Raw genomic sequence first — 56,414 nt, forward strand, 5'->3', positions numbered from 1 at the left:
GAGCAGCAGGCCGCCGGCGTCTCCCCCGGCTACGTCCGCCTCGCCGTCGGCCTGGAGCACATCGACGACATCCTCGCCGACGTCGAACGCGGCCTCGCCGCCGCGACGGGACAGGCGATGGCGGCTTGACGGGTGCAGCCCCCTGGTCCGTGGCGGCCGCCGGTGCAGGGCCGCCAGGGGACGGGCGCAGGGGGCGGTCGGGGCGCGACAATCAATCGGCAACATGACCAGGGACAAAAGAACCATGGCGATCATCCTGCCCGCCGATCTGCCCGCCGCGCTCCATCTCGGCGCCGAAGGGCTCAACGTGCTCTCTCCGGCCCACGCCTGGGGCCGGCCACGGCTGCGGATCGGCCTGATCAACCTGATGCCCGACAAACCGACGACGGAGTTGCAGTTCGCGCGCCTGTTGGCGAACGGCCACACGACGGTGGAACTGACGCTGCTGCGCGTCGCCTCTCACACGGCGCGAAACACGCGGCAAGAGCATCTGGCGCGCTTCTACCGGCGATGGGATCGCCTGCGCGCCAACCGGCTCGACGGCGTGGTCGTCACCGGCGCGCCGCTGGAGCACCTACCCTTCGAGGCGGTCGATTTCTGGGACGAGTTCAAGGACATCCTTTCCTGGGCCGAGAGCGAGGTGGGCCGGACGCTCTTGATCTGCTGGGCCGCGCAGGCCGCCCTATATCACCGTCACGGCGTGGCCAAGCGCCTGCGGCGCCAAAAGGCTTTCGGCGTCTTCGAACAACAGGTCCACGAGAGCGAGCTGCCGGTCCTGCAGGGACTTCATCCCAGCTTCCCGACACCGGTCTCCCGCCACAGCGAGCTGCGCGCGGACGACCTGCCGAAGGGCCCTGGCCTGCGCCTCGGCGCGAGCAACTCCGAAACCGGCGTTTCACTGGTCGCGGAGACGGCGCGGCGCAGCCTCTACATGCTCGACCATTTGGAATACGGGCCGCGCACGCTGCGCCGGGAGTACCTGCGCGACCGCCTGGCCGGCCGGCCCATCGCGCCGCCGGTCAACGACCTCGCCGACCCGCTGGCGCGGCGCGCGCCGACGCACCCCTGGCGGGCGCACGCCGAGCTGTTCTTCCGCAACTGGCTGGCGGAGATCGACGAGGACCGCTGTGTGACGCCATGCTGGCCCACTCTCACCGCTCGTCGCGCAGCGGCAGGGTAGCACGCACGCTGAGACCGCCCTCGGCGCGGTTGGACAGCACGATGTCCCCGCCATGGCCGCGAACGATGGTGCGGGCAATGGCCAGCCCCAGGCCGGTGCCGCCGGTTTCCCGGCTGCGCGATTCCTCCAGCCGAACGAAGGGCTCGAAGACGCGTTCCAGCGCATCATCGGGAATGCCGGGGCCGTCGTCTTCTATCGTGAGGACGACGGCCCCGCCTTCGGCGTCCAGCCGCACCCGCGCCCTCTGGCCATAGGCGACGGCGTTGTCGACCAGGTTCCGGACGGCCCGCTTCATCGCTGTCGGACGGCACGCATAGGCCAGCCGCGCCGGCCCGTCGAACGCCGCCTCGCAGCCGTGATCCTGGATGTCGCAGACGACGGTCTCCACCAGCGCCGCCAGATCGACGGTCCGCGTTTCCTCCCGCATGGCGTCCTCGCGCGAGAACGCCAGCGTCGCCTCGGTCATCCGTTCCAACTCTTCCAGGGAGGCCCTCATGCGTTCGCGCAGCTCGGCATCCTCGACGAGCTCGGCGCGCAGACGCAGGGAGGTGATCGGCGTGCGCAGGTCGTGGCTGATCGCCGCCAGCATCCGCATGCGGTCGTCGACGAACCGCCGGATGCGCCCCAGCATGTCGTTGAAGGCACGCGTCGTGCGCTGGACCTCGATCGGGCCGTCCTCCAGCAGCCGGGCGACATGCTCGCCGCGCCCGAAGGCCTCCGCGGCATCGGCGAGCCGGCGCATCGGCCGCGTGCTGCGCCGGACCATCAGGATCACCACGGTGCAGGTCGCCGTCGCCGCGATGATAAGCCCGGCAAAGGTCGGCAGACCCCAGCTTGGCGGCGGCGGCGCCACCAAAGTTTGCGCGTTCAGCCACGCACCGTTGTGCAAGGGCACGGCCATGACCAGGCTGAGGACGCTGCCGTAATGGTGGCCTGGTCCGACCGCGCGGCGCTGCCCGTCCTCGTCCACGTAAATCTCGTATGAGAACCCGCCGCCCGCGCTCTCGTCCGCCCCGTTGCCGTGGCGCCACAGGAAGAACCCGCTCTCCCGCCGCACGTCGACCAGCGAACGGCCGACGGCCATCCCGCCCAGGTACCAGTCCAGCCGGTGGCCCAGCGCCACGTCGATCTCGCTCAGGCTCTCCCGGTCGACGGCGGCGTTTCCGGCCAGCCAGAAGCGCAGGCGCGGCGTGCTGGACATCTCCACGACGCGGCCGTGCATCGTTCCCGGCATCGCCTGCAACAGCCGCGCGATGTTCCCCGTACGGGCCAGCACCTGTTCCCGGTTGGCGGACAGAAGGGCGTGCCGGCGCTCGTCCGCGAAGACCAGCAGGGCCACCCCCTGCGCCAGCACCACCGCGATCAGCAGCAGCGTGATAAGCTGCCAGGCCAGCGAGCGGGGCCAGGGCCGGATCATTCCGGCCTGACCTCGGCCGTCAGGCTGTAACCTCCGCCCCAGTGTGTCTTGATCAAGCGCGGCTGGCGCGGGTCTTCCTCCACCTTCTTGCGCAGGCGGCTGACCTGGTTGTCGATGGAGCGGTCGAAGGCTGCCGCCTCCCGTCCGCGCGTCAGGTCCAGCAGTTGGTCGCGGGTGAGGACGCGGCCGGGATGATTGACGAATGCGCTGAGCAGCATGAACTCCCCGGTGCTCAGCGGCACGCCCACGCCGTCCGCGTCCACCAGCTCGCGCCGCGACAGGTCAAGCGTCCAGCGGTCGAAGCAAAGGCGGGACTCGCCGCCCTCCGTAGCCGACGAGCCGTTGCGCGGCGGCAGGCTGTGCGTCCGGCGGAGCACGGCCTTGATCCGCGCCAGCAATTCGCGCGGGTTGAAAGGCTTGGTGACGTAGTCGTCGGCCCCGACCTCCAGGCCCACGACCCGATCCGTGTCCTCGGCCATCGCGGTGAGAATGATCACCGGAACCTCGCCCGCCCCGCGCAGCCAGCGGCAGAGCGACAGCCCGTCCTCCCCCGGCATCATGATGTCGAGGACGACGAGGTCCACCGCCGCGCTGTCCAGCAGACGCCGCGCGTCGGCGGCGTTCCCGGCCAGGCTGACGCGGAGGTCGTGCTTGGCCAGGTATTGTTTCAGCGCGTCGCGGATGTCGCGGTTGTCGTCGACGACGAGGATGTGCGGCGTCTTCGTCATGGTCCCCTGAAAACCCCCGATACGCCCTAACCTAGAAAAGCATGCGGCGCCGTGCGCGCGTAAATTTGTATCAGATTATGCCAGAACCCGCCGAGCGAGACAGCTTGCGACAAATTCGCGCCTTGCCGGGCACAGTTCTGCGACAGTGGCGGCCTATTTTCCGGCTTCAGGACAACGACACCGCCGGGAATCAGCCGAGCCATGAGACTTCGCACGCTTCAGGTCACGGTGTCCGGCACGACGAAGGATACGCGAACCGACTCCTCCTGATTTTCGGCCACGGCCAACCAGCCGTTAGGCCCCGCTTCTTCCCAGACGCTTCTCCCAAATTGCGGGCCTGACCGCGGCGACGCTTCCCCGAGCGTCGCCGCATTTTTTGCTGCAAAAAAATGGGGGCACCTGCCGGCACCCCCACCGATCAATTTCAGGGACTTCGTCGTCGGTCAGCCGGAAGTCTGAATCACGCCCTCCTCGCGAGCCCGGTCGAGGTAATAGCGGATCAGCTTCTTCACAGGCTCGCCGTTCCAGTCCGCCGGCCCCTCCATGCCGCCGACCACGTTGCCGCGCGCGTCGATCAGGAAGGTGGTGGGCATGCCGCGCAGGCCCATCGCCCCGCCAAGCCGGCCCTTCGGATCCAGAAAGACCTCCAGGTTATCCAGATTGAGCTTCTCGCGCAGGAACGGCTCGACCTGATCGAGGCCGCCCGCATCCTCCGAAACGGCAAGCACCTTCAGGCCCTCGTCGCGCAAGTCCGCTTCCAGCGCGTCCAGGGTCGGCATCTCCTCCACGCAGGGCGCGCACCAGGTGGCCCAGAAATTCAGCAGCACGACCTTGCCCTTGAAGTCCTGCAGCGTCACGCTGCCCCCGTCGCGGTCGCTGAAGGCGACGTCCGGCGCGGGCTTCGGCTCGTCCTTGATGACGAAGCGCTTGCCGAAACTTCCCTCCAGCGGCGGCCCGCCGGCCAGCGCCGCGGCCGGCAAGGCCAGCAGCGCCACCACCGCCAGCGCGGCCAGAGGCGTGCACCAACTCTTTCCTTGAAGCATCGCTTTCGCTATCCCTTCGACTGCAACGCACAACGAGATCGAGCGGACCATGGCCAGCACCTCCAGCACGAAAGCTCCCGCCGACGCCGGCCCCCAGGCCAACACCATGTGGGGCGGGCGTTTCACCGCCGGCCCGGCAGAGGCGATGGACGCCATCAATCCCTCGATCGGCTTCGACCGTCGGTTGTACGCCCATGACATAATTGCGAGCAAGGCGCATTGCGAGATGCTGGTTCGCCAGGGCATCGTCGCGCCACAGGATGGCGAGGCCATCCGCGACGGTCTAGACACGATCCTGCGAGAAATCGAGGCCGGCTCGTTCGAATTCAAGACCGCGCTGGAAGACATCCACATGAACGTCGAGGCGCGGCTGAAGGAACTGATCGGCGAGCCCGCCGGGCGGCTGCACACGGCGCGCTCGCGGAACGATCAGGTCGCCACCGACTTCCGGCTGTGGGTCCGCGACGCCATCGACCGCCTGGACACCCAGGCACGCGCCCTGCAGGAGGCGTTGATCGACCAGGCCGAGGCGGCGGCGGATCTGGTAATGCCCGGCTATACCCATCTACAGCCGGCGCAGCCGGTGACGCTGGGCCACCACCTGATGGCCTACACCGAGATGTTCGGCCGCGACCGGGGCCGATTGGCGGACGCCCGGCGGCGGATGAACGAGTGCCCCCTGGGCGCGGCGGCGCTGGCCGGCACGTCGTTCCCCATCGACCGCGACCTCACCGCGCGCACGCTTGGCTTCGACCGGCCGACCGCGAACTCGATGGACAGCGTCGCCGACCGCGACTTCGCGCTGGAGGTGCTTTCCGCCGGCTCGATCCTGGCGATGCACATGTCGCGGCTGGCCGAGGAACTGGTGATGTGGTGCAATGACGGCTTCGCCTTCGTCGAGCTGTCGGACGCCTTCACCACCGGCAGTTCGATCATGCCGCAAAAGAAAAACCCGGACGGCGCGGAGCTGGTGCGCGGCAAGGCCGGCCGGGTGATCGGGGCGCTGGTCACGCTGCTGACCGTGATGAAGGGCCTGCCGATGACCTACGGCAAGGACATGCAGGAAGACAAGGAGCCGGTGTTCGACGCCTGCGACACGCTGGAATTGTCGCTGGCCTGCCTCAGGGGCATGGTGGCCGATATGAAGCCGAATGCCGGAAACCTGCGGGCGGCGACGCAGAAAGGCTTCCTGACCGCGACCGATCTGGCCGACTGGCTGGTGCGCGTCCTTGGCATGCCCTTCCGCGAGGCGCACCATGTCACCGGCCGGCTGGTCCGCGCGGCGGAAGAGGCCGGCTGCGACCTGGCCGACCTGCCGCTCGCCAGCATGCAGGCCGCCGACGCCCGCATCGACGAGCGGATCTACGACGTGCTGACGGTGGACCGCGCGGCGGCGAGCCGGACGTCCTATGGCGGAACCGCGCCGGACAACGTTCGTGCCGCCGCGCGCGCGGCGCGGGAGCGCTTCCTGTGAGGCGGCGGCAGCGCATCGCCTGTGCCGTGCTGCTGGCGGCCGCGGCGGCGGCCAGCGTCTCCGCCTGCGGTAAGCGCGGGAAGCTGGAGGCGCCCGAGGGCTCGACCTACCCGCAGAGTTACCCGGCGCCGGAGACGATGATCCCGCCTTACGAGGACGAGACGGAGAACGCGGAGTGAGCTTCTTCCCCTATCGCGACGGGCGCATGTACGTCGAGGACATGGCGCTGGACGACCTCGCCGAGGCGGTGGGAACGCCCTTCTACGTCTATTCCAGCGCCGCCATGATCGCGGCCTACGACCGCTTCGCCGGGGCGCTGGCCGACGCGCTCGCCGGGCGCGCGAAGCCGTTGGTGTGCTATGCGCTGAAGGCCAACCCGAATTTGGCCGTGGTGCGGACGCTGGCCGCGCGCGGCGCCGGCGCCGACGTGGTCAGCGAGGGCGAACTGCGGCGTGCCCTCGCCGCCGGCATCCCGCCGGAGAAGATCGTCTTCGCCGGCGTGGGCAAGACCCGCTCGGAGATCGCCTTCGCCATCGAACAGGGCATCCACCAGTTTAACGCCGAGGGGCTGCCGGAACTGGATACCATCGATGCCGTGGCGCGCGAGCAGGGTGTGGTGGCACCCATTGCACTTCGCATCAACCCGGACGTGGACGCGCGCACGCACCACAAGATCACCACCGGCCGCGCCGAGAACAAGTTCGGTATTGCCGTCGATCAGGTGCCACGGGCGCTGGAGCGGCTGCGCGGTCTGCCCAACGTCACCCTCAAGGGGCTTGCGGTGCACATCGGCTCCCAGGTGTTCGAGCTGTCGCCGTTCCGCGACGCCTTCACGCGTCTGGCCGAGCTTTACCGCGAGCTGCAAGCGCAGGGCTGGCCGCTTGAGCGACTGGACCTGGGCGGCGGCCTGGGCATCGCCTACCACGACGAGCCGCCGCCGGACGTCGAGGCCTATGCCCGCGTCGTGGCGAAGACCGTCGGCGACCTGGGCGCCGAACTGGCGTTCGAGCCGGGCCGTCATATCGTCGGCAATGCCGGGCTGCTTGTGGCACGGACGCTCTATGTGAAGCACGGCGAGAGCCGCTCCTTCCTGGTGGTGGATGCGGCCATGAACGACCTGATCCGGCCGACGCTCTATGACGCTTGGCACGACATCGCCCCCGTCCGTGCCCCCGCGCCCGACGCGCCGACGCGCCGGTTCGACGTGGTCGGGCCCGTGTGCGAGACCGGCGACACCTTCGCCAGCGACCGCGCCCTGCCGGAGGTCCAGGCCGGCGACCTGCTGGCATTTTTTTCCGCCGGAGCCTATGGCGCGACGATGTCATCGACCTATAATTCCAGACGACCGGCACCCGAGGTGCTGGTCAGCGGTGCCAACCATGCCGTGGTGCGCGTGCGTCCCAGCCATGAGGAGCTGATGGCGCAGGAGCGCGTGCCCGACTGGCTGCAGGCGCCCTCACCAACGGCGGCGGGCGGCGCCGGCTGAGAGCCGGCCGCGGCCGTCGGGTGCAACAGGCCCCGGGAGGGCTGTGCGCGATGGCTGGAACCACCCCGAACGGCGGAGATCGCCAGGACACCGTGAACGACGGCGCGATGCCGCGCGGCCTGACGTGGCGGCTGCGTCTCGCCTGGGCCGCCGTGGCCTGGGAGCGCGTGTGGCCGCGCCTGTGGCCCGCCGCCGCCGTGCTGGCCCTGTTCCTGGCGGCCGCGCTTCTCGGCATCCTGCCGTGGCTGGGCGCCTGGATGCATCTGTTCCTGCTGGTCGCATTCGCCGCGGCATTCGCCAGCACGCTGGTGCACGGGATGAGGGGCCTGCGCTGGCCGCGCGCGGAGGATGCCCGCCGCCGGCTGGAGCGGGACAGCGGCCTGCGACACCGCCCGTTGAGCGGCCTGGACGACGTACTGGCCGCCGGCAAGTCGGATCCCGAGGCGGCGGCCTTGTGGCAGGCGCACCAGGCGCGGCTGCGGCGCCTGCTGGGCCGGCTTCGCGTGGCGCTGCCCAGGGGATCGCTGGCGGCGCTCGACCCACGCGCGCTGCGCGCGGTTCCGGTGCTACTGCTGGCGGCCGGGCTGATCGCCGCCGGCACGGACGCGCCAAATCGGCTGGTTCAGGCGGCGACGCCGCAACTCGCCGGACCGCCCGCACCGCGGCCGCAGCTTGATGTCTGGGTCGATCCGCCCGCCTACACGGGGCAGGCGCCGAGGTTCATCGCAACCGGGACGGATGCCGAGCCGGTGCTGCGCACGCCGACAGGCAGCCGTCTTCTGGCGCAGCTCCAGGGAGGCGAAGGCGCGCCCCATCTGCTGATCGGCAAGCAGGAAACAGGGTTCCAGCGTGTGGCGGATCAGGCCTGGAAGGCCGAGACGAAGCTGGACGTGAACGCCGGACTTGATCTGGCCGTGCGGCAGGATGGTGGAACGCTCGCCGCCTGGGACTTGCAGGTCGTACCCGACGCCGCGCCCGAGATCGCCTTCCGCATGCCCCCGCAGCAGGGCCGGCGCAACGCCCTGCGCATCGACTATACGGCCGAGGACGACTACGGCGTCCAGACCGTGCGCCTGCGCGTCGAGCGGCCGGGCGACGACCGCGTCGAGCCGATCGTCCGCGAGTTGCCGCTTCCCGCCGGCGATGCGAAGGCGGAGAATGCCAGTTACCACGACTTCACCGCGCACGTCTGGGCCGGCGTGGAAGTCCGGATCACGCTGGAGGCCGAGGATGCACTTGGCCAGACCGGCCATAGCGACACCGTCACGACGGTGCTGCCCCAGCGCACGTTCCAGCATCCCGTGGCCCGCAAGCTTGTGGAATTGCGCCGGCAACTGACGCTGGAGCCCGGCAACCGCTATCCCGTGGTGCAGGGCCTCTCGCGCCTGCAGGACCACCCGGCGCATTTCTTCGGGGACTTCGTGGTGGCGCTCGCCATGCGCTCGGCCGAGCGACGGCTGGTCTACGACAAGACCGACACGGCCGTTACCCAGGCGCAGGAACTGATGTGGCGTACCGCGCTGCGCATCGAGGAGGGCGAGATCGCCGTTGCGGAGCGTGACCTGCGCCGTGCTGAGCAGGCGCTAATGGAGGCGCTCTCCCGCGACAACGCTTCCGATGCCGAGTTGCAGCACCTGATGGACGAATTGGAATCGGCGATGAACCGCTTCCTGGAAGCCCTGGCCGAGCGCATGCGCCAGCAGCTTGCCGAGGGCCAGCAGCCGCAGCCGGTGCCGCCCGACGCCCAGGTTCTGGAGACGCGCGACCTGCGCGAGATGATGCAGCAGATGCGCGATATGGCGCAGTCGGGCGCCCGCGACGCCGCGCGGGACATGCTCGCGCGCATGCAGGAGATGATGGAGAACCTCAGTCGCCAGCCGATGATGAGCCAGATGAGCGAGCAGAACCGGCGGGCGATGGAGATGATGCGGCAAATGCGCTCCCTGTCGGAGCAGCAGCAGGAACTGCTCGACAACTCCTTCCAGCGTCAGCAGCAAATGCGCCGGGAGGGTATGCGCCAGGGCGAAGGCCAGCGTCAGGGGCAGATGCAGCAAGGTCAGCAGCAGGCCCAGCCGGGCGAACGCTCGGGCCAGCCGCAAGGGATGCGCGGCATGCAATCGGATGCGGAGCAGCAGGAGGCGCTGCGCCGCCGCCTGGGCCAGATGATGCGGGAACTGGGCGACATGCTGGGCCAGATACCGCAGCCGATGGGTCAGGCAGAGCAGGACATGCGCGACGCCACGGGCGCGCTGCGCGGCGGCCAGCCCGATTCGGCCATTCAGCCGCAGACCGACGCGCTCGACAATCTTCAGCAGGGCATGCAGGCGATGCGCGAGGCAATCCAGCAGCAGATGCAAGCGGAGCAGCCCGGCCGGGGCGAGGGCCAGGGCGAGTTCGGCTGGTCACCCGGCCAGCGCCGAGACCCGCTGGGCCGGTCGCGCGACAACGATGGCCAGGGGCAGGTGGACACCGGCGACGTCAAGGTGCCCGACCAGATGGACTTGCAGCGCGCCCGCGAGATCCTGGACGAACTGCGGCGCCGCTCCGGCGACCGGGCACGCCCGGAACTGGAACTGGATTACATAGAGCGGCTGTTGCAGCGGTTCTGAGTGGGAGGCCGCGCCCTCCGGCCGCCTGACGGCCACCGGTCTCCCCCGCCGGGGGGAGAACTGGCTCTCGTTTTTCATCAACCCCAAAGTCGCTCCCCGGAGGGGGAATTGTCCGCGAAGCGGACTGAGGGCGCTACATGCCCGCGCGAGCCAGCTTCTGCGCACGGTGACGCACGAACCACCATGCCCCGCGCGCGGCCAGTTTGGCGACTCGGCTCTGCGGATCGAAACCGCTGGCCTTCCACGTCATCGAGACCGCCCGCTCGATCTGTTTCGGGTGGTAGAACTGGAAGGCGCGGCGCATGTACGCCTTGTTGTACCTGTCCCGGTCGTAAGGAGCATCTTCCGGCGCGTTCGCCGCATAGTAGGCGTAGGACAGCTCGTCGTCCTCGGTCTCCAGCACACGCCCCATGGCCACGCGGAAGCGTTGCAGCTTGCTGGGGTGCTCAACCTCCAGATAGCGCTTCATGTTCGCATAGAACAGCTTGTAGTGGCGCAACTCATCCGCGGCGATGCGCTTGCAGATTTCCTTCAGCACCGGCTCGTCCGTCGCCGCGCCGAGAGAGCCGTAGTAGGAGGACGTCCCGACTTCGACCATGCAGCGCGCGACCAGTTCGCCCGCGCGGCTGCCCCGAATCGATTTGCTGGCGTCTACGTCCGGGCGGAAGCCGGCGACGAAACGCTCGAAATGCTTGTCGTGATTCCAGTCAGGGTCGGCGTACTCGCACCAGCGGCCGAGCGAGGCGCCATGCTGCACCTCTTCGTGTGCCCAGGCCTTCGCGTCTTCCTGGAACTTGGGATCGTCGTGAAAGACGTTGCAGAGATACTGCGCGTAGTCCCGCGCGTTGAACTCCACCATGCTGGCGGCTTTGATGATCTTTAGCAGCTCGGGATCGACCTTGCTGGGGTCGAAGCGGTCCCACGGAATGTCTGTGTCCATGTCCCAGAGCCGCTGGCCGCCCGGCTTCGCGCGCTTGGCCCCGTTCGCGGACACGCCCGGCCGGGTGTTTGGGTCGTCCTCTGCCTCGCCGCGTTGGTCGGTGGTTGCGGTGGTCTGCGTATCAGCCATTGCTCAACGCCTCGCTCGCTCGCACACACCCGTGAATTCACGCATCCTTATGCGGCGTATTTTGCCACGACACCCGCGCGGTTCAAGAACGCGCCGTACCACAAAGCGACGTGCCATGCGCTCAGGCGCGTTCCATGATCCGGGGTATTGGGCTGGACTGGTGCGTCCCAAATCAGGCCGCAAGCGCCCGCAGCTTGGCTTCGGACACTGCGATGCGCCGCTCCGCCGCGCCGCGCTCCTTGTCGTCCTTGGCGTCGGCAAGGTCCTCGCGGGCGTTCTTCAATTCCTGCTCGACCTCGCCGCGATCCATCGTGGACACTTCGATCGGGTACTCGGCCAGCACGGTACAGCGTTCACCGGTCACCTCCGCAAATCCGCCCGCGACGAAATAGCGTTCCTCCGGCTGCCGTCCCTTGCGGCAAATACCGACGACGCCAGGCCGCAGCGACGAGATCAGCGGCGCATGACGGGCCAGCACGCCGAAATCGCCCTCCACGCCGGGGACGAGGACCATCTCCACGTCCTCCGACATGAGGAGCTGCTCCGGCGAGACCAGCTCGAACCCGATCTTCCCTTCCTCGGCCATCGGCGAACCGTCCCCCGTTCGGTGTTAGGCCGCTTCCTGGGCCAGTTGCTCGGCCTTCTCGATCGCTTCGTCGATCGTGCCGACCATGTAGAACGCCCCCTCGGGCAGGTGATCGTAGTCGCCCTGGCAGATTCCCTTGAAGCCCTTGATGGTGTCCTCGGTCGAGACGAGCTTGCCCGGCACGCCCGTGAACACCTCGGCCACGTGGAACGGCTGCGACAGGAAGCGCTGGATTTTCCGGGCACGCGCCACGGTCAGCTTGTCCTCCTCGGACAGCTCTTCCATGCCGAGAATGGCAATGATGTCCTGCAGCGACTTGTACTGCTGCAGGATCCGCTGCACCTCGCGAGCCGTGTTGTAATGCTCCTCGCCCAGAATTCGGGTGTCGAGGATGCGGCTGGTGGAGTCCAGCGGGTCAACGGCCGGATAGATGCCCAGCTCGGCGATCGAGCGCGACAGCACCGTGGTGGCGTCCAAGTGGGAGAACGCCGTCGCCGGCGCCGGGTCGGTCAGGTCGTCGGCCGGCACGTAAATCGCCTGCACCGAGGTGATCGAGCCCTTCTTGGTCGTCGTGATCCGCTCCTGCAGGCCACCCATGTCGGTACCCAGCGTCGGCTGGTAGCCCACGGCGGAGGGAATGCGGCCCAGCAGCGCCGAGACTTCCTGACCCGCCTGGGTGAAACGGAAGATGTTGTCGATGAACAGCAGGACGTCCTGGCCTTCCTCATCGCGGAAGTATTCCGCCACCGTCAGGCCGGTCAGGCCGACACGGGCACGCGCCCCCGGCGGCTCGTTCATCTGGCCGTAGATCAGCGCCGCCTTGGACTCGCCGTCCGGCTGGATAACGCCCGACTCCATCATCTCGTGATAAAGGTCATTACCCTCACGCGTCCGCTCGCCCACGCCGGCGAACACGGAGTAACCGCCGTGCGCCTTCGCGACGTTGTTGATCAGCTCCATGATCAGCACGGTCTTGCCGACGCCGGCGCCGCCGAACAGGCCGATCTTACCGCCACGCGGATACGGCTCCAGGAGGTCGATGACCTTGATGCCGGTCTCCAGCATCTCGGTCTCCGTGGACTGGTCCACGTACTCCGGCGCGCTGCGGTGGATCGGCGAGGAGCTCTTGGCGTTGATCGGGCCGCGCTCGTCGATCGGCTCGCCGATGACGTTCATGATACGGCCCAGCGTCTCCGGACCCACCGGCACGGAGATCGGCGAGCCGGTGTCGGTGACGTCCTGGCCGCGCACGAGGCCCTCCGTCGCGTCCATCGCGATGGCCCGCACCGAGGACTCGCCCAGGTGCTGCGCCACTTCGAGCACCAGGCGGTTACCGTGGTTGTCGGTCTCCATCGCGTTCAGGATCGGTGGCAGATCGCCTTCGAAGTGCACATCGACCACCGGGCCCATGACCTGCGTGATCTTGCCGACCAGGTTCTTGCCCTTCGCCATTTCCCACTCGCTCCTTAAGTGCCTCAGCGTCCCGTGCCCAAGCCGGCTGCCCGGCGGCAACCTACCGCATGGATTCAGCGGCCGAGACGATCTCGTTCAGTTCCCTGGTGATGACGGCCTGACGGGTCCGGTTGTAGGTCAGCGTCAGGTCGTCGATCATCTCGTCGGCGTTGCGCGTGGCGCCGTCCATCGCGGACATCCGCGCCCCCTGCTCGCCCGCGTTGTTCTCAAGCAGCGCGCGGAAGACCTGCACGGCCATGTTGCGCGGCAGCAGGTCGGCCAGGATCTGCTCTTCCGCCGGCTCGAACTCGTAGCTGCCCCCGGTGGAAGGCTTCACGCCGCCAGCAGCCTCGCCTTCCTCCTCGGGCGCCTCCTCGCCGGGCGCATGCTCCTCCGCGGAGGAGAACGGCACAAGCTGCATCGTCGTGACGATTTGCTTGATAGCCGAGCGGAAGCGCGCGTAGACAAGCTGGCAGACGTCGAACTCGCCGTCGTCGAACATCTCGGTGATGATGTCGGCGACCTTGCGCGCCGTGTCGTAATCGAAGTCGCGGCCGATCTCGAGCGAAGCGTCGAGGATCAGGTGCGCGTGCGTGCGCTTCAACTGATCCCGCCCCTTGCGGCCGACGCACAGCACCTTGACCGTCTTGCCCTCGGCGATCAGCGCGTCGATGCGCCGCTTCGCCTCGCGCGCGAGGTTGGAGTTGAAGGCGCCACACAGGCCACGGTCGGCGGTGCACAGGACGACGAGATACGTCTCGTCCTTGCCGGTGCCGGCCAGCAGCTTGGGCACACCCGGACGCCCGGCGACGCTCTCCGACAACGCCCCCAGCATGCGCTGCATGCGCTGCGCATAGGGGCGCGCCGCCTCGGCCTTTTCCTGGGCGCGGCGCAACTTCGCGGCCGCGACCATCTTCATGGCCGAGGTGATCTTGCGCGTCGACCGGACGCTGTTGATGCGGTTGCGAAGATCCTTAAGGCTGGCCACGACCTACTCCGGCTTGCGCTTCGCTCGGGCTTGCATGGGCTTTACGCGAACTTCTTCGCGAAATCGCCCACGAACTTCTTCAGCTGCTCTTCCAGGTCGTCCGAAAGCTGCTTCTTCTCACGGATTTCCTTGAGGATGTCCGCGCCCTTGTCACGGACCTCGTCCAGAAGCTGCAGCTCGAAGCGGCGCACATCCTCGACATCGACACTGTCCAGGAACCCGCGGACGCCGGCGAAAATCACCACGACCTGCTCCTCGACCGTTAACGGCGAGTACTGGTCCTGCTTTAACAGTTCGACCAGGCGCGAGCCGCGCCGCAGCAGACGCTGCGTGGAAGCGTCGAGGTCCGAGGCGAACTGCGCGAAGGCCTCCATCTCGCGGTACTGCGCCAGCTCCAGCTTGATGCGACCGGCGACCTGCTTCATCGCCTTGATCTGCGCGCTGGAGCCGACACGGCTGACCGAGATGCCGACGTTCACCGCCGGGCGCACGCCCTTGTTGAACAGATCGGTCTCAAGGAAGATCTGTCCGTCGGTGATCGAGATGACGTTCGTCGGAATGTAGGCGGATACGTCGCCGGCCTGCGTTTCGACGATCGGCAGCGCGGTCAGCGAGCCCGCGCCCTTCTCGTCGCTCATCTTCGCCGCGCGCTCCAGCAGACGGGAGTGCAGGTAGAACACGTCGCCCGGAAACGCCTCGCGACCCGGCGGACGGCGCAGCAGCAGGGACATCTGGCGATAGGCGACGGCCTGCTTCGAGAGGTCGTCGTAGACCAGCAGCGCGTGCATGCCGCTGTCGCGGAAGTACTCGCCCATCGCGCAGCCGGTGTACGGCGCCAGGAACTGCAACGGCGCGGCCTCGGACGCGGTGGCGGCGACGACGATGGAATATTCCATCGCGCCGTTCTCCTCCAGCGTCTTCACGAGCTGGGCGACGGTCGAGCGCTTCTGGCCGATGGCGACGTAGATGCAATAGAGCTTCTTCGACTCGTCGTCGGTGTCGTTGACGCTCTTCTGGTTCAGCACGGTGTCCACCGCGATCGCCGACTTACCGGTCTGACGGTCGCCGATGATCAGCTCGCGCTGGCCACGGCCGATCGGGATCAGGCTGTCGATCGACTTCAGACCCGTCTGCATCGGCTCGTGCACCGACTTGCGCGGGATAATGCCCGGCGCCTTGACGTCGACCTGGCGATTCTCGGAGGTCTTGATCGGCCCCTTGCCGTCGATCGGGTTGCCCAGCGCGTCCACGACGCGGCCCAGCAGCTCCTTGCCGACCGGCACGCTGACGATCTGCCCCGTCCGCTTGACGGTGTCGCCCTCGCGAATGTTCCGGTCCTCGCCGAACAGCACGACGCCGACATTGTCGACCTCGAGGTTGAGCGCCATGCCGGTCACGCCGCCGGGGAACTCCACCAGCTCGCCGGCCTGGACGTTGTCGAGGCCATAGACGCGGGCGACGCCGTCGCCCACCGAGAGCACCTGACCGACCTCGGCGACATCGGCCTCGGCGCCGAAGTTCTCGATCTGGTCCTTGAGGATCGCGGAGATTTCCGCAGCGCGGATGTCCATCACCCAGCCCCTTTCATCGCGTGCTGCAGTCGGTTGAGCTTACTGCGCAGGGAATTGTCGATCATACGGCTGCCGACCCGCACGACCATGCCGCCGATGATGGCGGGGTCGACGCGGGACTCGATATTAACCTTGCCGCCAACGCTTGTCTTGAGCGCCTTTTCAAGTTGCAGGCGCTGTTGATCGGAGAGCTCGCCCGCGCTGGTGACGACGGCCGTCACCTCGCCCCGGCGGCGCGCCAGTTCCTGCAGGTAGCCCTCGATCATTTCCGGCAGGGCGAACAGCCTGCCGTTCCTCGTCACCACCAGGCAGAAATTGCGGGTGACGTCGTCCACGCCGGCCTTGTCGAGGATCGCGCTAACCGCTTTCGCCTGCCGACCGCGCCCGAATAGCGGGTTGCGCAGCAGGCGGCGCAGTTCTTCGCTGTCGTCGATCAGCGCCTTGAGGCCGCGCAGATCCTCGGCGACCGTGTCCAGTTTCTTCTTGTCGTCGGCCAATTCCAGCAGCGCCAGCGCATAGCGCCCGGCCAAACCACTAACAGGCCTTGTGTCGGCAGCCACCTGATGCCCCCAAAACCGTGCGAGATATCGCGGTTGCGTCCGGATCGAACCGCGCGGATCAGTCGCGCGTCAATACACTCACAGGCCACCCGGCCCGAAAGCGCGCCGTTGGTATCACAGCGCCTCGGGGCTTGCAAGGCGGTGTAGGCCGCGATTTTGCGGTGCAAGAGAAACCCGAGGCAAATCCCCTGGACACGCCGTGCCCCGACCCCCGGACCTTCCGTCGGATTTTCAGGCTCGACGCGCCCGTTTCGGGGCCCCACGCCGCCGGCAAGTGCTTACAGGAAATGATAGGGATCCACGTCCACGGACAGGCGCACCTTGCCGGGAACCTCGACTTGGCGCAGCCAGTCGCGCAGCAGCGGCTGCGGGGCGATGTCGCGCCGGGTGCGCAGAAGCATGCGCCGCCGATGGCGGCCGCGCAGGATGGCCAGCGGCGCGGGCGCCGGGCCCATTACCTCGATTCCCTCGCCCTGCGGCGCGGCGCGTGCAAGCGCCCGGGCAACGGCGTCCACCGCCGCCTCGTCCGGCGACGACAGGATCAGGGCAGCCAGCCGCGCGAAGGGCGGCATACCGGCCTTCCTGCGATTCTCCGCCTCCACGGCCAGGAAACGGTCGCGATCGCCGGAAACAAGCGCCTGGATCACCTCGTGTACCGGCTCGTAGGTCTGCAGCATGACGCGGCCCGGCCGTTCCGCCCGTCCCGCGCGCCCGGCCACCTGATGGAGAAGCTGATAGGTACGCTCGCCCGCCCGCAGGTCGCCGCCGGCAAGCCCAAGATCCGCGTCCACCACGCCGACCAGCGTCAGGTAGGGGAAGTGGTTGCCCTTGGCGACGATTTGCGTGCCGATCAGCAGGTCGATCTCGCGGTTCTGCACCGATTCGATGAAGCGCGCGGCCGCCGCCGGGCCGGTCACCGTGTCGCTGGCCATCAGCGCCACGCGCGCCTCGGGGAACAGCGCCTTCACCTCCTCGTGCAGCCGCTCCACGCCGGGGCCGCAGGCAGCGAAGCTGTGCTCGGCGCCGCACTCCGGGCAGGATTGCGGCACGCGCGCCATGTAGCCGCAGTGATGGCACTGCAGCGAATCGACCAGCCGATGCTCCACCAGCCACGCCGTGCAGTTCGGGCACTGCAATCGGTGGCCGCACGCCCGGCACAGGGTCAGCGGCGCGTAACCCCGGCGGTTGAGGAACAGCAATGCCTGCTCCCCCGCCGCCAGGGTTTCGCCGACCGCGTCGCGCAGGCTGGGCGCGATGAACGACTGGCCATGGCCCTGTATGGGCGGCGGCCGGTCGGCGCGCATGTCGATGGCCTCGATATCGGGCAATTGCGCGCCGGCGTGCCGTTCGGGCAGGTGGACGCTGTCATAGCGCCCGGCACGCACGTTCTCCAGCGATTCCAGCGACGGCGTGGCCGAGACCAGGACGGCGGGAAAGCCGCCCAGCCGGGCGCGGACCACCGCCATGTCGCGCGCGTGATAGGGCACGCCGTCCTCCTGCTTGAAGGCCTGGTCGTGCTCCTCGTCCACGACAACGAGGCCAAGGTCCGGGTACGGCAGGAACAGCGCCGAGCGCGCGCCCACCACCACCGGCGCCTCGCCGCGCGCCACCGCGCGCCAGGTGGCGCGGCGCTGGGCCTGCGTGCACTCGGAATGCCAGACGGCCGGCGCGACGCCGAAGCGCGCCGCGAAGCGCTCCAGCCACTGGGCCGACAGCGCAATCTCCGGCAGCAGGACCAGCACCTGCCGCCCCTGCCGCAGCGCCGCCTTCACCGCTTCGAAGTACACCTCGGTCTTGCCGGAGCCGGTGACGCCATCGATCAGCGTGACGGAGAAGCCGTCGCGCACCTTGGCGCTCAGGCTTCGCGCCGCCGCCGCCTGCGACTCCGACAGCGCCGGCCCTTCCGGCGCGTCCGCCGGCACCTCGAAGCCCGGCGCGTCGTACATGGCGACGCGTTCCAGCACGCCGGCGTCGGCAAGGCCCTTGATGACGCCCGCGCTCACCCCCGCCTCGCGCGCCAGTTCGGCCGCCGGGCGCGGCGGGCCGTCCGCCAGCACCGAGAGCACGCGCCGCCGCGCCGGCGTCAGCCGCAGGCCCAGGGCCTCCGGATCCCCCTCCCCGCGCAGGTAGCCGACGGTGGGCACCGGCGGTTCCAGCGCGGCGGGCGCCGACAGGCTCATCTTCAGGACGGTGCCGGGCTCGGCCAGGTAGTAGGCGGCGACCCAGTCCACGAAGCGCCGCCCGACCTCGGGCAGCGGTGGCACGTCGAAGACGCGGATGACCGGCTTCAGCTTCTCCGCCGCGACCTTGCCGCCGGCGGGCGTGGCGTCCCAGACGACTCCGGTCACCCGCCGCTGGCCCAGCGGCACCTCGACGATGGAACCCGCCTCCACCGTCATGCCGGGCGGCAGGGCGTAGTCGTAGGCCTCCCCCAGCGGCAACGGCAGCAACACGCGCACGCGCTCGTCCGCGAAAAGTTGCGCGTTCTCCGTCACTTCGGTGAAGGGCTCAGGGTTGGCGCGCCGGTTAGCCATCGGATACACTCGGGCCAGGAACCAGACTCATCGTCGCGCGAGCGCGCGGATTCGACCGCGCCGACCGGATGTGACGCGGCGACATGTGACAAGGAAGGCCCCGAACCGCCATGAAATTCTTCATCGATACCGCGGATATCGCCGAGATCCGCGACCTGGCCGCCACGGGCCTGGTCGACGGCGTCACCACCAACCCCTCCCTGGTGTCGAAGACCGGCCGCGACTTCTTCGAGGTTCTGGCCGAGATCTGCGACATTGTCCCCGGGCCGGTCAGCGCCGAGGTCACGGCCACCGACCACGAGACCATCGTGCAGGAGGGCCGCGTGCTTTCCAAGGTGGCCGACAACATCGTCGTGAAGACGCCGCTCACCCCGGACGGGCTGAAGGCGTGCAAGGCGCTCAGCGACGAGGGCATTCCGATCAACGTCACCCTCTGCTTCTCGGCCGCGCAGGCGATCCTCGCCGCCAAGGCCGGGGCCACCTACATCTCGCCGTTCGTCGGCCGACTCGACGATATTGGCAACGACGGCATGGCGTTGATCGCCGAGATCGCCGAGATTTACAACGCCCAGCCGCATATCGAGACCGAGATTCTTGTAGCCTCGGTGCGCCATTCCGTGCATGTGGTGGAAGCGGCCAAGATGGGCGCGCACGTCGCCACGCTGCCGCCCAAGGTGCTGCGGCAGATGTTCAAACACCCATTGACCGACAAGGGCCTGGCGGATTTCCTTGCCGATTGGGAGAAGACGGGTCAGACGATCCTCAACCGTAAACAGCCAGGACAGGCAGCGGAATGACGCGTAACCGGCACGATGCCGCACCCGACGATCCGGGCAAGCGGGGCGACAACGCCGCGACGGGCGCTTTGAGCGACGCCGCCGTCGCCGACTATTTGCGCCGTCACCCCGATTTCCTCGCCCGGCACTCGGACCTGCTGGACGTGCTGGAAGCACCGGCCCGCGACCGGGGCGAGGGCGTCGTCGATCTGCAGCAGTTCATGCTCGACCGCCTGCGCGGCGAGCTGGCGAAGCTGCGGGAAAGCCGCGACGACCTGATCTACACCGGCCGCGCCAACATGGCTTCGCAGGCCCGCGTGCACGAGGCCACGCTGGCAATCCTGGCGGCGCGCAGCTTCGAACACCTGATCGAGACGGTCACCACCGACCTTTCCATCATCCTGGACCTCGACGCCGTCACTATCTGCGTGGAACAGGGCGACGAAGGGCCCACCCCGACCCGTATCCGCGGCGTTCACCAGCTTGAATCCGGTGCCGTCCATGCGGTCCTGGGACCGGGCCGCACTCACGCGTTCCTGGCCGACATCCACGGCGAGCCGACGCTGTTCGGGGCCGCCGCCGGCCTCATCCGCTCGGCCGCGCTGCTGCGCCTGGACATCTCCAGCGCGACGCCGCCGGCGCTGCTGACGCTGGGCTCGCGGCAGCCGGACCACTTCGACCCCAGCCAGGGCAGCGAGTTGCTGCAATTCCTGGCGCGCGCCCTCGAACTCACCATCCGGCAATGGCTGGAGCTTCCGGACTAGCGCTCACCGCCCCGGCGCGGGACGACCTGCAACAGGCCTATGCCGACTGGCAGGCGTGGCTGGCGAACGAGAAGCAGGCCTCGGCGCACACCCGCAATGCCTATGCCCGCGACCTGAACGCTTTCCTCGCCTTCGTCTCGGACCACCTGGGCGACGCACCGGGCCTGCGCGACCTGGAGACTTTGAGCGTGGCGGACATCCGGGCGTGGCTGGCCGCGCGCGCGGCGCAGGGCTTGCAGCGCAGTTCCACGGCGCGGGCCATGTCGACGGTGCGGAACTTCTTCACTTGGCTGGCGCGTCAGGGGCGGGCGGAGAACCCGGCGGTCAAAGCGGTGAAGATGCCGCGCCTGCCCCGCCACGTTCCCAAGGCGCTTTCCGAATCGGAGACCCGCAAGGTGCTGGACGCCGTCGAGGAACTGGCCAGCGCGCCGTGGGTGGCCAAGCGCGACGTGGCGGTGATGCTGCTGCTCTACGGGTGCGGCCTACGCGTCGGCGAGGCGCTGAGCCTGACGCGGCGCGAGGCGCCGAAGCCGGAAGACGAGATCCTGGTGGTCACCGGCAAGGGCAACAAGCAGCGCCGCGTCCCGCTGCTGCCGATCGTCGGGCAGGCGGCGCAGGCCTATATCGCCGACTGCCCGCACATACTGCCGGCCGAGGAGCCCCTGTTCCGAGGCACGCGCGGCGGCCCCCTCTCCGCCCGCCGGATGCAGGAGCGCCTGCAGCAGATCCGCGGCTTGCTGGGCCTATCCGATTCGGCGACGCCGCACGCCCTGCGCCATTCCTTCGCCACGCACCTGCTGTCCGCCGGCGGCGATCTGCGCGCCATACAGGAACTTCTCGGCCACGCCTCCCTCGCCACCACGCAGCGCTATACGGCAGTGGACACGAGCGGGCTGAGCCGGGTGTACGAAAAGGCCCACCCAAGGGCGAAGAGCTAACGCCCCACCCGCGCCAGGACGACCGGCCCCAGGAACGCGACAATACCCATCGAGGCAAAGCACAGGCCCCAGGCCAGCAGGCTGCTCTCCCCGCCCGAGAAGTCGAGCACCGCGCCCGCCGTCAGCGGACCCAGCGTGCCGGCTGCGAAGCCCAGAAGGGTGTGGAGCGCCATCGTCGCCCCGCGCCGCTCCGGATCGGAAGCGGCGACCGCGCCGGCGGTCAGCGCGCCCGAATCGGCCATGACGGTGACGCCGTAGATCGCGAAGGCCGCCAGCATCCAGCCGACCGGCCAGGCGGCGGTGAAGCCCAGTCCAAGCGCCATCGCGGCGGAAACCGCCATGACGATGGCGACCGCGCGCCGCCGGCCGAAGGCGACGGCCGCCTCGTTGCCCAGGATGCTGGCGGGCGTGCCGAGCAGCAGGATGACGGTTGCGACCCGTGTCGGGTTCAACCCGTTGCCCGCGCCTTGCGTCACCAGCGCGAAGGTCAGGAACGCCACCAGCCAGGTGCGAAAGGCGAAGAGCTCCCAGACGTGCGCGGAATACGCCAGGACATAGGCCATGGCCGGGCGGTTCTTCAGCACCGGGCGCAGGTCGAGGACTGCACCTTCCGGCCGCTCCTCCGGTCGGCCCATCGGGCGTAGGCCGAAGGCGACGAGCGCGACCGCCGCGAGGTGCCCCGCGGCCGAGACACCATAGGCCCATTGCCAGTCCAGCATCCCGGCCACCTCCCCCGCGACCAGGACGGACAGGCTGGTGCCGATGCCGAAATGCGCGGTGTACCACGCAATTGCGCGGCTCTGCCGGGTGCCCTCGACCCGGTCGGACAGGATGCGCGCGCCCACCATGTAGGTCCCGGCCAGACCGACACCGCCGAGGACACGGAACACCACCGCCGTCCAGAAGCCGGTGGCGAACAGCGCGAAACCCAGTGCCGCCAAGCCACCCAGGCATTGGGAGCCCAGGTAGATCAGGCGCGCGTCCTCGCGGTCGGTCAGGCTGACCAGAACCGGCACGGCGGCGATGTAGCCGGCGAAATAGGCGCCGGAAACGAACCCCGCGGCGCTGTTCGACAAACCCCAGGCGTCGACGAACTCGGGAATGAGGGCCGGGAACGTGGCGGTGGAGAGCATGCCCAGAACCTGGGCGGCGCAGAGAAGGGCAGTCAGTGCGATCATGGCACGGATGTTATGGCAGGTCCGGCTCAGCGCCGTCGCCCGCCGCCTCCCTCCTCGGGGTCGCGACCGGTGACGCGGCGGTAGAGATCCCGCGCCTTCGATTCGCCCTGGTTCAGCTTCTCCGCGGCCTTCGGGAAGCGCCGCTCCATCTCCGCCCGCTGGCGGCGCACCCAGGGCTGCTCGAAGGACAGCAGATAGAGGCCCACCGCCAGGAACAAAATGCCCTGCAGCAGGGGCAGCGCCAGCCCCAACACGCCCAGCACCACGAACACCCAGCCGAGGATCAGCAGGATCGTGTGACGCATGCCCTCCTCCGCCGGTTAGCCTCGAATATCGCTTCTCCGCTGGGGGAAGTTGCTGCGAAGCGGCTGAAAGGGGTCACGAATGAATCGGCTTCCCGGTCACCGCCATCGCCGCTTCCTTGACCGCCTCGTTCAGCGTCGGATGGCCGTGGAAGGCACGGGCGACATCCTCGGAGGTGGCCTGGAACTCCATAGCCATGACGAGTTCGTGAATGGTGTTACCTGCCTCTGCGGCCATGATGTGGGCGCCGAGCACGCGATCCGTGGTCTTTTCGGCCAGGATCTTGACGAAGCCTTCGGTGAAGCCGTTGGCCCGCGCGCGGGAGTTCGCGGCCATGTAGAACTTGCCGACGTTGTACTCGACACCGGCCTCCTTCAGCTCGTCCTCGGACTTGCCGACATAGGCGATTTCCGGCCACGTGTAGACGATGCCCGGGCAGGTCGCGTAGTTCACCCGCGCCGCGTGCCCGGCCAGCAGATCGGCCAGGGCGTGGCCCTCTTCCTCCGCCTTGTGCGCCAGCATCGGACCCGGAATGACGTCGCCGATGGCATAGATGCCGTCAACGCTGGTCCTGAACGTGTCGTCGACCTTGATAAAGCCGCGCTTGTCCATCTCGACGCCAAGCTCCTTGGCACCCAGGCCGTCGGTGTAGGGGCGACGGCCGATGGCGACGAGGACGTTGTCCGCCTTGATCTCCTCGCTGTCGCCGCCCTGCGCCGGCTCCACGGTCAGGGTAACGTTGGACTTGGTCGTCTTGGCGCCAGTGACCTTCGTACCCAGGCGGAATTCGAAGCCCTGCTTCTTCAGGAAGCGCTGGAAGTTCTTGCCGAACTCGCTGTCCATGCCGGGCAGCAGGCGGTCGAGGAACTCCACCACGGTGACCTTGGCGCCCAGGCGGTGCCAGACCGCGCCCATCTCCAGGCCGATATAGCCGCCGCCGACGACCACCAGGTGCTTCGGCACCTTGTCCAGCGACAGCGCGCCAGTGGAGGAGACGATTCGCTGCTCGTCGATCTCCACGCCCGGCACCTCGGCATGGGTAGAGCCGGTGGCGATGACGATATGCTTGGCGGAGAGCTTGGTCTTGCCGTCGACCGTCACCTCGCCCTTGGCGGTGATCCTGCCCTCGCCCTTGATGTACTCGACCTTGTTCTTTTTGAAGAGGCCTTCGATCCCCTTGGTCAGGCTTTCCACCACCTGATCCTTGCGGGCAAGCATCTGCTTCAGATCGAGGCTGTACTTGTCGATCTTGACGCCGTGCTCGGCCAGCTCGTGCGCCGCTTCGGCATACTTCTCGCTGGACTGCAGCAGCGCCTTCGAGGGGATGCAGCCGACGTTCAGGCAGGTGCCGCCCAGCGCGCCGCGCTTCTCCACGCACGCGGTCTTCAGGCCAAGCTGTCCGGCGCGGATGGCGCAGACATAGCCGCCCGGCCCGCCGCCCACCACAACGACGTCGTACTGATTCTCGCTCATGAAGATTTCCCCTCGTTCGGCAGGTCCCGACCATGCCCGCGCGCCACGATTTTAGGGCACGCAACGGCGGAAGCGACCTTGCCGCAAAGCGAACGGCGGAACAAGGCCGGGCGCCACGTTAGGTTCGCTTACAGGCGCGCGAGCTGTTCCTCCGTCGGCTCGGCGCAGCAGTACCAGGGCTCGCTCATCGCCGGAACCGGGCGGGAGTCGGCCCGCGCGGGCGGTAGCGGTGGCGCGATCCGGCCGCAAGCCTCGTGCGCGATCTCCCAAACTTGCTGGAAGATGGCGCGGCGACCGGCGTTCTCGCGTTCGCCCGCCTGCACCGCGTCGCGCACGCGGACCTGCAGCGCGTCGGCGGAGGGGTCACCCGGCGCCCAAGCGTAGCTCAGCTTCTCCGAGTCGAAGTCGCCCAGATAGTCCGCCATCTCGTCCAGTTCCAGGATTCGGCTGCCCTGCGGGATCAGCAGGCGGATCGAGAGCTGCACCGGCGCCACGTTCTCGATCAGGTCGAGCTCCGCCAGCAGCGCCAGCAGGTCGCGAAAGCCCTCCGGCGTCGTCCAGGGGTGGAAGGGGATGAAGGTGGGCGAGAGGTTGAGGCCCGCATCGCGCGCAGCGGCCACGACCTCGACGAAATCCGCCCGCGTATGCCCCTTGTCCAGCTTCGCCAGAACGTCATCATCCACGGACTCCACCGCCGTGGTGACGAAAAGACAGCCGGTTTCGCCAAGCCGCCGCAGCTTATCGCGGTGGTTGAGTAAATGCTCCACCTTGATGGTGGCGTCATAAGTGATTTCCGGGAACTCGGTGTGGAAATCCTCGACGACGCGCATGGCATGACCGGGGCCGTTCAGGAAGTCCGGGTCGCCGAACGTAATGTGCTGCGCCCCGGCCGCGACCTGCCGGCGGACGTCCTCCATCACGACATCGCGTCCGACAGCGAAGAAGCGGCCCTGATAGACTGGTACGACCGGGCAATGACGGCACAGGTGCTTGCAGCCGCGCGTCGCCTCGGTATAGCCGACGGTGCGGGTGGTACCGTCGCCCACGTGAAGCACGGCATAGCGGGAGAGATCCGGTAACCCTTGCCGTTGAGGCACCCGAAAGCGCTGCTTGTCGAGCCGCACGGCCGTTTCGTCACTGTAATCTCCTTCGCCCGTCAGACGGTCGTACAGCCGGACAAGCGCGGTCTCCACCTCGCCTGCCAGGATGGTGCCCGCGCCGAGGCCGCGCAGGTAGTCCGCGTTGACAGAGGCATAAAGGCCGTAGAAAGCGAGATGCGCATCCGGGTTCAGCGCCCGGACCTTCGGCAGCGCCGCCGCGGCCAGCCGCGTCGCCGTATGCATCGGCAGGTAGATCGCGATCAGCCCGGCCTCGCGCACCGCCTGCTCGTCCAGGCAGTCCACGGAAAGGTCGATGCAACGGACGTCCGCACCCGCATCCGCCAGCCAGCGCGCCGGACTGGCGACACCGAACGGCTGATGGCCCAACTCATAGGTAGAAATCAGGCAGACCTTCATATCGCCTCGTCCTTCGATCGCTCCATATCGGCGCCAGGATACGCGCCGTAAAGCAGCGGAGGAAGAGCGACGCGAAATTTGGCTGCTCCCTTAGATCGAAGAGCCCTCGTCGCCCTTCGCCCACCAGGCCTTGTGGATGCCGCACTCGGTCTTGCTGGTGCCGGCCCAGCGCCCGCTGCGCTCGCCTCCGCCCTCGACGGGACGGCGGGTGCAGGGCAGGCAGCCGATGGAGGGATAACCCTCGGCCACCAGGGGATGCTGTGGCAGGCCGCTCTCCGCCATGGCATGCTCAACGTCCTTGCGCGTCCAGGTGGCCAGCGGGTTCACCTTGATGTGCTCTCCCTCCAGCTCCAGCGACGGCAGGCCGCGCCGGCTGCCGGCCTGGTAGCGCTTGCGGCCCGTCACCCAGGCGTCGAAGCCTCCGAGCGCGCGCTTGAGCGGCAGCACCTTGCGCAGGTGACAGCAGTGGTCCGGCTTGCGCGCCCAAAGCCTTCCGTCCCGGTCCGCCTGCTCCAGATCGGCCGGCTCGGGCCGCACGGAGCGAACGTCACGCAGCCCCAATCGACCGCACAGGCGGTCCCGGTACATCAGCGTCTCGGGAAAGTGCTTGCCCGTTTCCAGGAAGATCACTGGAATTTCCGGGTCGACTTGGGAAACCAGATACAGCAGGACCGCGCTCTCAGCCCCGAATGACGAGACGACGGCGAGGCCGTTTCCCAGTTCCCGCCGGGCAACGGAAAGCAACTCGGCGCCCGTCAGACCTTCGGCACGCTCGCGCAGCAGATTCAGCCGCTGTGACGGATCAAGCCGGTGTCCCCCATCCATCGCAAACGGCCCCTTACTCCGCCGCCAGCCTGTGATGGCGCAGCGAGGTCACTGGCGCGCGGGCATCGCTGGCGGGCTGATAGGCGACACTGATCCGGTTGAGCGCGTCGCCCCAGGCGTTTGCCGTCGCCTCGTCCACCTCGAAGGCGTCGAAGCCACAGCGGACCATGAACAGCGCCTGGTCCCGCTTCACCTGCCCGACAGCCCGCAACTCGCCCTTGAAATGGTAGCGCTGCCGCAACAACCGGGCCGAGGTGAAGGGCCGGCCGTCCGAGAACTTCGGAAATTCCAATGCCACCAGATCAAAGCGGTCCAGGTCGTCCGCGATCTCGGTCGGGAACTGGTCGCTCTTCAGGCGGATGCCGAGCGGCGCGTTGCGCCCGCGCAGGCTCTCGCCGTGTTCCCGCCACAGCTCCAACGGCACGATGGCGGGCGCCTCGGCCGGCAGATCGTCAAGCGTATCGGCCGCGATCCAGGGATCGTCCACAACGGCTTCGTGCTTAAGCAGCGGCATAGATCTTCTCCCTGAACGGCTCGACGCCGACGCGCCGATAGGTCTGCAAGAACGTCTCGCCGTCGCGGCGCAGGCCGACATAGGTCTCGACGATCTGCTCCACGGCATCGACGACCTGGTCGTAGCCGAAGCCACGCCCGACGATCTCGCCCAAAGCCGCGTTCTCGTCGCCGCTGCCGCCGACGGTGATCTGATAAAACTCCTGGCCCTTCTTATCGACGCCCAGGATACCGATGTGGCCGACGTGATGATGGCCGCAGGCGTTGATACAGCCGGACATCTTGATCTTCAGCTCGCCCAGGTCGTGCTGGCGATCCAGGTCGGCGAAGCGCTCCTGGATCCGCTGGGCGACGGGGATCGAGCGGGCGTTGGCCAGATTGCAGTAGTCCAGGCCGGGACAGCAGATGATATCGCTGATCAGACCCAGGTTGGCGGTCGCGAGGCCGGCGGCCCGCAATTCCTTCCACAGCGCGTAGAGGTCTTCCTGCCGCACGTCGGGCAGCAGGATGTTCTGCTCGTGCGTCACCCGGATCTCGCCGAAACCGAAGCGCTCCGAAAGGTCGGCGACGGCGTCCATTTGGTCGGCCGAGATGTCGCCCGGCGTGCCCAGGTGCGGCTTCAGGGAGATATTGGCGATGGCGTAGCCGGGCTGCTTGTGCCGGTCGACATTGGTCTTCGCCCATTCCGCGAAAGCCGGGTCGCTCAGCTTGTACGCAACGTAGGCGGGCGGGTCGTCCGGCAGATCCGCATAGGGCGGCGGCGCGAAGTAGGCGCGGATACGCTCCACCTCCTCGTCCGGCACCTCATAGGCGCCGTCCTGACGCATCAGCGCCCATTCCTCCTCGACCATGCGGGCGAATTCGCCGGCGCCAAGCTGGTTGACGATGATCTTGATGCGCGCCTTCCAGATGTTGTCGCGCCGGCCGTGCAGGTTATAGACGCGCAGGATCGCCTCAAGGTAGCTCAGCAGGTGGCGCTTGGGCAGGAAGTCGCGGATCACCGAAGCCAGGATCGGCGTCCGGCCCAGACCGCCGCCGACCAGTACCTGGAAGCCGACCTCGCCCGCCTCGTTGCGCACGATGCGCAGGCCGATGTCGTGGATCGCCACCGCCGCGCGGTCATGCGGCGCGGCGGTCACGGCGATCTTGAACTTGCGCGGCAGGAACGAGAATTCAGGGTGCAGGGTGGACCACTGCCGGATGATCTCGCAGTAGACGCGCGGGTCCTCGATCTCGTCGGCCGCCACCCCGGCGTACTGGTCGGCGGTGGTATTGCGCACGTCGTTGCCCGAGGTCTGGATCGAGTGCATCTCCACATCGGCCAGCTCGTCCAGGATATCGGGAATATCCTTCAGGGCCGGCCAGTGGAACTGCATATTCGTCCGCGTGGTGAAGTGGCCATAGCCGCGGTCATAGGTGCGCGCCACGTGCGCCAGCTTGCGCAACTGCGCGGCCGAGAGCGTGCCGTAGGGAATGGCGATGCGCAGCATATAGGCGTGAAGCTGAAGATAGACGCCGTTGCGCAGGCGGATCGCCTTGAACTCCTCCTCGCTCAATTCGCCCGACAGGCGGCGCTGCACCTGCTCGCGGAACTGCTCCACGCGCTCGCGTACAAGCGTGGCGTCGAATTCGTCGTAGCGGTACATCGATTCCCTATCCTTCCAGTTCGGCCTGTTTGCCCAGGTCGAGGCGGGTGGTGGGGCCGAGGCTGCGGATCACTTCGCGGTTCCGCGTCGGCCAGGGGGTGCCGTCCTCGCCGATAGCGACGTCGATGAGGTAGGCGTCCAGCACGATGCTACGCGCGACATCGGCCTCCCCGCGTTCCAGCAGGGCCTGCTGTTCTTCCTTGTCCTCGCGCCAGTCGGCCTCGCGGACGTATTCGGACCAGCCGCCTCCGGGCGTCAGGTAGACGACGGTGCCGTCGCTCAACCGGTTGGCGGTCACGGATTTCGCGGGCATGTCCAGGTTCCTCCGGTTTCGCTCGCTCAGATCGCCAGGGCGCGCGCGGGCTCGGCGGCGGTCGCCGTGCCGGTGCCGGCGTAGGCAGCCACCTGCCCTACCACCAGAAGGGCCGGCGCGGAGATGCCGTGCGCGCGGATATCGGCTTCCAGTCGCTCCAGGCTCGTCGCCACGACCCGCTGCGTCGCCATGGTGCCGTTCTCGATCACGCTGGCCGGGGTGGACCCGGCAAGCCCGTGGTCGATCAAACGGCTGGCGATCCGCCCCGCCGTACGCACGCCCATATAGATCACCAGCGTCTGCCCGGGCGTCGCCAGCGCCGGCCAGTCCGGCTCGTCCGCGCCGTCGTGCGCGTGGCCCGTGGCGAAGGTGACCGCCTTGGCGTGATCGCGGTGCGTCAGGGGAATACCCGCCGCCGCCGCGCAGCCGGTCGCCGCCGTGATGCCCGGCACGATCTCGGTATGAACGCCGCGGGCGTGGAGGTACTCCATCTCCTCCCCACCCCGGCCAAAAATGAACGGATCGCCGCCCTTCAACCGCACAACGCGCTTCCCGGCCAGCGCGTGCTCGGCCAGGAGGGCGTTGATCTCCGCCTGCGTCGCGGCCTTCGCGCCGGGTGTCTTGCCGACATAGATACGCTCGGCGTCACGGCGGGCGTAATCCAGGATGCCGTCACCGATCAGGCGGTCGTGGACGATGACGTCGGCGCGCTGTAGGAACCGCATCGCCTTGAACGTCAGGAGGTCGGGATCTCCGGGTCCGGCCCCGACGATCGCAACCTCGCCACCCTCGTCGTCCTCCGCGTCATCGTCGTCGCGATTGACCAGCGAGAGCATGCGCTCGCGTGCCCGTGCCTCACGCCCGGCCAGAACGTCCTCGGCCACCGGGCTGTCGAAGAACCATTCCCAGAACCGCAAGCGCCGCCGCCCCGACGGCCGGCGCGCGGCGACCGCTCCCCGGAAACTCTCGGCGAAGCCGGCGAGACGGCCCAGGTTCGGGGGCAGCATCGCCTCCAGCCGCGCGCGGATGCGCCGGGCCAGCACCGGCGACGCCCCGGCGGAGGATATGCCGATGACGATGGGGTCCCGATCGACGATGGCCGGGGTGATGAAGGTGGAGGCCCAGGGCCGGTCGACGGCGTTGACGGGGATATTGGCGACCCGCGCCGTCTCCGCCACCGCCTCGTCGACGGCTTCGAGGCCGGTCGCGGCAATGACGCATGCGCAGTCGAGGACGTCGCCCGCCCGGAACTCGCGCTCGTCGTACGCAATCTCGCCGGCTTGCGCCAAGCCGCCCAGCTCATCGCACAGGCTGTGAGCCACGACAATGACCTTGGCGCGGGCCTTCAGCAGAAGGCGGACCTTGCGGGCCGCCGTCTCGCCGCCCCCGACGACAAGTACGCGCCGGCCCTGAAGGTCGAGGAAAGTGGGAAAGTACCGCATCGCTGACGCACCTCCTTTTGATCCGTTCAACCCGGAACCACGGAGGCGCATCCCCGTGGCGCTTTAGCGGTTGTGGCGCGGCCGCAAGCTGCCCGGTCAAATCCCGCGGGTCCGATAAAGAGCGCCCGGACCAAGCGCGCTTTCCTGTGTGGAATTTGATAAAACTACACTTATGACCGTAGAGTCAAGATAATTTACACTTTGAACGGAGATTTGCTTAGATATTGTACGAAAAATTTTTGTGAATTGCGGGCGCGCAACGCGCTCCCGCGGAAAAAGGCGGCGGTGCGTGTGATCGACGCTACGTTGAAGGTCAGGTTTCGACCGAGACCCCGTATCCCTTCGAGGTCGCCTTGCGATAAGCGACGGTAGCGATGGCGGTGTCCTGAACACCCGTCCCCGTCAGGTCGCACACGGTGATCTGCTCCGCCGAATCGCGGCCCACGGCCGAGCCCGAGGTCAGCTCGCCAAGCTCCGTCACAGCCACGTCCTCCGGCACGGTCCCGGTTTCGATAGCGGTCCGCAGTTCGCCCAGCTTGATGCATTGCTCGCGCTTGTCGACAATCAGGCGATCCGCCTTGGCCAGGGCCTTCGGGTCCAGCTCGTTCTTGCCGGCGGAATCCGAGCCCATCGCGGTGACATGGACGCCGGGCTCCAGCCACTCGGCCAGCAGCACGGGTTCGGTGGACGGGGTCGTGGTCACCACGACGTCGGCCGGCCCGACGACATCGGCACCGTGCGCGCGGGCCTGCACATCAATTCCCAGGCGCTCGCTCATCTCGGCGGCGTAGGCCTTCGCCTTCTCGCCGTCCCGGCCCCAGACCAGCACCTGCTCAATGGGGCGTACCAGCATCAACGCCTCGATCTGCAAGCGCGCCTGCAAGCCGGTGCCTAAAACGCCCGCCACCTTGGCATCCTCGCGCGCGCAGTGCCACGCGGCGACCGCGCCGGCCGCAGCCGTGCGAACATCCGTCAGATAGCCGTTGTCTAGCAGCACGGCGCGCACCTGCCCGGTATCCGCGTTGATCAGGTTCATCAGGCCGGACAGCGACGGCAGGCCCTTCTTCGGGTTGTCAAAGAATCCGGTGGAGACCTTGAGCGCGAAGCTGTCGAAGCCGGGGACGTAGGCGGTCTTCACGTCCATCTCGCCGTTCTTCTCCGGCATGTGCAGATGGACGATTGGCGGCATCACCACGCCGCCTTTGGCCAGGGCCGTAAAGGCATCAGCGACGGCGTCCACCGTCTCCTCATCCAGGCGCACGCAGTCGCGCAGCTCCCGCTCGTTCAGTATCGTGATGGCCATCGTTCCCGCTCCCCAGACTATCGTTCTCTTTTGCCCTAGTACGCGTCGCCCGCGACGACGCGGGTGAAGGTCGCCATGTCGACGTTGCAGCCGCTGACGACGGTGGCGATGGTGCCGCCGTCGCGGGGCTTCACCTTGCCCGAGAGCAGGGCACCAATGCCGACCGCCGAGGCGCCTTCCGCGACAAGCTGCTCGTGCCAGTAAAGGTGCGTCATGCCCGCGGCGATCTCGTCCTCGGACAGCAGGATGAAGTCGTCGCCCAGCGCGCGCACCAAGGGGAAGCTCCAGCGGTTGTCCAGGCCGATGCCGCCGCCCAGGCTGTCGGCCAGCGAAGACTGCTCTTCCACCTGCACCGGCTTGCCCGCGCGCAGGCTTTCGATCATCGCCGGCCCGCGCTCCATCGAGATGCCGATGACGCGGATGTTTGGATTCGCCGCCTTCGCCGCCACGGCAATGCCGGCCATCAGCCCGCCGCCGGAGAGCGGCACCAGCAGGGTATCGATGTCGGGCATGTCCTCCAGCAGTTCCAGCCCGGCCGTGCCCTGCCCGGCGATCACGTCCGGGTGGTCAAAGGTGTCGATGAGGGTCATGCCCTCCTCGCGCACCAGCCGGTGGGCTTCCTCGAAGGCCTCGTCCTGGCTCCTGCCGTGGATGATGGTCTCGGCGCCGTGCGCGCGGATGCCGGCCAGCTTGTTCTCCGGCACCAGCTCGGACAGCGTGATCTTCGCCGGAATGCCCAGGCGCCGCGCGGCCTCGGCCACGGCGCGCCCGTGATTACCGGTGGAGCAGGCGACCACGCCGGCCTCGCGCTCCGCCGGGGACAGGCGCAGCATGCGGTTGGTGGCGCCGCGCAGCTTGAACGAGCCCGTGTGCTGAAGGGAATCGAGCTTCAGCGCGACCTCGGCCCCCACACGCTCCTTCAGCCCCTTGGCCAGCACCGTCGGCGTACGCACCACATAGGGGGCGATCCGCCGGCGCGCGGCCATGATGTCCTGCAGATTGACGCCCGCATCGCTCGCCTTGCCCATGCCCCGCTCCATTGCCGTGATTCGGCGCGATGGAAGCCGAGCGCCTGTCTTCGGTCAAGCGGCGAAACGGCGAAGTTGCGATTTCAATGAGAGGAAAGGCCGGAAGGCACTTTTACGCCGCATCCCAGGCAGGCGCCCACGATGGGTCGATCATGCGCCTGTCGCCGGGCAGGCCCTCGATTCGGGCCAGGTCTTCCGCATCCAGCGCGAAGTCGAAGATGTCGAGGTTCGCCTTCGCGTGCTCAAGCTTCGCCGCCTTGGGGATGGCGGCGACGTTGGGCTGTTGAATCAGCCAGCGCAGCGTCACCTGCGCCGCCGATTTGCCATGTTTGGCGCCGATCTCCCGCAACGTCGGGTCCGAGGGCGCCTCGCCCTTGGCAAGCGGGCAATAGGCCGTGACGAACATGTCGTTGGCGCGGCAGTAGTCCAGCACTGGACGCTGCGAGAGGAAGGGGTGGTATTCCACCTGGTTGCAGACGATGTCGGCGCCGTTCTTCTGCCGCGCTTCGCGCAGGAGCGAGGTGTTGAAGTTGCTGACGCCTACATGGCGTGCCTTGCCCTCGCGTTGCAGGTCCTCCATCGCGCGCAGCGACTCCGACAGCGGCACCTCCGCGTTCGGCCAGTGGATCAGCAGCAGGTCGACGGCATCGAGGCCCAGGTCCTTGAGAGAGGCTTCGGCAGATGCCTTCAGGTCGCCGTAATGGAGCTGGTCGAACCAGACCTTGGTAGTGACGAAGACCTCGTCGCGCGGCACGCTTGCGGTGCGAATGCCCTCGCCGACCGCCGCCTCGTTGCCGTACATGCGCGCCGTATCGATGTGGCGATAGCCGAGGGCGATGGCCTCGCGCACCATGTCGCGGCAGGCCGCCCCGTCCATCTGCCAAGTGCCGAAGCCCAGCGCCGGAACGCGAACGCCATCAACATCGACCATCTGCATTGCCACACCTCTCTCGCCGCTTCGCCAGCGGTCATTGCGCCTCGAGGCCAGATGGTGAGGCCTCCAGTACGCGGCAATGCTTCCAGAAAACTGTCATTATTCGATGCGCGAACCGCGTGCCTCCGCCGGCAGCATCGGCCCGCCCGAGCTGGCATGGGCAGGCAGCGGCCGCAGCCGCTCGACCCGCCCGCCGTCGCGCTCCTCCGGGCTGGCGCACAAGCCCGCCCGTGCCAGGAGCCGCCCGGCGGCGGGATGGGAGGTCGCCCAGGTGAACGGCGCCGCCAGGACAAGCCCGATCAGTACCGGCGCCGCCCATGGCAGGATCGCCGGCGCATAAACCGTAAGAGCGACGCCCCCCGCGAGGCCAAGCGCCGTCTGCAGCCACAGGCCGCGAAGCGCGTCGCGGACCGGCACGAGATGGCCGTCACGCTGCTGCGCCTCCCAGCGCACCGTGCGGCCGAAGGCGAGGCCGCACACGAAAACGCTCTGCGCCACCATCATCGCCGGGGCGAACACGGCGGAGAACACGATCTCCGTGACCGCCCCCGACAGCACGCGCAGACCGCCGCCATAGCCGCGCCGCCGCTCGCCGTCGAACAGCGCGTGAAGATAGCCCAACAGCTTCGGCGCGAAGGTCATGCCCAGCATGGCGACCAACAGAGCGATGCCAGTGGCGGCCACCGGGGCATCCAGCGCCCCCGCCTCCACCAGCGTGCCGCCGAACGGTCCGCCGGTCATCGCCTGTCCCAGCCCCAGCAGCATGAACAGCAGCCAGAACGGCGCGCCGAGATACATCAGGATGGCGAGGCTAAGCTGTACCCGGCCAAGCAGGCGGAAGCCGCGCCGGCCGATCAGTTGCAGGTATTGCATGTTCCCCTGGCACCAGCGCAGGTCGCGCTGGACGAAGTCGGGAACGGTCGGCGGCATCTCCTCGAAGCTGCCGCCTTCCACCGGCAGCACGCGCACCTCGTAGCCGTGCGCGCGCATCAGCGCCGCCTCCACCTGGTCATGGCTCAGCACGTGACCGCCGAGCGGCGGCTTGCCGGGCAGCACGGGCAGCTTGCAGGCCTCGCGAAAGGGACGCAGGCGGACCGCCGCGTTGTGTCCCCAGTAAGGGCCGGAATCGCCCTGCCACCACGCCGCGCCCACGGTATGGGTCAGCATGCCGTGACGCATGCCGAACTGGAACACCCGCGCGAAGGCGCTATCGGCGGGCAGGCCCACGGCCAGCGACTGCAGGATGCCCAGGCGTGGGTTGCCGTCCATCACGCGCACCAGACGGTCGATGGCCTCGCCCGTCATCGCGCTGTCGGCGTCGAGGACGACCATGTACTCGAAGTCGTCGCCCCAGGTTTCCACGAAGTCCCAGAGATTGCCGGCCTTGAAGCCGGTATTGTCAGGACGGTGGCGATAATGCAGCCGCGCCGGTTGGCCATCGGCGTGGCGCCAGTCGGCGAAACGAGCCTCTTCGGCCGCCCGGATGGCCGGGTCGGTGCTGTCGGACAGCAGGAAGACCTCGCAGTCCTCGGACAGGCCGGCGGCATCGAGGGATGCGACGGCGCCGCGCAGGTGGCGGAAGACGCGCTCCACGTCCTCGTTGTAGATCGGCATGACGATGGCGACGCGGCCCTGGCGCCAAGGCACCGCGTTCGCGGCGAACGGGGCCACGCTCCGCAGCGGATCGCGCGCGAACAGCAGGATTCCGGTACCGATGGCGGAGTTCCAGAAGCCGATGACGACCATCGGTATCGACAAGGCGAAACAGGCCGTCAGCGCCCCCTCGCCCCAGTTCAGCCCGTCCACCGCCAGCAGGTGCAGCATGGTCACCGTGGCCGCCGTCCAGGTTCCCGACACCAGCAACGCGAACGCGGCGCGGCGCGCGGTCATACGGGCGCGCGTCGGTGTTTTCATGGTCGTCGAAACCGTGCTCATGCGGATGCCTCGTCCCGGCTCATCGGTGGACGGACGAAAATTAGGAGTCAATGCCGTGCTGCCAAGGGGCACCACCCAATTGACACATATGACAACGGAAATCGCGGCCCCGACCGGCAGCCGTCAGCCCCGCGCGGCCCGTCCCGTCTCACCGGACTTCGCTGGCCCTTCCATGGTATCGGCGAAGGGGCGCGCGATCTCTTCCAGCGTCGCGACCATCGCGTCGCGGACACCGGGCTCCAGCCAGGAGGCCATGTGTACGCCGACGGTCCGGCGCAGGCCAAGGTCGTCGATAAGAACGCATTCGACATCCCGCGCCAAGCTGCGCGGCGCGACAGTGACACCGACGCCCGCGCGAACAGCCTCAAGCGCGCGCTGATCCTGATCCGTGCGCAGGGTGGAGGCAACCCGCACGCCCCGTGCGTTCAGAATGTCGTTCGCTTCTCTTGCGCGCTCGCAATGCCGGCGCAGCACAAAGGGTTCGCCGGCCAGATCCGCCAGACGAATGCTGGATTCGCCGGCGAAACGGTGGGAGGGGGCGCAGAACAGCACCAGCGGATCCTGGAACAGCGGCACCCACTCGCCGCCATCCACCATGTCGGAAACCGTCAGCGCCGCGTCCACCCGCCCCCGCGACATCCATGACAGCAGCGTCATCGGATCGCCCTCGTCGAAGGACACGTCGGTGTTCGGGTTCGACTCCTTGAAACGCCGCAGAAAGTCCAGGATGAACGCCATCGGGAAGGTCGCGAGAACGCCCATGTTGACGAACGACCGCGCCAGCCCGCGCTGGAATTCGGCCTTCGCGCGCTCGCACTCCTGCATGATTCCCTGGGCGCGGCGATGGAACCTTCGCCCCAGGTCGGTCAGACGCACGCTGCCCCGCTGCCGCTCGATCAGCGCTCCGCCCAGTTCGGTTTCCAGCGCCGCGAGGCCGGCGGACAAGGCCGGCTGGGTCACGTTGAGACACCGCGCCGCCCCGGTGATGCTGCCGGCATCCACCACCGCCAGCAGATAGCGCAATTGCTGGAATTTCACGGGCCCGCTCCCTCTCTGGCCGCCTCACCCCAAGACGGCGCGCCCCGAAGTCGAAAACCGCGGACAGTAATTTTTCTTATACTGAATATCAAAATAATAAATTTTGGTTTTAAGGGCAAACCTCATAGGCTTCCCGACAAGCATCGGACACTAGCACACCATTGCACGGATGCCATGAACGAAGACCCCGTTCTGCTTTCCGGCCGAGGCGCGGTCCGCACCGTCACCTTGAACCGGCCGGCCGCACGGAACGCGCTGTCGCGCGAGGCGATCCACGGGCTGACGCGCATTCTCACCCAATGCGCGGACGACGACGAGGTAGCGGTCCTCGTGCTCACCGGCGGCCCCGAGGTGTTCGCCGCCGGCGCGGACGTGTCGGAGATGGCTGGCATGGACCAGCGCCAAGCGTTCATGTCGGACTTCACCGGCTGCTGCGATGCGCTGGGAACATTCCGCAAACCCGTCCTCGCCGCGGTGGAAGGGCATGCTCTTGGCGGCGGCTGCGAGCTGGTGGAGATGTGCGACATCGTCATCGCCTCCCGCACGGCACGCTTCGCCCACCCGGAAGTCAAGCTCGCCACCATGCCGGGCGCCGGCGGCACGCAGCGCCTGCCGCGTGCCATCGGCAAGCACAAGGCGATGGACATGCTGTTGACCGGCCGCGCCATGGAGGCGGAAGAGGCGGAGCGGGCCGGCCTCGTCAGCCGCCTGGTGCCGGAAGGCGAAGCCCTCGCAGCGGCCGAGGCCCTGGCGGGGGAGATGGCGGCGCTCTCCGCGCCTGTGCTGATGATGATCAAGGAAGCCGCAGGGTTCGGCGCAAGCGCCTCGCTTGGCGACGGCCTGAAACACGAGCGGCGGCTGTTCAACCTGACCTTCGGCCTGGACGACCGACGCGAGGGCATGGGCGCCTTCCTGGAGAAACGCCGGCCTGAATTCCGCAACCAATGAGCCGCCCCTTCGCACATCGGGGCGGCTTGAAGTCAGGCGATAGGTTCCGCGATCTCCTTGAACTCGCCGTCCCGCGCGGCGCGATAGAAGCAGCTTCGCCGGTTGGTGTGGCACGCCGGCCCGGTCTGGTCCACCAGCAGCAGCAGGGCGTCGCCGTCGCAATCCAGGCGAAGCTCGACCAGCGTCTGGACGTGGCCCGAGCTTTCGCCCTTGCGCCACAGGGCCTGGCGGGAGCGCGACCAGTACGTGACGCGGCCGGTGGTCAGCGTCTCGACGACGGACTGGCGGTTCATCCAGGCCAGCATCAGCACCTCGCCGGTGTCGTGCTGCTGCGCCACCGCCGCCACCAGCCCGTTCGCGTCGAAGGAAATCCGGTCCGCCAGCGATTCGGCGACGCGGGTGTCGGCAACCGCCATCGGGGGCCTCCTGTCAGTGTTGTGAAGAACTACCCCTTGGCTTCTACACACACGCCCTCATATCAGGAAGGGTTTGGGGCATCGGGGACGCAATCGACGTTTCCCACGCACGCGAGGGGTTGTGCGTGAGGCCCATCCCCGGCAGGCTTGTATCCAAGCAGACCAACACTCGAGGAGCCATGAGCAAGTCCGGCGACGGTCAGCAACAGACTTTGTATTGCTCGTTCTGCGGCAAGAGCCAGCACGAGGTGAAGAAGCTTATCGCCGGCCCGGCGGTCTTCGTGTGCAACGAATGCGTCGAGTTGTGCGCGGAGATCATCCAGGACGAGACCAAGCAGAGCCTTGCAAAAGCGGATGGCGGGGTGCCCAGTCCCCGTGAGATCGCCAAGGTGCTCGACGATTACGTGGTCGGGCAGGATCACGCAAAGCGCGTGCTCTCCGTCGCGGTCCACAACCATTACAAGCGGCTGAGCCACGCCGGCGGCGAGAACGACGTCGAGTTGTCGAAGTCGAACATCCTGCTGATCGGCCCCACCGGCTCCGGCAAGACGCTGCTGGCGCAAACGCTGGCCCGCATCCTGGACGTGCCCTTCGCGATCGCCGACGCGACGACCCTGACGGAGTCGGGTTATGTCGGTGACGACGTCGAGTCGATCATCCAGAAGCTGCTGCAGGCGTCCGACTACAACGTCGAGCGGGCGCAGCGCGGTATCATCTACGTCGACGAGATCGACAAGATCACCCGCAAGTCGGACAACCCGTCGACCACGCGCGACGTTTCCGGCGAGGGCGTGCAGCAGGCACTGCTGAAGATCATGGAGGGCACCGTCGCCTCCGTGCCGCCGCAGGGCGGGCGCAAGCATCCCCAGCAGGAATACCTGCACGTCGACACCACCAACATTCTGTTCGTCTGCGGCGGCGCCTTCGCCGGGCTGGAGCGTATCGTCTCCCAGCGCGGCCGGTCGTCGTCGATCGGCTTCGGCGCCGACGTGCGCGCGCCCGAGGAGCGGGAGGTGGGCCAACTCCTGCAGGACGTCGAGCCGGAAGACCTGCTGAAATTCGGCCTGATTCCCGAGTTCGTGGGCCGCGTTCCGGTGGTGGCGACGCTGCACGACCTCGATAAGGAAGCGCTGATCGACATCCTGACCAAGCCGAAGAACGCCCTGGTCAAGCAGTACCAGCGCCTGTTCGAGATGGAGGATGTCGACCTGGAGTTCACCGACGGCGCGCTGGAGGCCATCGCCGAGAAGGCTATCAAGCGCGGCGCCGGCGCCCGCGGCCTGCGCTCCATCATGGAAACGATCCTGCTGGAGCCGATGTTCGAGCTGCCCGGTTACGAGGACGTCGAGCAGGTCACCATCACGAAGGAAGTCGTGGACGTCGAGGGCGACCCCGCTTTCTCCTACCGCGAGAAGCACAAGAGCCAGGGTAACGGCTGAACGTGCGCCGCCCGCTCGATAACGGCGGCGGCACGGCACCCTGAACACCAGGTGTCCGTGCCATGCCGTTTGCCGCGGGCGTCTATGCCGTTCTCTATATCCTCACGCTTATCGATGCCCTGACCGCCTTCGGGCCTGCAAAGCCCGTGGCGGTCGCCGGGCTGGCCGTTTTCGTCGTGCTGGAGGCGCCGCGCATCAGGCCGATGCAGCGCTTCGCGGCCATGCTTCTCGGCTTCGGCGGACTCGCCGCCGCTTACTGGTCGGACGGTCCTGCCGGGCTGGGCGCGGCTGCCTACGACGGCTTCTACCGCGCCCTGCCCTTCATGGTGCTGTTCGCCGCGGTCATGAGCCTGCAGCGTCCGGCGGTCGCCAGCCCTTCCTTCCGGGCCATCGGGGAGAGCGTCGTGCGCCAACCGCCCGGACGGCGGTTCCTGATGCTTGCCTTTGCCGGTCACTACCTCGGCGCGGTCCTGAACCTGGCGGGATTGCAGCTTGTGACCTCGCTGCTCGATCCCAGCATGTCCAGGGGCTTGCGCGAGCGCCTGACCGTCGCGGTGCTGCGGGGGTTCAGCGTCGCCGTCGTCTGGTCGCCGTTCTTCGTCGGCATGGGCGTGATCCTCACCCTGGTCCCCGGCGTCTCCTGGCTTTCGGTGGCCCCCGCCGGCCTGCCGCTGGGCGCGGCGCTCATCCTGCTGGCCTGGGCCTTCGACCGCCTCACGAGGCGGCGCACGGCGGCCGGGGCGCACCCGCCTGTCGCGGCAGTCGGGGAAACCCCGGCGACTTCCACCCGGTGGCTTCGCCCGGCGCTGGGCGTAACCAGCATATTCCTGGCCTTGGCCGCGCCCGTCGTCGCGCTGAGCGAAGCGGCCGGCGTCTCCATCGTCATCGCCCTGGGCCTCATCGCCCCGCCGCTGGCGCTCGCCTGGCAGTGGCGCCTCGCCCGGACAGGCGCGACCCGGACCCGTCCCGCGAAGCTGCTGCACGAGATCCTGGCGCGGCTGCCCGACCTGCGTAACGAGGCCGCCCTGTTTCTGGGCGCGACGCTCTTCGGCGTCGGACTGTCGGCGGCCATCGATCCGGCGGCACTGGGCCGGCTGGCGCTTGCTGCCGAGTTGCCGGTGTGGGTAAAGGCGCCGGTCCTGGCCACGGCCGGCACGCTGGTGGCAGGCCTGGGTGTCCATCCGGTCGTACTCGCCATCGTCGTGGGTGCCGTGCTGACCCCGCAGGTCCTTGGCATGCCCGCCGCCGCCGTGGCACTGCTCCTGGCGGTCATCTGGGCGTTCGGAACCCAGATGTCGCCGTTCTCCGCGACCGTGATGCAGGTTTCCCGCCAACTGGACGTGCCGGTATTCCGGGTCGCGTGGGTCTGGAACGCGCCCTTCTGCCTGCCCGCCGCCGCTGTTGCCGGGCTGGTCGTCGCCGCGGCCAGCGCAATCGCCGGCGCGGCCGTGTGACGCCTGGACGTTGCGGCCGACGGCGCTTACGTGTCACACATATCGGTGTAGGCCGAGGAGACAGCCGATGTTCGTGCAACTCCTGCGCTGCTTGTGCAACTGCCTGCCGGGCCGCAAACCGTCGCGGGACCGGGATATGAGCGCCGCCGCGCCGCGCGAACGCACGCCCCGTGCCGGCGGCGGGATTCCTGAAGGACTGCAGTCCCTGTTGGATATTCCCGGCATCGGCCCGAAGACCGTGCAGTATCTCCACGAGGGCGGCTACGCCAGCTTGGCCGATATCCGTGCGGCAAGCGAGGAAGAGCTTGCCGCCGTGGAGGGCGTCGGCCCGCGCGCGGGCGCCGCACTCAAGAAGGCGCTGTCGCAGTAGCGCCAGCCAGTCAACAGCGGAGGCAAGGCGATGATGATGCCAGGGCCGCACGCGCCGATCCGGCGCAGCCAGGAAGTGCCGCAGCCCGAGCCGGAGCCGCCGCCCCCATCCCCTCTGGAGGTTCCGGAAGAGCCGCCGGGCGAAGCGCCCCCGGCGCCGCCGGTGGAGGAGCCGCCGGGGCCGGAAGAGAACCCCGAGGAGCCGCCGCCGGAAGAGCCGCCGGCCTACCGGAAGCGATGAGCGGACATCTCTCCAGGCCGCCGCGCTACCTGCCCGAAACACCGTTCCCGCCGTACGCGTACGTGCCAGGCCGACATCCGCATCCTGTACGCGACCCAGCGGGCCACATGTACGGCCAGGAAGACCTCCCACCGTACGCGGTGGAACCGACGCACTGGCGCGACTGCAAAGCGTTCCTGCACGGCGTCGACCTGTTCAATCACGGCTACTACTGGGAAGCGCACGAAGCCTGGGAAGGGTTGTGGCGCGCCTATCCGCCGGAAAGCAACGCCGCCCGCCTGCTCCAGGGCCTCATCAAGCTGGCCGCGGCCGGCGTCAAGGCGCGCGAGGGGCGCGCTCGGGGGGTATCCCGGCATGCGGCACGGGCCAGGGCACTGTTCGCCGGACTGCCCGAAGAGGCAAAATTATTCGGTGTGTCGCCCGACAAGCTGGCCACCGCTGCCGCTCGCCTGACCACGGAGCCGCCCGGTCCGGAGCTTGATGGCCTCAAGCTCGTATTGCGGCCGGAATAGAGCTGGTCGTGAAGCTGAACCGCCGCACCCTAACGCGGCAACTGCACCACGATACGTAGCCCCTGCGGCGAGTTCGCCTCGGCATGGACGCTGCCGCCCAGGGCCTCGATGTTGCGGCGAACCAGCCAGAGGCCGATGCCGAAATGCTGGGTGCCCGCCGGCTCCGTATCCTCGCCGTTACCCTGCTGGGCCGAGGCCCGTGTCGAGATGTAGCGCTCGAAGATCTGCTGGCGCCGGTCCTCCGGCACGCCGGGTCCCTGATCCGCCACCGAAAGCACCGCATCGCGGCCGTCGTTGCGAAGCGACACCTCGATCGACCTGCCACGCGGCGAAAAGTCGATGGCGTTGTCCAGCAGGTTTTCCAGCACCGTCTCCAGCATATCCTCGGACGCCGTCACGGCGACCCGCTGGTTCAGGCGGCGCTCTATGTTCAGACCCCGCGCCTGCATCGTTTCGGCATAACCGTCGAGCGTACGCGAAACGAAGTCGCTGAGATCGACGCGTCCGCGCGGCGCCTCCATCAACTCCGCCGTCGCCTCGTCCATGCGCCGCATCGCCGCCACCAGGGCATCCAGACGCAAGAGCGAGCGGTCGATCAGCTCAAGCGCCCGCCGGGCGCGCGGATGTTCCTGGCCCACAATCTTCTTCAGCGGCTCGACCGACTGCGCGATGGTTGCGATCGGTGTCTTGAAGGCATGCGCGTTGTCCTCCGCGGCATGCCGGATGGCGTGGGCGGCATTGCGCAGCGTTTCTACCATGCGGTCGAACTCTCCGGCGACGCCATCCAGCTCCGGCACCCGGTTGGTGCGCACGAAGGTGGGACCGCTGGGTCCGATGCCGTGCACGCGGATGGTTCGCGCGGCTGCGGCGAAGCGCCGCAGGCTGCGCCAGACGCCGAAGAACATCGCCAGCACCAGCAGCGCCATCACGACATAGATAAGCGCCGCCAGCCGCACTTCCGGCGTCTGCCAGTACGGCTTGCCAAGCGCCGCGCCCAGCGCATCGTCCGTGCCGTGCGAGGTGATGACCGCCCAGCAGCCAGCCAAGGTCTGCACCGGCGAGACGGAGGTCAGCACCTCTTCCTTGCCGGCCGGGTTTACGTAGCGCACGGCCAGCGGCCGGTTGCCCTCGCAGGTGTCGCGCAGCTTCTCGAACACGCCGGTCTCGACAAGCTCCGCCCGCTCCTGCTGCAGATAGTCGCCTGACACCGGCGGGGCGGAAGCAATGTAGTAGAAGCCATTCGGATCGCCGCCGTCGGACGGACGCAGCAGCAGCTTGATGTTCACGCTGTCGACGCGGCCCAGCCGCTCCAGCGACTCGCCGATCCCGCGCAGGGCCTCGCCGTCGTAGCCGCTAAGCTGCGGGCGCAAGGCCTCGCCGATGACCTTGCCCTGATTCTCAAGGCTTTGCAGCAGAAGCTGCCTGCGGTCCGCGTCCGCATCACGGAACTGGTCGTAAAGCAGTACCGGCACGGCAAAGAACACCACGATCACCACCGCCACCTTGGCGGCGATGGAATGCGTGAATGCCGAGAACCAGCCGCGTTTAGGCTGCTGTGCTGTCATCCCGCCAACGGTATCCGAAGCCCGGATAGTTTTCGATCGCCTCGAACTGCGAATCGAGGACGCGGAACTTCTGCCGGATCCGCTTGATCAGCGTCCGGACGTTGCCGCGGAAGCCCTCTTCGCCCGAGCCCGCGATGAACCCGGCTCCGTGTACCTGATCGTAAAGTTCGCGATAGCGGACATCGCGGCCCGCACGCGTGGCCAGCAGATCGACGATCCGGAACTCGTTGAGGGTGAGCGGCACCTCCTCGCCGCGCCAGTAGGCGCGCGAGGTCTCCCGGTCGATCTCCAGCCGTCCGACGCGAACCAGGCCCTCCGCCGGCTCGGCCGCCGTCTCCCCCGCAGCGGCCGCCTGGTCGTGGCCGTTACGGCGAACGGAAAGCTCGATCCGGCGCTTGAGGATGGCGAGGCTGCGGGACTTTTCGACGAAGTCCACCGCGCCGTGGTTCAGCGCCGCTTCCTCATAGATCTGATCGCCAAGCACTGTCAGGAATATCACCGGCACGTCGATGCCGTGCTCGCGAATCGCGCGCAGCACCTGAATTCCGCTGATCCCGGGCATGCGCCAGTCCAGCACGACGAGATCCGCGGATCCACCGCCACAGAGGTAGTCGACGGCCGGCTGACCCGCCGCGAAGTCGACGACCTCGTAGCCGTCGTCGCGCAGATTCTCGATCAAGGATTCGCGAAACAGCGCGTCATCATCGACGACCATCAGCCGCGAAGCCTCTGCGTTACTCACCGATTGCTTCCTCCTGCTTCTGCCGTGGCGCGGCATCCTTGCCGCCGGGCAACTGCTCCTCGACCGTTTCCAGCCGCCGCGATTCCTCGCCGCGCCTGCCCAGCAGGGTAAAGCAGAAGGCTTCGGCGCCTTCCGCCTTGTGGCCGGGAGCAAGATCGAACGTCAGCGTGCGCTGCTGCTGACTCTCCAAGTCGTAATAGAAGAACAACTCCAGCCTGCATGATCCTACAATATACGTCCAAACGACGGCGGGAGGCTCTTCGCTACGTAGGTCCGGCGGCCCCAGAAGCAATTCCGCCTCGCTTGGCGTCATGCCGGTCAGCTTCTCCGGCGTAACATCGGAATAGGACGGCCGCGGCGCCGGCAGCGGCGGCAGGGGACGCGGCTTCGGCGGCTCCTCCCGCTCGCGCCCCGCCTCGGCCTCGGGACGCGCGGGCTCCACCACCGGCTCCTCCGGCACCGACCCCTCCGCCGGCGCCTGAGCCGTCGGCGGTTCGCCGCGTGGAACCGGCAGGGCGTCGCAGCCGACAAGCAGCACCGCCAGCATGACCACGGCGGCGACCCTCACCCTATCGCTCCAATCATGACGTTCATCGCGTCCGCGCGTCCAAGCCTACTCAGCCACCGTGACTATGACGACGTTTTTCCCGCCGGTCCAATTTCGACGCCAAGCTCCCAAGCAGCGGCCGCGCGCGCCCGGACGCCGCAAGGGCCCGATGGCACCGCGAATTTTCCGGCATCGCCGCGTATCGGCGGACACGTGGCACACCTCATTTCGCAGGCACTTCGCCCCTGTGGCCGCGCCGGTCGATTTCCCGCGCCACCTCATCCGCCGTTCGCTGCAGCAGGTCGGAGACGGCGACCGGATAAGCCTCGGCCGGCTCCAGCGCGCGCAGTCGCGGGGGCAGCGCGGCAAGCTGTGCGGCGGCACGCTCGCGCGCGGCGGCCAGTGTCGGCACCTCGCCAAGCGGACGGCCATCCTCCATGACCTTCTCCACAAGCGGCGTTCCCGGCTGATCGTCGTCCTCCAGCGAAATCACGTCGCCGGCGATCGACCCGTCTGAACCGTAAGTTCGCCAGACCTGCTTGCGGCCCGGCCATGTCGCCTTTCCGGATGAAAGCTTCCGCGTCATTCGCCCGTCGTATTCCTGCAGCTTATAAGCACAATCGAGTGCCGGCGCATCCTCGGATGTGGTCAGCGCCGTGCCGATCCCGTAGCCGTCGATCGGCGCGCCCGCATCCGTGAAGTCGCGCAGCTTCCACTCGTCCAGGCCGCCGCTGGCCAGCACGGACACGTGCGGCAGGCCGCCCTTGTCCAGTATCTCCCGCACTTCGCGCGCAAGCTGCGGCAAGTCGCCGCTGTCTATGCGCACCCCCTTCACCGTGATGCCCTCACGTTCCAGCACGGGCGCGATATCGACCACCGTGCGGGCGGCGCGGCGCACATCGTAGGTGTCGATGAGCAGCACGACCTCTTGCGGACGCGAACGCGCGAAATCCAGAAAGGCCCGGCTCTCGTCCTCATGTGCCTCGACGAAGGAGTGCGCCATCGTGCCCATTATCGGGATGTCCCACAATGGCGCGGCCGGCACCGTCGCCGTCCCGGCGAACCCCGCCATGTAGGCCGCGTGCGCCGCCAGTAGCCCCGCCTCCGAGCCGTGCGCGCGGCGCAGCCCGAAATCCACCAGCCGCTTGTCGGGCGCGGCCAATACCATGCGCGCGGCCTTACTGGCGACAAGAACGCTGGTGTGCAGCAGGTTGATCAGCCGCGTTTCCAGCAATTGGGCCATGGGCAGCGGGGCGGTTACGCGCAGGACCGGCTCGTTCGGGAAGACCGCCGTACCCTCCGGAATTGCATGAACGTCCCCAGCGAATCGGAAATCCGCCAGGTAGTCGACGAACGATTCGCTGAAACGCCCGGACGTTCGCAGCCATTCCAGTTCCGCGGGTTCGAAGCGGGCTTCCTGGAGGAAGCGCATAACCTGCGCCAGCCCGGCTGACAACAGGAAGTTCCGCTGCGCCGGCAGTTTCCGGACGAAGAACTCGAAGACCGCCGTCCCGGTCATGCCGGAATCGAGATAGGCCTGCATCATGTTGAGTTGATACAGGTCGGTCAGCAGCAGTCCCGTGGGAATGGCCGGTATGCGCTCAGAGGTGCTCACGACGCGTCTCCCTGCCTTCGTCCCTCGTGCAGCCACCCGGGACCACTAACACCTAGTCACCCCGTGGCGCTGTGGAAAGGACTGTATGCGCTTGGCACACGATGGTATCCGAGACTGTCTTCCCACGGTATCCCCTCGAATTCGGCGAAGGGATACGGCGATCTGCTTTGAGAAAAACACCCTTGCAGCCGATCAAAAAAAATTTATACCCGATACCTTTAACGGACTAGACATGCCGATTACATTGCGCGAATGTTCGAACATGCTTGAGGAGAGGTGAAGCGGCAATGGCCGAAGAAATGGATACGCAGACGATTACCGAGATGACGACTCGGATCGTGTCTGCATACCTTGCAAACAACAAAGTCGAGCCGGATCAGGTTCCTCAGGTCATTCAAGCCGTCGCGGGCGACCTCAAGGCGCTGCGGAACGGCGAGGCCAGCGAGTCGGCCGAAAGCGTGCAGCCCGCGGTCAACCCGCGCAAGTCGATCGGTCGCGACCATCTGACCTGTCTCGTTTGCGGGCGCAAGCAGAAGGCCCTGAAGCGCCATCTGGGCAAGGCGCACGACCTGACCCCGGACCAGTACCGCGAGATGTTCGGGCTGCGCCCCGACTATCCGATGGTGGCGCCGAACACCTCGCGCCGCCGCTCCGAGATTGCACATTCCATCGGCCTTGGTCGCCGCGACGATTCGGAAAGCTCCCAGGCCGCGTAACCGCCGCGAACACCCGGTTACCGAGCAAGCGCCGGCCCCATCGGGCCGGCGTTTCATTTTCGTCCGATTCCCGGGCTAGCTGAAAAATTTTTCACCGGTTTGCAACAGGCAGGGCTTGAAGAGGCGGGGGGCGGTCATCTATGTCATTGGGGCATCCGGATGCCAGAAGTGGCCCGGCCGCTCGTTGTAAGTCCTATCGGCCCGTCGCCATGTGAGGCCTTCTCTGGTTGGCGGGTACGGCTCTCGATGCCGGGCCACTCAGGCACCCCTCTAATCTCCCGGTTTTCACGAAGCTGTTGCCGTCTTCACTTCTTCCGATAGGCATCCAAGGCCGCGATCGATGGCACTTTTGCCCTATTGCTACCCAAAATCCCCTTGGAAGTGGCGCCAATTCATAGTTGTTTTTCAGCAATTTGCGTGTAATCGTAAACGTAATCTTAAAACTGCGGCGGCAAACTCTCCCTCACTGGCGGGAACGTGCTTTGATGATTTGGGGGATTTCACCGATGACGATAGCAGACATCGCGGCCTACCCGCTGAAACGCCGCAGCCGCGCCACCCAATGGCTCACCGAGGCCGTGAAATGGGTGAAGGCCGAGCTGCACGCCGCCCAGGTGCAAAGCCAGGACGAGCAGTTCCTGGCCACGGCCAAGGGTATCCACTACCGCAGGCTGTAACGGGCCCGCCGTCATGTGGCGGCACTGACGCCCGCATCCCCGGCCGCGCCATCAACCGCGCGGCCGGATGCGCGTCCCCTCGCTTATGCGGTCGCTGGGAAAGAGGATAACCCGCTCCCCCGCCTCAAGCCCGTCCGGCACCTCCACGACCTCGCTGTTGGTCTGGCCGATCTCGATATTCCGCAGACGCGCCCGGCCGTCGCGCGAGACGAACACGGCCCAGTGCCCGTCGGCCGAGCGGAACAGCGCCCCCAACGGCAACCGCAGGACATCCTCGCCGCGCCACACCGTGATGCGCGGCTCCACCCGGAATCCGTGGCGCAGACCGGCGTCCCGCGCCGCCGCCGCGTCCACGTCGACGATGACGTTGACCCGCTGCTCCTCGATGCCGAGCGCCGAGACCTCGGTAAAGCCAAAGGGCTCGACTCTGCGGACCGTGCCCTTCAGCGGTTGCTCGCCGCCCCAGCCGACGACATCGACCGCCGCGCCCGGCCGCACTTTCACCGCGTCGGTGGAGAGCAGATCGACGACGACCTCCAGCTCCGACGCGTCGCCAATGGTCAGAAGTTCGGCGCCCTCGACAACCGGACCGGCACTTTTGCGAAGGACCTGGAGCACCTCGCCCGACACCGGGGCGGTCACCGTGATGCAGCAGCTGCTTCCCGGCGAATGGGCACGCGGGCTTGGCTGCGTCAGTTGCGCCCGCGCCTCGTCCAGCTCCTCCCGGCGCAACCGCAGGGCGGCCTCGGCTGCGGCGACATCGGCGCGCGCGCTGCGCATGCGGCTTTCGGCCTGATCCAGGCGGCTCTCCGAGATGTTCCCGCGCTCGGCAAGGCGGCGGGCGCGCTGAAGCTCCTGGCTGGCGTAGTCGCGCTCCGCCTCGGCGCGGCGCAGCTCCGCCTGCGCCAGGTCCACAGCCGCGCGGGCTGCCTCCAGGCGGGCGGCGGCGGCGGCTTCGCTGCGCGGGTCGAGAAACGGCGATTCCATGGGTCGGATGCGGGCGACCACTGTCTCGCCCGCCGTCACCCGGTCGCCGGCCTCCAGGTCGATCCGGTCGAGTTCCCCGGCCACGGGAGCGGCCACACTGTAAAGCTCGCGCACGCGGGTGCGGCCCTCGTCCTGCACGGTGACGCGCATCGCCCCGCGCTCCACGACGGCGACCTCGACCTCTTCCGCGCGCGGCCACAGCGCCAGGGCCAGCAGCGCCGCGACGCCAAGCGCCAGCAGCGTCCAGACGATCCATCGGCGGCCCAGAATACCCACGTCCGCCCTACTCCCGCGACTTCAGCACAGCGATCAGGTCCAGGTGGTCGATCCGCCGCCGCACCAGCCATCCCGAAGCGATCGCGGCCAGGAGGACGGTCAGCATCGACCACGCATAGGTGTCCGCCTCGATCACCAGGGGCATGCGAAACAGCTCCGTGTCGTAGGCCCGCACCATTGCCCAGGCCAGACCGTGGCCCAGAATGCAGCCCAGCGGCAATGCGGCGAGGGTCAGCACCGCCAGCTCGCCGAGCAGGATATAGGACACCTCGCCGCGCGTGAAACCGAGCACCCGCAGGCTGGCCAGCTCGCGCGTCCGCTCCGCCAGGGCGACATGCGCGCTGTTGTACACGACGCCGATGGCAATCACCCCGGCAAAGCCGACAAAGAAGAGGATCATCAGCATCAGGTTGCGGTCCAGCGTCCGCCGCAGGCCCCCAAGAACCTCGCTGCGCCGCGTCACCCCGGCCACGCGCGGGCGTTCCAGCAAGGCGTCGTAAACTTCCTCCAGCCGGCGCGCGTCGACTTGCAGGTCCGCGCCGGACAGGTTCGCCCCCTCGCCCATCAGCCGGTTGAGCCGGTCGAGATCCATGTACGCGGCAAGCCCGACGTACTGCTGCGCGACCACGGTCACAGGAATTCGCCGCACCGGCCGGCGGCCTTCCAGAACCGCCACCGTCACCGAGTCGCCGCGGCCGGCCCCAAGGATCCGCGCCAGCTTGTCGGACAGCGCGATGCCCACCCCCGGCGGCGGCAGCGGCCGGCCGTCGGAGGTGACCACACGATGCAGCGCGCCATCCTGCGACAGACCCTGAACGGAAACCCGCCGCTCCACCGGGCCGAATCGCAGCTTGGCGGGCACGGTGCGCACCGGCTGCACGCGCAGTACGCCCGGCAGGGCCCGCAGCTCGTGCATGGCGGCGGGTTCCGTTGCGTCGGTGAAGGTGACGAAAAGGTCCTGGCGCTGTGCCAGCGTCAGCTCGATGTCGATCAGGCGCTGGATCGATTCGCGCATGAACAGCGAGCCCACAAGCAGTGCCACCGCCGTCGCAAGACCCAGCGTCGTCAGTCCCGCCCGCAGCGGCCGGCGCACCAGGTTGCGCAGGACCATGCGCGTCGCCGGATCGGCAAGGGCGTTGATGCGTAGCCGGTCCAGCAGCCCGCGATGGTAGCGCGGCGGCTCCGGCGGGCGCATCGCCACGGCCGGCGGCAGCTTGACGGCCCGGCGGACGCTGAACGCCGTGCCCAGCAGGCCCGCGAGGAGACTGACGGCGGCCGCCCCGACGAGCACATCGGCTGTCAGTTCGTAGCGCAGGATCGGGAAATGGAAATATTCCGTATAGAGTTCGGCAAGTTCCTTGCCCAGCCACGCGCCGACGACCTCGCCCAACGCGACCCCGGCCAGCGTCAGCGCGATCACCAGCTTGACGTAGTGCCAGCCGACGGCGATGTCCGTGTAGCCGAAAGCCTTCAACAAGCCGATCTGCTGGCGCTCCCGGTCGATGGTGCGGGCGACAACCATGTTCAAAAGGAATGCCGCGACTGCGAGGAAGATCGGCGGTGCCACGCTGCCCGTCGCCACCAGCCCGTCCAGCTCGTTGCGGATGAAGGCGTGCGAGGAATGGTCCTTGCGCGCGTAGGCCCCGGTGCCGCCGTAGCGCGCCAGGAGGTCGTCCAGCCGCGCTATCATGCTTTCGACGCGCGCGCCGCGCGCCGTTCGAAGCGCTACGTCGTTGAACGCGCCTTCCAGGTCGAAGGCTGCGGCTGCGGCCTTGCGGCCCATCCAGACGACGCCGAAACTGCCGGCATCCGGCACAAGCTGGCCGGGCGCCAGGGCGTAGATGTACTCGGGTGATAGCGCAAGACCCACGATACGAAGGCGCCGTCGTTTGCCGTCGACGATGGCCGTCAGGCCGTCGCCGGGACGCAGGCCCACCGCCCGCGCGAACGGCTGGTCGACCAGAACCTCGTCCGGATTGTCGGCGGACGGCCAGCGGCCAGAGGCGAGGTAGAGGCGATTCAGATCCGGCTGTCCGGAGACTGGGACAGAGGTGACCCGCCCGGCAATCGGCGCCGGCCGTCCCGGCACCGTAAGCGTTGCCGGACCGCTTACCCGTGTCTGCACGACAGCGACACCGGGAATCGCCGCGATGTCGCGCGCCAGACGGTCCGGCGCGCGCACCAGCGGGGCAAAGACATCGGCGAAGCGGTACTCCGCGTAGTAGGCCTCCAGCGTTCCTTCCAGTGCCCGCAGCGTGCCCAGCGCCATGACGAAAAGCGCCACACCGGCGGCGATCACCAGCGCGATCGCCAGCGCCTGCCCCCGGATCGCGCGGATGTCGCGCAGCAACTTTCGATCCAGGACGCTTGGCATTCCGCGCCTACCAGGAAAGCTCGCGCGGACGCCGCCGCGTCGCGTTGCGGGTCACCTCCTGGACGCGGCCGTCGGCAAATCGGATCACCATGTCCGCCATCTCGGCCAGGACCGCGTTGTGGGTGATCAGCATCGCCGTGGTACCGAGTTCGCGGGTCACCGTGTCCAGCGCTTCCAGGACCACCACGCCGGTTGCGCTGTCGAGCGCCCCGGTCGGCTCGTCGCAAAGCAGGACGTCCGGCTGCTTCGCGATGGCGCGAGCAATGGCGACGCGCTGTTGCTCGCCGCCGGAAAGCTGGGCGGGGAAGTGATCCATCCGCGCGCCAAGGCCGACGAGTTCAAGGGCCGCGTCACTGGCCATGGGACGGCTCGCGATCTCGGTCACCAGATCGACATTCTCGCGCGCCGTCAGGCTGGGCATCAGGTTATAGAACTGGAAGACGAAGCCCACCATCTCCCGCCGGTAACGAGTGAGGTCCGCCTCCGCCATCGCGGTGATCTCGCGCTGCCTGAAGAATGCCCGGCCGCTCGTCGCGGTATCAAGCCCCCCCAGGATATTCAAAAGCGTCGACTTGCCCGAGCCCGACGGCCCCAGAAGCACAGCCATCGTCCCCTCGGCCACGTTCAGATCGACGCCGCGCAGCGCATGCACCTCGGTTTCGCCGGTGCGGTACACCTTGGTGAGGTCGCGCGTACGGAAGATCATCGGGAATTCAGGGGTACCTTCGACCGGCATGGGCATCGCATCCAGCTCGCCTCCTCTGACCGGAATTATGGCGAGCCCTGCCAATCTTGCGAAATGCGCCAACGCAAAGCGCTCTCGGACACGCTTGCGTGCCGGATAACATGGCGAACGTGGTGGACTGCTCTTTAATCATACGCCCGGTGCGGTTCGATTATCCTTCATCAGCTTCATCATCTGAGAACTTCAATGGTTTGGCGCGCCGTCCGATCAAATACGAGCACGTGGCGACGGCATACCATTCTTCCCAAAAACACTTGTTCTACCTTGGTGCACGCTAAGGAAAACACAAGAATTAAAAACTTATTTCTAGTTTATTTGACAATATTTTTTATTAATTAAAAATATCGTCAGGCAACAATTTTCCGGAGCGGAGGGCATTACACATCATCGGATGTCGTATTTCATCGACGATCTGCCGTTGATTGATAAGACTGTAAGGGATATGCAACCATAAAGAGATTGTGTTCATTAAGGCTATCTAATCGTTGAGTTGCGCCGAGCTTGAAGAGGGCTTGAAGAGGGAAGGGCCGTGCCATGACCGCCAAGACTGCTGTCACTCCGCCCGCCGCGCCTGTCACCCACGCGGGCGTGCATCTCATTATCGAGATGTGGCAGGCGACGCGAATCGATGAAGTGTCGCATGTCCGGGAGACCCTGAAAGCCGCGGCCGAGGCCACGGGCGCCACGCTGCTTGGAACGGAAGTCCACGATTTCGGCGATGGTTGCGGGGTGACCGGCGTCGCAATCCTGGCGGAATCGCACATTTCGGTGCATTCGTGGCCGGAATACGGCTACGCCGCGTTCGACGTGTTTACCTGCGGCCACGCCGATCCCTATCGCGCCCTTCCCGTGCTGAGCCAGGCCTTCGGGACAACGGACCTGCACGTCGTCGAACACAAGCGCGGCACCCGCCTCAATGCCGCCGTCCACCTGCGCAGCGAGCCCGCCTGCGCGTGAGGCTCGCGATCAGCGCATCCGCCGGAAGCACATCGATTTCTCGAGAGTGAGGACGACTGTCATGAACAAGAGCAAACGCGTTTCGATCCTGAAGGAGACACGCGGGGGCGAAAAGCGCGTCATCATCCAGCCGGACCATCTGGGTCCCTTCCGCGAGCGTGGCTTCGAGATCCTTGTGGAGCACAATGCCGGCGCGGCTTCGGGCTGTCCGGATTCCGCCTACGAAGCGGCCGGGGCGCGGGTCGTTTCCACCGAGGAAGCCTGGAATGACAGCGATTTCGTGCTGAAATACAAGGCACCCGGCCCAGCGGAGCACCGTTTCTTCAGGCCCGGCATGCACCTGGGCTCGTTCATGCACGCGGAAGGCAACCCGGCCCTGACCGAAGCGATGCGCGCCAGCGGGATGACCGCCTACGCGCTTGAGTTCTACGAGTCCGCCTCGGGCATCACGCCGCTGTGCACGTCGGACAACGAGATCGCCGGAAAGATGGCGGTGGTCTACGCCGCGTACTTCCTGCAAAGCCACCTTGGCGGAAACGGCGTCTTCCTGCCGCGCGTCCCGGGCGCCAAGCCCGCGCGCGTCCTTGTGCTGGGTTACGGCAATACCGGCGGCGGCGCGGCGCGCCTCGCCGCGGAGATGGGCTGCAATGTCACTGTCCTGGGCACCCGCCCCGAAGGCCTGCGCCGATTCGAGGCGACGGTGCCGCGCGGCGTGCGCTGCCTCGTCAATACGCCGGAGACGCTGCGCGCCGAGTTGGCAGAGGCAGATCTGGTGGTCGGCGCCATCCTGATTTCGACCTTCGATACCCCGGCGATGATCGGCGAGGACATGCTGGCGACCATGAAGCCCGGCGCCATGATCGTCGACGTCACCTGCGGCTACGGGCCCGGTTACCTGCCGTCCTTCGACCGGCAGACCGTGCATGAGGATCCCGTCTATATCCGCCAGGGCATCCTGCACTGCAAGATCGATGCGATGCCGGCGTCGTTCCCGGCCACGGCGGCCGAGGCGACAAGCAGCAACGTCGCGGGCTATCTGGCCGACCTCGGCGAGCGGATATACGAGGGCGCTCCCGCCACGGCGCCGGGCATCAAGGACGGCATGATCGTCAGCGACCATAAGGTCGTCCATCCCGAGGTCATCCGCAACCTGGACATGCAGCAGGCCGGCGCGGCCTGAGCCATCCGCACGGCGGAACGGAGGGAATCGCATGGCAGCGTCCGACGCCATCGGATATCGGGAACGGGCGGCTTTCTATGCCGTGGAGTACCGCGAGGACGGCGACCGGCCGTTCATCGAGGGACTGTTGGACGAGGACGCTCGAAACGTCCTGGAGGTGCCCTGCGGTGCCGGACGCAACGCCCTGTGGTTGGCGGAGACGGGGCGGTGCGTGACCGCCTGCGACATCGAGCCGGCAATGCTGGAGGCCCTGGCCGCCCGGTATCCGGGCGGCCGGCCGCCGGCCAACCTGACGCTCGCCCAGGCGGACATGCGGGCGTTCCAGTTCGACAAGCGTTTCGACCTGATCCTGATCCCGCGCGAGGCGATCCAGCTCCTGCCCGCGGCCGAGGATGTCGCCGCCACGCTGGACTGCTGCCGGCGGCACCTGGCGCCCGGCGGCCGGCTTGTCGTCGATTTGGCGGCATTCAAGGCACCGGCATCCGGCTCGTCGGACCAGGACGACATGCTGCAGCCGTCGTACTACCGCCCCGGCCAGCCCGATGGCGTCGAGTGCTTCGAATGGGAGCGCGAGTTGGCGGACGGCCGACGTATGAAGCGCTGGCGGCGCCAGTGGGACAAGGCCGACAGCGTCGATTTCGCCCTTCGGTATCAGGTATGCGGTGACGCCTCCGGGGGCGGCGCGAGCGAGTGGGTTGCCGAAATGACCCTCCGCAAATACTCCATGTCGCAATTTCGTAAGCTTGCGGCGGGCGCACATCTCAATATCGTCCACGCCTACGGGAGTTACGACAATCGCGTGTATCGCGATGGTGACGTGCGCATGATCCTGTGTCTCCAGCCGGACGGTCAGGCCTGAAGCACGGGAAGCAGCGCCTTCATGCAGACCGCGCCATTGCCGGCGCGCGGTACGGGACGACGGGAATGGCGAACGTGGATCGCGGGAGTGGGAAAGCCGGCGCCGCCGCCGTGGTGGGCCTTACGATCTTCTTCACGGCGTTCATCGCCGTCACCTACGGCTTCGGCATCTATCTGTTCCCCGTCATCATGTCGGACATGCGCGCCGACCTCGGGTTCACCTATGGGGACGCCGGCGTCATCACGGCGTCGGCCCAGGCGGGTTTCCTCCTGGCGGCCTTCATCAGCGCGGCCGTCTGCGCCCGTGTCGGCGGGGGGCGCGTGGTCATCGCATCGGTGATGATCTGCGCGGCCAGCCTTCTGGGCCTTTACGTCGCCGAAAACATCTGGGTAATCGGCGTCCTGCTGACCATTACCGGCGGCATGGCCGCCTCCGCGTACACGCCGATGGTCCAGGTCTGCCAGAAGTTTGTCGGCGTCCGCCATCGCGGCAAGGTGCTTGGCCTGATCTCCAGCGGCACCAGCTATGGCGTCTTCGTGAACGGGCTATTGGCCCCCTACATGATCCAGAACGCCCACTGGCGCGAAATCTGGCTGACCGTAGGCATCGGAACCGCCGGCATGGTGGTGCTCGCCACCGTTTATCTAGCGATGATCGGCGTGCTCCGTCGGCCGGCGCGGCCGGCCTCGATCGGGCTTGGCGTGCCAAGGACGCCGGTCGCGCTGTGGTGGCGGATGCGCTCGCTGTTCAAGCGCAAGATCCTCATCCTGTGGCTGATGATGTTCCTCAGCGGCGTGGCCTGCATCTCGTTCCAGACCTATTTCTCCGCCTACCTGCGCGACGAATTGGGCTATTCCGTCACGCTGGCCGGGAACCTGTGGACGGTGATCGGCTTTGTCGGCATGGGCGGAGGATTCGCCATGGGCGCGCTGGCGGACCTGATCACGATCCGGGCCACCATGGCGGTGACCTATGCGCTGCTGGGCCTGTCGAGCCTGCTGGTACTGATCCACCCGGACGTCATGACGCTCTACGGCGCCGCCGTGGCCTTCGGTCTGGCCTTCTATGCGATCTTCGGCCTGAACCCGGCGTACATCAGCCGCGTGACAACGGAATCGCAATCGACACTTGTCTTCGGAATCGGCAACATCTTCCTGGGCCTTGGCTCGGTC

At 67.6% G+C, this 56,414-nt stretch carries 53 protein-coding genes (1 of these 53 running past the window's edge); 21 read left to right on the plus strand and 32 right to left on the minus strand.

From position 1 onward, the window contains the following. Nucleotides 1-129, plus strand: a 129-nt coding sequence (locus tag DRB17_RS03800; protein WP_147274795.1) for a PLP-dependent transferase, incomplete at its 5' end; no start/stop codon positions are given. Between the two features lie 115 nt (nt 130-244). Continuing rightward, entirely contained in the window at nt 245-1,180 is a 936-nt protein-coding gene (locus DRB17_RS03805; protein ID WP_114580862.1) for a homoserine O-succinyltransferase, read from the plus strand. Here DRB17_RS03805 and DRB17_RS03810 read toward each other — a convergent pair. From DRB17_RS03810 to DRB17_RS03820, 3 genes are all read right to left on the minus strand, one after another. Then, nucleotides 1,152-2,597, minus strand: coding sequence for an ATP-binding protein (locus DRB17_RS03810; protein WP_241503737.1), 1,446 nt, complete (start codon nt 2,595-2,597; stop codon nt 1,152-1,154). The genes DRB17_RS03805 and DRB17_RS03810 overlap by 29 nt on opposite strands. After that, complete coding sequence (locus DRB17_RS03815; protein WP_114580863.1) at nt 2,594-3,325, minus strand: response regulator; 732 nt, start codon at nt 3,323-3,325, stop codon at nt 2,594-2,596. The genes DRB17_RS03810 and DRB17_RS03815 overlap by 4 nt, the downstream gene beginning before the upstream one ends. Nucleotides 3,326-3,768: 443 nt before the next feature. Beyond that, nucleotides 3,769-4,368 carry a TlpA family protein disulfide reductase gene (locus DRB17_RS03820; RefSeq protein WP_114580864.1) on the minus strand — a complete coding sequence of 200 codons (600 nt, stop codon included), beginning with the start codon at nt 4,366-4,368 and terminating at the stop codon, nt 3,769-3,771. A gap of 49 nt (nt 4,369-4,417) precedes the next feature. Between DRB17_RS03820 and argH the strand changes: the two genes are divergently transcribed. From argH to DRB17_RS03840, 4 genes are read left to right on the plus strand one after another with little or no spacing between them, the layout of a single operon-like run. Next, complete coding sequence (gene argH / locus DRB17_RS03825) at nt 4,418-5,842, plus strand: argininosuccinate lyase (protein ID WP_114580865.1); 1,425 nt, start codon at nt 4,418-4,420, stop codon at nt 5,840-5,842. After that, nucleotides 5,839-6,021: a hypothetical protein gene (locus DRB17_RS03830; protein WP_114580866.1), complete on the plus strand. Its 183-nt coding sequence runs from the start codon at nt 5,839-5,841 to the stop codon at nt 6,019-6,021. Before argH ends, DRB17_RS03830 begins: the two co-directional genes overlap by 4 nt. Next, nucleotides 6,018-7,328 (plus strand): diaminopimelate decarboxylase, encoded by a 1,311-nt coding sequence (gene lysA / locus DRB17_RS03835; protein ID WP_114580867.1) that lies wholly within the window; start codon nt 6,018-6,020, stop codon nt 7,326-7,328. The genes DRB17_RS03830 and lysA overlap by 4 nt, the downstream gene beginning before the upstream one ends. Nucleotides 7,329-7,378: 50 nt before the next feature. Then, nucleotides 7,379-9,937: a TIGR02302 family protein gene (locus DRB17_RS03840; protein ID WP_114580868.1), complete on the plus strand. Its 2,559-nt coding sequence runs from the start codon at nt 7,379-7,381 to the stop codon at nt 9,935-9,937. A gap of 133 nt (nt 9,938-10,070) precedes the next feature. Here DRB17_RS03840 and DRB17_RS03845 read toward each other — a convergent pair whose 3' ends face one another. The 7 genes from DRB17_RS03845 to DRB17_RS03875 form a co-directional block, all read right to left on the minus strand. After that, complete coding sequence (locus DRB17_RS03845; RefSeq protein ID WP_164496327.1) at nt 10,071-11,006, minus strand: acyl-ACP desaturase; 936 nt, start codon at nt 11,004-11,006, stop codon at nt 10,071-10,073. A 172-nt stretch (nt 11,007-11,178) separates the two neighbouring features. Continuing rightward, nucleotides 11,179-11,592, minus strand: a complete 414-nt coding sequence (locus tag DRB17_RS03850) for a F0F1 ATP synthase subunit epsilon (RefSeq protein ID WP_114580869.1) — start codon at nt 11,590-11,592, stop codon at nt 11,179-11,181. A 24-nt stretch (nt 11,593-11,616) separates the two neighbouring features. Next, nucleotides 11,617-13,044 (minus strand): F0F1 ATP synthase subunit beta, encoded by a 1,428-nt coding sequence (gene atpD, locus DRB17_RS03855; protein ID WP_114580870.1) that lies wholly within the window; start codon nt 13,042-13,044, stop codon nt 11,617-11,619. Nucleotides 13,045-13,105: 61 nt separating this feature from the next. Next, complete coding sequence (locus DRB17_RS03860) at nt 13,106-14,032, minus strand: F0F1 ATP synthase subunit gamma (protein WP_114580871.1); 927 nt, start codon at nt 14,030-14,032, stop codon at nt 13,106-13,108. Nucleotides 14,033-14,073: 41 nt separating this feature from the next. Continuing rightward, nucleotides 14,074-15,603, minus strand: a complete 1,530-nt coding sequence (gene atpA, locus DRB17_RS03865; protein ID WP_114580872.1) for a F0F1 ATP synthase subunit alpha — start codon at nt 15,601-15,603, stop codon at nt 14,074-14,076. Continuing rightward, nucleotides 15,603-16,163, minus strand: coding sequence for a F0F1 ATP synthase subunit delta (locus DRB17_RS03870; RefSeq protein WP_114580873.1), 561 nt, complete (start codon nt 16,161-16,163; stop codon nt 15,603-15,605). The genes atpA and DRB17_RS03870 overlap by 1 nt, the downstream gene beginning before the upstream one ends. A 278-nt stretch (nt 16,164-16,441) precedes the next feature. Continuing rightward, nucleotides 16,442-18,697, minus strand: coding sequence for a primosomal protein N' (locus DRB17_RS03875; RefSeq protein ID WP_114580874.1), 2,256 nt, complete (start codon nt 18,695-18,697; stop codon nt 16,442-16,444). Nucleotides 18,698-18,807: 110 nt separating this feature from the next. Here DRB17_RS03875 and fsa point away from each other — a divergent pair, with 110 nt between their 5' ends. From fsa to DRB17_RS03890, 3 genes are read left to right on the plus strand one after another with little or no spacing between them, the layout of a single operon-like run. Continuing rightward, nucleotides 18,808-19,494 carry a fructose-6-phosphate aldolase gene (gene fsa, locus DRB17_RS03880; protein WP_114580875.1) on the plus strand — a complete coding sequence of 229 codons (687 nt, stop codon included), beginning with the start codon at nt 18,808-18,810 and terminating at the stop codon, nt 19,492-19,494. Next, nucleotides 19,491-20,237, plus strand: coding sequence for a DUF484 family protein (locus tag DRB17_RS03885; RefSeq protein ID WP_114580876.1), 747 nt, complete (start codon nt 19,491-19,493; stop codon nt 20,235-20,237). Before fsa ends, DRB17_RS03885 begins: the two co-directional genes overlap by 4 nt. Continuing rightward, complete coding sequence (locus DRB17_RS03890; protein WP_114580877.1) at nt 20,216-21,175, plus strand: tyrosine recombinase XerC; 960 nt, start codon at nt 20,216-20,218, stop codon at nt 21,173-21,175. Before DRB17_RS03885 ends, DRB17_RS03890 begins: the two co-directional genes overlap by 22 nt. Here the strand turns inward: DRB17_RS03890 and DRB17_RS03895 are convergent. The 14 genes from DRB17_RS03895 to DRB17_RS03960 all read right to left on the minus strand — a co-directional run bounded on the left by DRB17_RS03895 (nt 21,172) and on the right by DRB17_RS03960 (nt 36,623). Next, nucleotides 21,172-22,353 carry an MFS transporter gene (locus tag DRB17_RS03895; RefSeq protein WP_114580878.1) on the minus strand — a complete coding sequence of 394 codons (1,182 nt, stop codon included), beginning with the start codon at nt 22,351-22,353 and terminating at the stop codon, nt 21,172-21,174. The genes DRB17_RS03890 and DRB17_RS03895 overlap by 4 nt on opposite strands. Nucleotides 22,354-22,379: 26 nt before the next feature. Further along, entirely contained in the window at nt 22,380-22,658 is a 279-nt protein-coding gene (locus DRB17_RS03900; protein ID WP_114580879.1) for a PGPGW domain-containing protein, read from the minus strand. A 73-nt stretch (nt 22,659-22,731) separates the two neighbouring features. After that, nucleotides 22,732-24,129, minus strand: a complete 1,398-nt coding sequence (gene lpdA, locus DRB17_RS03905) for a dihydrolipoyl dehydrogenase (RefSeq protein WP_114580880.1) — start codon at nt 24,127-24,129, stop codon at nt 22,732-22,734. Between the two features lie 128 nt (nt 24,130-24,257). Next, complete coding sequence (locus DRB17_RS03910; protein WP_114580881.1) at nt 24,258-25,646, minus strand: CUAEP/CCAEP-tail radical SAM (seleno)protein; 1,389 nt, start codon at nt 25,644-25,646, stop codon at nt 24,258-24,260. Between the two features lie 90 nt (nt 25,647-25,736). After that, nucleotides 25,737-26,471, minus strand: coding sequence for a phosphoadenylyl-sulfate reductase (locus DRB17_RS03915; RefSeq protein WP_114580882.1), 735 nt, complete (start codon nt 26,469-26,471; stop codon nt 25,737-25,739). Between the two features lie 13 nt (nt 26,472-26,484). Continuing rightward, nucleotides 26,485-26,985 carry a DUF934 domain-containing protein gene (locus DRB17_RS03920; protein WP_114580883.1) on the minus strand — a complete coding sequence of 167 codons (501 nt, stop codon included), beginning with the start codon at nt 26,983-26,985 and terminating at the stop codon, nt 26,485-26,487. Then, nucleotides 26,972-28,630: a nitrite/sulfite reductase gene (locus tag DRB17_RS03925; protein WP_114580884.1), complete on the minus strand. Its 1,659-nt coding sequence runs from the start codon at nt 28,628-28,630 to the stop codon at nt 26,972-26,974. Before DRB17_RS03925 ends, DRB17_RS03920 begins: the two co-directional genes overlap by 14 nt. Before the next feature lie 7 nt (nt 28,631-28,637). Continuing rightward, nucleotides 28,638-28,943, minus strand: coding sequence for a DUF2849 domain-containing protein (locus DRB17_RS03930; RefSeq protein WP_114580885.1), 306 nt, complete (start codon nt 28,941-28,943; stop codon nt 28,638-28,640). A 26-nt stretch (nt 28,944-28,969) separates the two neighbouring features. After that, on the minus strand, nt 28,970-30,385 hold the full coding sequence (gene cysG, locus DRB17_RS03935; RefSeq protein WP_114580886.1) for a siroheme synthase CysG: 1,416 nt from the start codon (nt 30,383-30,385) through the stop codon (nt 28,970-28,972). A gap of 313 nt (nt 30,386-30,698) precedes the next feature. Then, the gene (locus DRB17_RS03940; protein ID WP_114580887.1) at nt 30,699-31,688 is read right to left on the minus strand and encodes a cyclodeaminase; all 990 of its coding nucleotides are present in this window, start codon (nt 31,686-31,688) and stop codon (nt 30,699-30,701) included. A gap of 35 nt (nt 31,689-31,723) precedes the next feature. Continuing rightward, on the minus strand, nt 31,724-32,716 hold the full coding sequence (gene eutB / locus DRB17_RS03945) for a hydroxyectoine utilization dehydratase EutB (RefSeq protein WP_114580888.1): 993 nt from the start codon (nt 32,714-32,716) through the stop codon (nt 31,724-31,726). A 112-nt stretch (nt 32,717-32,828) separates the two neighbouring features. Further along, nucleotides 32,829-33,653 carry an aldo/keto reductase gene (locus DRB17_RS03950; RefSeq protein WP_114580889.1) on the minus strand — a complete coding sequence of 275 codons (825 nt, stop codon included), beginning with the start codon at nt 33,651-33,653 and terminating at the stop codon, nt 32,829-32,831. Nucleotides 33,654-33,749: 96 nt separating this feature from the next. Continuing rightward, the gene (gene mdoH, locus DRB17_RS03955) at nt 33,750-35,585 is read right to left on the minus strand and encodes a glucans biosynthesis glucosyltransferase MdoH (RefSeq protein ID WP_114580890.1); all 1,836 of its coding nucleotides are present in this window, start codon (nt 35,583-35,585) and stop codon (nt 33,750-33,752) included. Between the two features lie 123 nt (nt 35,586-35,708). Continuing rightward, nucleotides 35,709-36,623, minus strand: a complete 915-nt coding sequence (locus tag DRB17_RS03960) for a LysR family transcriptional regulator (protein WP_114580891.1) — start codon at nt 36,621-36,623, stop codon at nt 35,709-35,711. A 174-nt stretch (nt 36,624-36,797) separates the two neighbouring features. Between DRB17_RS03960 and DRB17_RS03965 the strand changes: the two genes are divergently transcribed. Continuing rightward, complete coding sequence (locus DRB17_RS03965; RefSeq protein WP_114580892.1) at nt 36,798-37,571, plus strand: enoyl-CoA hydratase-related protein; 774 nt, start codon at nt 36,798-36,800, stop codon at nt 37,569-37,571. A gap of 32 nt (nt 37,572-37,603) precedes the next feature. On the opposite strand, the gene hisI is transcribed toward DRB17_RS03965, so the two are convergent. Continuing rightward, on the minus strand, nt 37,604-37,987 hold the full coding sequence (gene hisI / locus DRB17_RS03970; RefSeq protein ID WP_114580893.1) for a phosphoribosyl-AMP cyclohydrolase: 384 nt from the start codon (nt 37,985-37,987) through the stop codon (nt 37,604-37,606). Nucleotides 37,988-38,166: 179 nt separating this feature from the next. Here hisI and clpX point away from each other — a divergent pair, with 179 nt between their 5' ends. The 5 genes from clpX to DRB17_RS03995 all read left to right on the plus strand — a co-directional run bounded on the left by clpX (nt 38,167) and on the right by DRB17_RS03995 (nt 42,002). Next, entirely contained in the window at nt 38,167-39,426 is a 1,260-nt protein-coding gene (gene clpX, locus DRB17_RS03975) for an ATP-dependent Clp protease ATP-binding subunit ClpX (protein ID WP_114580894.1), read from the plus strand. A gap of 62 nt (nt 39,427-39,488) precedes the next feature. Then, nucleotides 39,489-40,880: a hypothetical protein gene (locus DRB17_RS03980; protein WP_114580895.1), complete on the plus strand. Its 1,392-nt coding sequence runs from the start codon at nt 39,489-39,491 to the stop codon at nt 40,878-40,880. A 67-nt stretch (nt 40,881-40,947) separates the two neighbouring features. Further along, a complete protein-coding gene (locus DRB17_RS03985) occupies nt 40,948-41,250 on the plus strand; it encodes a helix-hairpin-helix domain-containing protein (RefSeq protein ID WP_114580896.1) in 303 nt (100 codons plus the stop codon). 30 nt (nt 41,251-41,280) lie between these two features. Next, nucleotides 41,281-41,490, plus strand: a complete 210-nt coding sequence (locus DRB17_RS03990) for a hypothetical protein (RefSeq protein ID WP_114580897.1) — start codon at nt 41,281-41,283, stop codon at nt 41,488-41,490. Nucleotides 41,491-41,597: 107 nt separating this feature from the next. After that, a complete protein-coding gene (locus tag DRB17_RS03995) occupies nt 41,598-42,002 on the plus strand; it encodes a DUF309 domain-containing protein (protein ID WP_206607774.1) in 405 nt (134 codons plus the stop codon). A gap of 29 nt (nt 42,003-42,031) precedes the next feature. Here DRB17_RS03995 and DRB17_RS04000 read toward each other — a convergent pair whose 3' ends face one another. From DRB17_RS04000 to DRB17_RS04015, 4 genes are all read right to left on the minus strand, one after another. Further along, on the minus strand, nt 42,032-43,567 hold the full coding sequence (locus DRB17_RS04000; RefSeq protein ID WP_114580899.1) for a sensor histidine kinase: 1,536 nt from the start codon (nt 43,565-43,567) through the stop codon (nt 42,032-42,034). Continuing rightward, nucleotides 43,548-44,309, minus strand: a complete 762-nt coding sequence (locus DRB17_RS04005; protein WP_241503738.1) for a response regulator transcription factor — start codon at nt 44,307-44,309, stop codon at nt 43,548-43,550. Before DRB17_RS04005 ends, DRB17_RS04000 begins: the two co-directional genes overlap by 20 nt. Beyond that, complete coding sequence (locus tag DRB17_RS04010) at nt 44,302-44,877, minus strand: hypothetical protein (protein WP_147274796.1); 576 nt, start codon at nt 44,875-44,877, stop codon at nt 44,302-44,304. Before DRB17_RS04010 ends, DRB17_RS04005 begins: the two co-directional genes overlap by 8 nt. A 202-nt stretch (nt 44,878-45,079) precedes the next feature. Next, the gene (locus DRB17_RS04015) at nt 45,080-46,471 is read right to left on the minus strand and encodes a nicotinate phosphoribosyltransferase (RefSeq protein ID WP_241503739.1); all 1,392 of its coding nucleotides are present in this window, start codon (nt 46,469-46,471) and stop codon (nt 45,080-45,082) included. A gap of 287 nt (nt 46,472-46,758) precedes the next feature. Here DRB17_RS04015 and DRB17_RS04020 point away from each other — a divergent pair, with 287 nt between their 5' ends. Next, a complete protein-coding gene (locus DRB17_RS04020; protein ID WP_114580902.1) occupies nt 46,759-47,187 on the plus strand; it encodes a Ros/MucR family transcriptional regulator in 429 nt (142 codons plus the stop codon). A 506-nt stretch (nt 47,188-47,693) separates the two neighbouring features. Next, nucleotides 47,694-47,864 (plus strand): hypothetical protein, encoded by a 171-nt coding sequence (locus DRB17_RS20120; RefSeq protein ID WP_153242353.1) that lies wholly within the window; start codon nt 47,694-47,696, stop codon nt 47,862-47,864. A 51-nt stretch (nt 47,865-47,915) separates the two neighbouring features. Here DRB17_RS20120 and DRB17_RS04025 read toward each other — a convergent pair whose 3' ends face one another. From DRB17_RS04025 to DRB17_RS04035, 3 genes are read right to left on the minus strand one after another with little or no spacing between them, the layout of a single operon-like run. Further along, nucleotides 47,916-49,127 carry an efflux RND transporter periplasmic adaptor subunit gene (locus tag DRB17_RS04025; RefSeq protein WP_114580903.1) on the minus strand — a complete coding sequence of 404 codons (1,212 nt, stop codon included), beginning with the start codon at nt 49,125-49,127 and terminating at the stop codon, nt 47,916-47,918. Nucleotides 49,128-49,134: 7 nt separating this feature from the next. Next, nucleotides 49,135-51,501, minus strand: coding sequence for an ABC transporter permease (locus DRB17_RS04030; protein ID WP_114580904.1), 2,367 nt, complete (start codon nt 51,499-51,501; stop codon nt 49,135-49,137). A gap of 7 nt (nt 51,502-51,508) precedes the next feature. Further along, a complete protein-coding gene (locus tag DRB17_RS04035; protein ID WP_193725724.1) occupies nt 51,509-52,237 on the minus strand; it encodes an ABC transporter ATP-binding protein in 729 nt (242 codons plus the stop codon). 543 nt (nt 52,238-52,780) lie between these two features. Between DRB17_RS04035 and speD the strand changes: the two genes are divergently transcribed. The 4 genes from speD to DRB17_RS04055 form a co-directional block, all read left to right on the plus strand. Then, a complete protein-coding gene (speD, locus tag DRB17_RS04040; RefSeq protein WP_114580906.1) occupies nt 52,781-53,203 on the plus strand; it encodes an adenosylmethionine decarboxylase in 423 nt (140 codons plus the stop codon). Between the two features lie 61 nt (nt 53,204-53,264). Further along, nucleotides 53,265-54,383 carry an NAD(P)-dependent oxidoreductase gene (locus tag DRB17_RS04045; RefSeq protein ID WP_161958689.1) on the plus strand — a complete coding sequence of 373 codons (1,119 nt, stop codon included), beginning with the start codon at nt 53,265-53,267 and terminating at the stop codon, nt 54,381-54,383. A 31-nt stretch (nt 54,384-54,414) separates the two neighbouring features. Then, nucleotides 54,415-55,242 carry a class I SAM-dependent methyltransferase gene (locus DRB17_RS04050; protein ID WP_114580908.1) on the plus strand — a complete coding sequence of 276 codons (828 nt, stop codon included), beginning with the start codon at nt 54,415-54,417 and terminating at the stop codon, nt 55,240-55,242. Nucleotides 55,243-55,307: 65 nt separating this feature from the next. Next, nucleotides 55,308-56,414 carry the 5' portion of an MFS transporter gene (locus DRB17_RS04055; RefSeq protein ID WP_114580909.1) on the plus strand. Its footprint extends 225 nt past the window's final position, so 1,107 of the gene's 1,332 nt are visible here — the first part of the coding sequence; its start codon is at nt 55,308-55,310; its stop codon lies off the right edge, out of view.

The organism is Ferruginivarius sediminum, assembly GCF_003344765.1.
Classification (GTDB): Bacteria; Pseudomonadota; Alphaproteobacteria; order Kiloniellales; family Rhodovibrionaceae; genus Ferruginivarius; species Ferruginivarius sediminum.

Excerpts from the sequence above, each read along its gene's own strand:
- DRB17_RS03885 (WP_114580876.1), top strand. The coding sequence starts at position 19,491 with ATGACGCGTAACCGGCACGATGCCGCACCCGACGATCCGGGCAAGCGG.
- DRB17_RS04035 (WP_193725724.1), bottom strand. The coding sequence starts at position 52,237 with ATGCCGGTCGAAGGTACCCCTGAATTCCCGATGATCTTCCGTACGCGC.
- fsa (WP_114580875.1), top strand. The coding sequence starts at position 18,808 with ATGAAATTCTTCATCGATACCGCGGATATCGCCGAGATCCGCGACCTG.
- DRB17_RS20120 (WP_153242353.1), top strand. The coding sequence starts at position 47,694 with ATGACGATAGCAGACATCGCGGCCTACCCGCTGAAACGCCGCAGCCGC.
- DRB17_RS03985 (WP_114580896.1), top strand. The coding sequence starts at position 40,948 with ATGTTCGTGCAACTCCTGCGCTGCTTGTGCAACTGCCTGCCGGGCCGC.
- DRB17_RS03890 (WP_114580877.1), top strand. The coding sequence starts at position 20,216 with ATGGCTGGAGCTTCCGGACTAGCGCTCACCGCCCCGGCGCGGGACGAC.
- clpX (WP_114580894.1), top strand. The coding sequence starts at position 38,167 with ATGAGCAAGTCCGGCGACGGTCAGCAACAGACTTTGTATTGCTCGTTC.
- DRB17_RS03895 (WP_114580878.1), bottom strand. The coding sequence starts at position 22,353 with ATGATCGCACTGACTGCCCTTCTCTGCGCCGCCCAGGTTCTGGGCATG.
- DRB17_RS03815 (WP_114580863.1), bottom strand. The coding sequence starts at position 3,325 with ATGACGAAGACGCCGCACATCCTCGTCGTCGACGACAACCGCGACATC.
- hisI (WP_114580893.1), bottom strand. The coding sequence starts at position 37,987 with ATGGCGGTTGCCGACACCCGCGTCGCCGAATCGCTGGCGGACCGGATT.
- DRB17_RS03930 (WP_114580885.1), bottom strand. The coding sequence starts at position 28,943 with ATGCCCGCGAAATCCGTGACCGCCAACCGGTTGAGCGACGGCACCGTC.
- atpA (WP_114580872.1), bottom strand. The coding sequence starts at position 15,603 with ATGGACATCCGCGCTGCGGAAATCTCCGCGATCCTCAAGGACCAGATC.
- lpdA (WP_114580880.1), bottom strand. The coding sequence starts at position 24,129 with ATGAGCGAGAATCAGTACGACGTCGTTGTGGTGGGCGGCGGGCCGGGC.
- eutB (WP_114580888.1), bottom strand. The coding sequence starts at position 32,716 with ATGGGCAAGGCGAGCGATGCGGGCGTCAATCTGCAGGACATCATGGCC.
- DRB17_RS03980 (WP_114580895.1), top strand. The coding sequence starts at position 39,489 with ATGCCGTTTGCCGCGGGCGTCTATGCCGTTCTCTATATCCTCACGCTT.
- DRB17_RS04000 (WP_114580899.1), bottom strand. The coding sequence starts at position 43,567 with ATGACAGCACAGCAGCCTAAACGCGGCTGGTTCTCGGCATTCACGCAT.
- DRB17_RS03995 (WP_206607774.1), top strand. The coding sequence starts at position 41,598 with ATGTACGGCCAGGAAGACCTCCCACCGTACGCGGTGGAACCGACGCAC.
- DRB17_RS03990 (WP_114580897.1), top strand. The coding sequence starts at position 41,281 with ATGATGATGCCAGGGCCGCACGCGCCGATCCGGCGCAGCCAGGAAGTG.
- DRB17_RS03965 (WP_114580892.1), top strand. The coding sequence starts at position 36,798 with ATGAACGAAGACCCCGTTCTGCTTTCCGGCCGAGGCGCGGTCCGCACC.
- DRB17_RS03940 (WP_114580887.1), bottom strand. The coding sequence starts at position 31,688 with ATGGCCATCACGATACTGAACGAGCGGGAGCTGCGCGACTGCGTGCGC.
- DRB17_RS04020 (WP_114580902.1), top strand. The coding sequence starts at position 46,759 with ATGGCCGAAGAAATGGATACGCAGACGATTACCGAGATGACGACTCGG.
- DRB17_RS04030 (WP_114580904.1), bottom strand. The coding sequence starts at position 51,501 with ATGCCAAGCGTCCTGGATCGAAAGTTGCTGCGCGACATCCGCGCGATC.
- DRB17_RS03910 (WP_114580881.1), bottom strand. The coding sequence starts at position 25,646 with ATGAAGGTCTGCCTGATTTCTACCTATGAGTTGGGCCATCAGCCGTTC.
- DRB17_RS03850 (WP_114580869.1), bottom strand. The coding sequence starts at position 11,592 with ATGGCCGAGGAAGGGAAGATCGGGTTCGAGCTGGTCTCGCCGGAGCAG.
- DRB17_RS03950 (WP_114580889.1), bottom strand. The coding sequence starts at position 33,653 with ATGCAGATGGTCGATGTTGATGGCGTTCGCGTTCCGGCGCTGGGCTTC.
- DRB17_RS03810 (WP_241503737.1), bottom strand. The coding sequence starts at position 2,597 with ATGATCCGGCCCTGGCCCCGCTCGCTGGCCTGGCAGCTTATCACGCTG.
- speD (WP_114580906.1), top strand. The coding sequence starts at position 52,781 with ATGACCGCCAAGACTGCTGTCACTCCGCCCGCCGCGCCTGTCACCCAC.
- DRB17_RS03805 (WP_114580862.1), top strand. The coding sequence starts at position 245 with ATGGCGATCATCCTGCCCGCCGATCTGCCCGCCGCGCTCCATCTCGGC.
- DRB17_RS03900 (WP_114580879.1), bottom strand. The coding sequence starts at position 22,658 with ATGCGTCACACGATCCTGCTGATCCTCGGCTGGGTGTTCGTGGTGCTG.
- DRB17_RS03915 (WP_114580882.1), bottom strand. The coding sequence starts at position 26,471 with ATGGATGGGGGACACCGGCTTGATCCGTCACAGCGGCTGAATCTGCTG.
- cysG (WP_114580886.1), bottom strand. The coding sequence starts at position 30,385 with ATGCGGTACTTTCCCACTTTCCTCGACCTTCAGGGCCGGCGCGTACTT.
- mdoH (WP_114580890.1), bottom strand. The coding sequence starts at position 35,585 with ATGAGCACGGTTTCGACGACCATGAAAACACCGACGCGCGCCCGTATG.
- DRB17_RS03840 (WP_114580868.1), top strand. The coding sequence starts at position 7,379 with ATGGCTGGAACCACCCCGAACGGCGGAGATCGCCAGGACACCGTGAAC.
- DRB17_RS03845 (WP_164496327.1), bottom strand. The coding sequence starts at position 11,006 with ATGGCTGATACGCAGACCACCGCAACCACCGACCAACGCGGCGAGGCA.
- DRB17_RS03875 (WP_114580874.1), bottom strand. The coding sequence starts at position 18,697 with ATGGCTAACCGGCGCGCCAACCCTGAGCCCTTCACCGAAGTGACGGAG.
- argH (WP_114580865.1), top strand. The coding sequence starts at position 4,418 with ATGGCCAGCACCTCCAGCACGAAAGCTCCCGCCGACGCCGGCCCCCAG.
- atpD (WP_114580870.1), bottom strand. The coding sequence starts at position 13,044 with ATGGCGAAGGGCAAGAACCTGGTCGGCAAGATCACGCAGGTCATGGGC.
- DRB17_RS04045 (WP_161958689.1), top strand. The coding sequence starts at position 53,265 with ATGAACAAGAGCAAACGCGTTTCGATCCTGAAGGAGACACGCGGGGGC.
- DRB17_RS03920 (WP_114580883.1), bottom strand. The coding sequence starts at position 26,985 with ATGCCGCTGCTTAAGCACGAAGCCGTTGTGGACGATCCCTGGATCGCG.
- DRB17_RS03925 (WP_114580884.1), bottom strand. The coding sequence starts at position 28,630 with ATGTACCGCTACGACGAATTCGACGCCACGCTTGTACGCGAGCGCGTG.
- DRB17_RS04050 (WP_114580908.1), top strand. The coding sequence starts at position 54,415 with ATGGCAGCGTCCGACGCCATCGGATATCGGGAACGGGCGGCTTTCTAT.
- DRB17_RS03820 (WP_114580864.1), bottom strand. The coding sequence starts at position 4,368 with ATGCTTCAAGGAAAGAGTTGGTGCACGCCTCTGGCCGCGCTGGCGGTG.